Genomic DNA, 57,671 nt, shown 5'->3' on the forward strand with positions numbered 1-57,671 from the left:
GTAGCGGTAGTAGCTGTATCCTGCCTGGCGATTTCGATCTAACGAAATTGGCTTCACCGAGTCGCCCTAAATCGAAGGGGGTCGTAATTGGTGGGCGGTATAGCCTACATGGCCTCCAACGTGTGGGTGAGGCCGTTTCGAATGTGGTCTTCCAATAGCCTCTTCGCCGTATCCGCGTCTCGGGCCAACGCAGCATCGAACATGTCCTTGTGCTCCTTGACGGCCTCTTCGCCGCGATAGGTCAGCACGAGCATCTGATACCGCAGGTATTTGTCGTAGATGATCGAGTGCAGAGACAGAAGATTCTTGGAGTTGCAGGCTGCGACCATCGCCTGGTGGAACTCCCAATCATATCGTTTCCAGGTTTCTTTCTCGGACTCGTCGCCCTTGAGAAGCTGCTGTTCCATCAGGTGAAGTTTGTGATGTGCGGCGACGAGGTTGCCTTCCCAATCCGTGTCGCCATTCGCAATGGATAACTCCAAAGCGTGGCACTCCAACAGAACGCGCAGCTCTGATATCTCGGTCAGGTCTTCACGTGAAACTGGCGTGACCAGGAAACCCCGTTGCTCGGGAGCTTCGACAAAACCGTCGCTGGCAAGCCTGTTCAGCGTTTCACGAAGTGTCGAAAGGCTTGCCGAATAGCGTTCCTTCAAGGCGTCCAGCTTCAGTTTGGAGCCGGGCTGCAACTCACCGAAGATGATGTCCCGCTTGATGCGCTGATAGGTGCTTGCACCTATCGTAGACGGCTGTTTCGCCATGCGTTTCACCCGATATTATCAGTTTCCTCGTTCAAATAGCATTTTTCAGAGACATCAGCAATCCAAACTGATGTATGGTAAAAATAAAAATATCATACATTATTGCGGAATCACGAAAACCCCAATACGGTCGAGTTCAAATTGGGCGGCGCAGCCCGGTCGCAATCATCGGTATCGGGATATTCCGAACCCTCCGGAAGGAAGCAAAGTGTCTGAGAACTTTCGCATTGCCATTGTCGGCATTGGCCTTGTTGGGCGCCGCCACGCGGACGCCATCCGAGCTTTGCGCCATGTGGATTTTATCGCGGTAGTCGATCCCAGCGACGAAGGCCGAGCGTACGCAGCTGAGCATGGGGTCGCATGTTACGAGACCCTCGAGGAAATGTTTGCAAATCAGACGCCGGACGGAGCTGTTCTTGCGACCCCGACCACGCTTCATGTTGAACAAGGCCTCACGTGTGTTCGACATGGTTGTCCCGTTCTTGTCGAAAAACCGATCGCCGTGGAAGCCACCGCTGCACTGGAGCTTATCCAAGCAGCGGAGAGGGCCAATGTGCCGCTGATGGTCGGACATCATCGCCGGCACAATCCTCTGATCAGGTCGGCTAAGGAAGCCATAGTCGATGGGAAGATCGGAGATGTGCGCGCTGTCCATGCGAATTGCTGGTTTTATAAACCTGACGCGTATTTTGATGCTGCGCCCTGGCGAAAGAAACCCGGCGCAGGGCCTATCTCGGTCAATCTTGTCCATGATGTGGATTTGCTGCGGTACCTGGCCGGAGAAGTCGTGACCGTGCAGGCTCAGTCGGCTGCATCGCAACGCGGCTACGACAACGAAGATGTCGCCGGTGCGCTATTGACGTTTGAAAGTGGGGCGATAGGGACCATCAGTGTATCCGACAGCATCGTCGCCCCGTGGAGCTGGGAGATGACGTCTCAGGAATATCCAATCTATCCTTCGACCACTGAGAGTAGTTACATGATAGGTGGCTCTCATGGGTCATTGTCCGTTCCCGATCTTCGCCTGTGGAGTTACCAGAGAGAGCAAAGGGACTGGTGGACGCCAATCTCATCAACCGCGCTGAAGAAGGGTGCATCTGACCCGCTGGTCAATCAACTCAGGCACTTTGTTGAAGTTGCTCGGCGCGAAACAGATCCGATTGTGTCCGGATGGGAAGGTTTCAGAACGCTTCAAGTTATTGAAGCTATTCAGAATTCCTGCAGGACGGGTGAAACGATCAGGATAAAGAACTTGCAAAAAGCACTGCCGGCAAGCATAACTGCAGTTTAAAATATCAGATATTTTGCAAAAAATCTTGCAAAATGTCCAAAATAGGTCAAAACTCAGAATCGGAAAAATACATCATGATGTCTCAGGGAGGAGCAAAGTGATTACCAAACTTACCCGACGGGCTGCTGTATCAGCCCTGGTCGCAACCGGTGTTCTGTTTAGCGCGACAAGTGGTGCGCTTGCGGAAGACAAAGTGCAACTTCGACTCGCAACATCAGGATCGGAGACCGACCAGCGCTCGGTCGCTATGGCCGAGGTTTTCGCGCCTATGGTCGCCGATTTCGCAAGCTACGAGCCCAGCTATAATGGCACCATCTTCGCCCAAGGAACCGAGTTGGACGCCATCAGCCGGGGCAACCTGGAAATGTCGATCACCTCGGCGCAGGAACTTGCACAGTTCTTCCCCGAGTTTTCGATCTTTACCGCCGGCTATGTCCACCAGGACGCCGCGCATCAGGTTGCAGTCTTCAACGACCCTTTGATGGATGCTTTCAAGCAAAAGGCCGAAGAAGAACTGGGTGTCAAACTGCTTTCGGTCATGTATCTGGGCCGTCGTCAGGTGAACCTGCGCCAGCCCAAGGATGAGCTGACCGTCAGCACACCGGCTGATCTGGAGGGTGTGAACCTACGGATGCCGGGCACAGATGCGTGGCAGTTCCTTGGCAAAGCACTGGGTGCCGCCCCGACGCCGATGGCGTTCTCTGAGGTCTACACAGCGTTGTCGACTGGCGCTGTAGACGGTCAGGATAACCCACTGCCAACCGTGGTTGATGCCAAATTCTACGAAGTGACCAATCAGATCATTCTGACATCGCACTTGGTCGACTTGAACTATATCGCCATCGGAAAAGAGGTTTGGGACGGGTTGACACCGGAACAGCAGGCCAAGGTTCAGGAAGCTGCGGACGCAGCGGCTGAATCGGGTCGCCAGAAGCAGCTTCAGAAAGAAGAGGATCTGGTCAGCTTCCTGAAAGAGCAGGGCATGGAGGTCTACGAACCCGATCTCGCGGCGTTCCGTGATCAGGTACAGTCTATGTATCTGGAAAGCGAGTTCGCCGGATCATGGCCGGACGGTGTGCTTGAGCAGATCAACGCTCTGGGCAACTAAGGCCGTCTGAAAAAGGGAGGGAGAACCATAATGAAAGGCTTCATAAAGGGGTTCTCCCGACTGACCGAAGCGATTGCCGGCGGGATGCTGGCGGCAATCTTCCTGATTTTCCTATTGCAAATACTCTTGCGCTACTTCTTTACCCCCGCCGGATGGACGCTTGAACTCATCGGCATTCTGTGGGTTTGGGTGATCTTCTTCAGTTGCGCTTTCATAGTGCGCGAACGGGATCACGTGAAGTTCGACATCATCTACCTTTCCGTGCCGATGCGCGTGCGGCAGGTCTTTGCGATGCTGGCGGCCGCAGCGATCGTGGTCGGTATGCTCTACAGCTTCCTTCCGACGTGGGACTACATCGATTGGATGAAAATCCGCAAGACATCGACTGTCCGCAATCCGTTTTCCGGCGAGAAGATACCTTTGCGCACAGTATTCTCGATTTACGCGGTATTCATGCTGGTCGTCGCAGCGCGCTACGCGTGGCTATTCTTCGACGTCATGCGCAATGGCCCCCCAAAGACAGAGTTGGAACTGGTTGTTGGGTACAACGTGGTTGACGACCATCCCCGTGTCGACGTCGAAGAGGACGAGGAAGTTAAGAAATGAGTTTTGAACTTCTTTCCTGCCTGCTCGCTCTCTTTCTTCTGGCAGGCATCGGGACACCTATCGGCTATTCCATCCTCTTGGCCTCATTGGTGTATCTGGGCACAGCCGGACTGGACGTAGCACTCGCAGGCGAGAAGATCCTGCAGGGCTTCTACAAAAGCACGATCCTGCTTGCCGTGCCTTTGTTCATCGTCGCCGCCAATATCATGAACGCGGGCTCGATCACGGACCGTCTGCTGAACTTCTGCGTCGCCGCTGTTGGTCGGTTCAAGGGCGGTCTCGGGCACGTCAACGTGGTAGCGTCTCTGATCTTTTCGGGTATGTCCGGCTCGGCCGTCGCGGATGCCGCGGGGATCGGTAAAATCATCATTGAGATGATGACCAAGGATGGCCGCTACAGCCGAGGTTACGCAGCCGCGATCACGGCGGCGTCGGCGACGATTGGCCCGATCATTCCGCCCTCGATCCCGATGGTTTTGTACGCGCTCGTTTCCAAGGCCTCTATCGGGTCGCTGTTCCTGGCCGGTATTCTTCCGGGCCTGATCATGGGCGTCGTCCTTATGGCGATGAACTATTATCTGGCCGGAAAGCGGAACTTTGCATTGGAAGAACCTGTTCCTCTGCGCGAATTGCCGGCTAAAACCGCCAACGCGTTTCCGGCACTGCTGATGCCCGCAATCCTGCTGTACGGTATATATGGCGGCGTCACCACTCCGACCGAAGCCGCCGCAGTTGCTGCATTCTACGCTCTGCTACTGGCAGCGTTGTTCTACCGCGCGCTGACCTTCCGTGGCCTTTATCAAGTGTTCGTCGACAGCGCGCGCTCCTCCGCCGCCGTCGGGGTGGTCATTGGTGGCGCGTTCATTCTGAACTTCATCGTCATTCAGGAACAGATTCCACAGTCGATCTCGGCACTGCTGGAGGGTTCGGATGTTAGCCCGATTGTATTCCTGATCCTCGTAAACCTGCTGATCCTCGCGCTGGGATGCGTGTTAGACGCAACAACGATCATCCTGGTGATCGTGCCCCTGTTCATTCCAACCTGCGAAGCGCTCGGGATTGATCTGGTGCATTTCGGAGTGCTGGTCGTCGTGAACTCAATGATCGGTTTGATCACGCCGCCCTATGGCATTCTACTCTTTGTGATCAACGCCGTGACGGACATTCCGCTGCGCGAAATCATCTCCGAAATCTGGGCCTTCCTCGCGGTTCTCATCTTCGCCTTGGTGATAATGATGCTGATGCCGGATCTGGTCCTGTGGTTGCCGCGTATGTTTGGATATCAGGGATAATGTGCCTGTCGGTTTCGACAACGTCGATCCCCGGTGATCTGGCTGAAAAGCTGAGTGCTATCGCTGACGCGGGATTCGGGGGTGTCGAATTACACGAACCGGATTTGACCGCTTTTGACGGACCGCCATCGCAAGTCCGCAAGATTGCATCGGACCTCGGCCTGAAGATATGCCTGTTACAACCCTTCCATAATCTTGAAGGCCAGCCCGAAGCCGGACGTGAGCGCGCCTTTGATCGACTGAAGCGCAAACTCGACCTGATGAGCGAGCTGGGAACGGAATTGCTGCTTATCGGGTCTGCCTTCGAGGTCGATGTCGCTGCGACCGAAGAACAGGTAATCGCAGATCTTGGCGAGGCGGCCCAAATCGCTAAAGAAATGGGGATGCGTCTGGCCTATATGGGCTTGCCATGGTCGGATCTTATTCACTCGGATGAACAGGCGTTAGGCGTCGTTGATGCTGTCGACAGCCCTAATCTGGGGTTGGCTTTGAATTCCTTCTTCTCGCTTGCCGACGGATCCAAACCAGCCCGCCTTCGGGACATTCCCGGAGAGCGGCTGTTCCATGTGCAACTGTCCGATGCACCCCGGCTTGAGATGGATATACGTCGGCTCAAGCGGCATTTTGGGCTTCTGCCGGGGCTTGGGTCGCTGAACCTTGCGGGCTTCGTTCGCGTGTTGTCCCGCGCCGGATACAAAGGGCCTTGGTCGGTTGCACGCGTCAACGAAGCAGCTCCTCAACCCGGTGGCCGAACACTGGCCCGAGACGGCTACAGGTCGCTGGTGAACCTCCTGGATGAGGTATCCCGGACCGAGCCGGGAACCGATTTCGGCATCCCGGACCTGCCGGAACGCGTCTATGCGTCAGGCTTTGAGTTCGTCGAGTTTACAGCTGATGAAACAAGCGGCGCGCAACTGGCAGATATGCTGTCAGCAATGTGTTTTCGAATGGAGCGAAAACACGTCAGCAAGTCTGTCGAGCTGTGGCGGCAGGGTGCGATAAACATCGTTGTGAATACCGAAAAGGAAGGTTTTGCCCATTCGGCGTTCCTGGGTCACGGCCCCTCGGTTTGTGATATGGGGTTGCGTGTCAAAGATGCGGATCAGACGGTTCAGCGGGCGACCGCGCTGGGCGCACCGAATTTTTCGCAGCCGGTGGGAACTGGTGAGCTGGATATCCCGGCCATTCGTGGTGTTGGCGGCAATGTTGTTCATTTCATCGATGAGAAATCCGATTTGCATCGGGTATGGGACATCGAGTTCGAGCCGGTCGCGAAAACCAAAGCGACCCAGCCTGCCGGTTTGCGCCGGATCGACCATCTGGCCCAGACGATGCGTCACGATGAGATGCAAAGCTGGCTGCTCTACTACATTTCGACTTTTGAGATGGCAAAATCCCCTATCGTGAACGTCGCCGACCCGTCCGGTGTCGTGCAAAGCCAGGCTATCGAAAGTCCCGAAGGCGAAGTGCGCCTGAACCTGAACGGGGCCGTTGGGCGCCGAACACTGGCGGCGTCATTCCTTGAAGATGGCTTTGGGGCAGGTGTTCAGCACATTGCCTTCCAATCGGATGATATTTTTGAAACCTCAGCCCAGTTGCTCAAGTCCAACTTTCCCAGCCTGTATATCCCGGAAAACTACTACGCTGATCTGCAAGCAACTTTCGGATTGGATGACGACTTGATCGCCCAACTGCGCCGGGGCAACATTCTTTACGATCGGGCAGCGGGTGCTGAGTATTTCCAGATATACAGCCGCCCCATCTTTAACGGCTTCTTCTTCGAAATCGTTGAACGCCGTGCGGGCTACGCCGGTTATGGCGCGCGTAACGCGCCCATTCGCCTCGCCGCGCAAAGCAAAACCCAGACGCTCAAAGAGGTGCAGACTCAATGACTGTGCTAGATGAAACCATGACAATGGATGAGCGCGCCGTTCGCCAATGGTGGCGTACCTCCATAATCGACATGAAACCCGGACAGATCGCTTTTCGCGGCAACGCCATAGAGGACCTGATCGGGAACGTATCTTTCCCGCAAATGATCTGGCTGATGGTGCGGGGCGATCTGCCCAGCGATGCGCAGGCACGTCTGTTCGAGGCCGCTCTGGTCGCAGGCGTCGATCACGGCCCGCAGGCCCCCTCGATCGCAGCAGCGCGCATGGCAGCCACCTGCGGGGTTGGTCTCAATAACGCGATGGCAACAGCGGTGAACATGCTGGGCGACGTGCATGGCGGGGCAGGGGAGCAATGCGCCGAACTCTACTATGACATCGCGGCCCGCATGGATGCTGGTGCATCGCTGAACGACGCTGTTCAGGACGGTCTGGACAGTTGGCGCGAGATCTACGGCAAGATCGTGTCGGGCTTTGGCCACAGGTTTCACAAACCCGTCGATCCACGCGCACCACGATTGATGCGACTTGTTCGCGACGCAGCGAATGACGGCACCGTTTCCGGCCGTTTTGCCGATATCGGAGAAGGGGTTCAGGCCGAACTTGGCCTTCAACGCGGCGGTCGGCCGATTGCCATGAATATCGACGGCGCGACAGCCGTGATCTTCTGCGAACTTGGCTTTCCCGCGCCATTGTCGCGAGGGCTGTTCTGCCTGTCCCGCTCGGTCGGAATACTCGCCCACGCCTGGGAACAGATGGGGCAGGGTGGTCGCAACAAAGGGCCCATGCCCCCGAATTACCTACCCCTTTACGAAGACAGGAATGATGACACGTGAGACATCGAAATCCTTCCGGGTCGGCCTTATCGGCTGTGGTCGTATCAGTGATATCTATCTAAAAACACTATCCAAATTTTTGAACGTCGAGGTCGCGGCTTGTGCAAGCCTTGATCCTTCGGAAAGCCGCGCCAAGGCAGATCAATACGGCATCGCCAAGGCGTGCACGCCAGATGAAGTGTTTGACGATCCAACGATTGACTGCGTTCTGAATCTGACAATTCCTGCAGCGCATGCTGAAATCAGTTTGCGTGCGTTGGAGGCGGGCAAGCACGTCTATTCAGAAAAGCCACTGGTCATGAACCGTACGGATGGTAAAGCGATCCTGCACATGGCCTCTGAAAAGGGGTTGCTGGTCGGTTGCGCGCCCGACACGTTTCTGGGCGGTCGCTGGCAGACCGTTCGGCGCTTGATCGATGAAGGTGCTATCGGGAAACCGACAGGAGTTTTTGCCCATGTCGGTACCCACGGGACAGAACGCCATCATCCCAACCCGGATTTCTACTACCAGGCCGGTGGCGGGCCCTTGCTGGACCTTGGGCCATACTACCTGACCGCCATGATCTGCTGCCTAGGTCCTGTTGACCGCGTCGCCGGAATGGCGCGGCGGACATTTGACCAGCGGATGATCGAAAACGGCCATCGCAACGGCGAATGGATGGATGTCGAGGTCGACACGCACTCCCTAAGCCTGCTGCAGTTTTCGTCAGGTGCCATCGGGTCGATGACCATGAGTTTCGACGTCTGGGACAGCGAAACGCCCCGGTTCGAGATCTATGGCGAAAACGGAACCATCTGCATCCCTGACCCTGACCCGGTTCACGGAGCTAACATCTTTCAGGGGGATGTCTGGCTGAAAACGCGGGAGACCTCGCGCTGGTCGCATCAGCCTCGCCCAGCCGGTCGTGAAGACTGGCAGATGGTCGAAAACAAACACGGGTTCAATGAAGACAGCCGCGGGCTCGGCCTTTTGGATCTGGCCCTGGCGGTACAAGAAGGACGCCAACCCCGTGCAAGTGGAGCGCTTGCCTATCACGTTTTCGAAGTCATGGACGCGATCGAACGGGCGCCGAAATTTGGCGCCTATCAAACGATAGAAAGCCGTTGTGCGGCACCCGAGCTATTGCCGGTCGATTTCCTGAAGGATGAGAGGAAGGAGTTGGCGCATGCCGATTGAGACACTCGACTTTGCCCAGCCCTTCTTTCGCGTCCAGCACATCACCGGTGAAGACAGAATATCTGTCGAGGGTCGTGCAATCGTTCTTAACCTTGGGCAACTGGATCTCTCGGTCGAGGGTCAGGCCGTTGCGCCGCTTTCCTCCGTGATCGTACAAGACAGCACGCTTAGCTTCGTGGAACGTGCAGTCATTGTCCACGGTTTCGACGCCCATGCCGATGACAACGAGTTGTTCGCATGGGTGAAAGATACATGGCCATCTGCTTTTGATGTTCGCCAAGAGGAGCGTTTGCGCGGTGTTAGCCACTACATGTCGCCAAAGGTCTTCGTGGGTAACGTTGGACTGACCATGTACCACTCGGGCTCGGTTCCATTGAATGTCGGATTGCACAAGGATCATCCGTTCTGCCCGGTACCGGGGTTTCGCGAAGTGCATACGCAAATCGTAGGCTTTGGCAAAATGCAGCAATGCCGTGAGCGGGATGTTGAATCCCTTTACCTCGAAGAATTCATGGCCCCCGGCACGACGCACAAACCGATGTATGACGCCGAAGGCAACTATCCCTGGCATCAGTACGAGACGATTACCCCCAGCATTTTCATGGCGGTGGAAATGCTGCCGGAAGGCGTACGGGTCCCGGAAATGGAGATTCAGAATGGCTGAGAGACTTTTTTCCGAAGACCTGAACTTTGACGGACCTTTCCCCCGATTGTCTCGCCGTTTGCGGCTGGGTGTTGTTGGCGGCGGACGTATCTCTGTCACGCAGGCAACGGCCGCGCGGATGACCGACCGGTGGGAGGTCGTCGCAGGAGCGCTCAGTTCTGACGCCATGCGAAGCAAGGCGCGCGGGGCCGAGTGGTTCCTGCCGGCCGACCGGTGCTATGCGTCCTTCGACGAGATGGCAAAGGCCGAGGCGGCACGCCCGGATGGCGTAGATGCCGTCATGATCACCACCCCGAACCACGTTCATTTCGAAGCGGCCAAAGCCTTTCTGGAGGCGGGCATTGACGTGCTGTGCGATAAGCCCCTGACCAACGAAGTCGCGGCGGCCGAAGGGATTGAGGAGATTACCGCGCGCACGGGACACATCTTTGCTGTCGGCTATGCGATGTCATGTTTTCCAGTAATCCGTCAGGCCAAACAAATCGTGGCCGATGGAGGCATTGGCAAAATCAACCAAATCCATGTCGAGTTCATGCAAGACTGGATGACACCTGAAGATGTGGCAGATGCGCCTCATGTAAAATGGCGGCTAGACCCAAAGATTTCGGGCCCGACCAGCTGTGTCGGCGATATCGGCACCCATGCCGCGCATCTCGCCAGTTTTGTCTCGGGCCTGCCCTTAACCGATCTACGGGCCGAGTTTCATGTCTGCGGCGCGCCAAAGCCTTTGGAAGACACAGCATTCATGTTCACCCGCTATCAAAACGAGGTTCCGGGAACCCTGATGGCGACACGCCTTGCCCCCGGAAATCGAGGCGGTTTGCGCTTACGGATATTCGGGAGCGAAGGAGGTCTCGAGTGGGACTTGGAGAATTCGGAACAGCTGAAGTTCAATCGGTTTGGTGAGCCGGATCGTATCATCAGCCGAGGTCACGGGCATGGCATCGGCCCCGGCGCAGAACGTCTAATCCGGACCGCGCGCGGCTTCCCAGAAGGGATTATCGAAGCCTGGGCCAACCTCTATACGGAATTTGCTATGGCCGTAGCCGCGCGTCGGGATGGCGTTACCGTTCCGGATGATTGGCTTACTTATCCCAGTGTCGAACAAGGTGCAGATGGCGTCCGGTTTATTGAAGCCTCCGTGCGCTCGCACCAGTCCGGAGGTGACTGGGTCACTCTCTAAGGCTCTGCCAACAAGAATGAAAAACACGCCCGGGCCGTTGCCCGGGCGCTTTCATTTCCTACTCAGTATTAGAAGTTGATATTTTAAAAAATATCAGATATTTTTTACAACGTGTGATGAATTAGAGATTCGCAGACACGTGGAGCTGCCGTTCATGGTGAAACCCGAAGAGGCTGGCACAAGCCCCTCTCTCTATTCCTTGGCGCATCTGACGCTAATTGGCTGTACGCCGCCCGAGCTGGTCTATATCGCCGCGCGGGCCGGTTACGATGCCGTCAGCCCCCGTTTCATTCCGATGCATGTGCCCGGTGAATTCAATCAATCTCCAATCGACAAGGCACAGGTGCAGGCCACCAAAACTGCTCTCTCTACCACCGGCTTGAAAGTCCTTGATGTCGAACTTGCGCGCATCACCGAAGATGTCGATCCGCGCAGTTTTGAGCCTTCGTTGGAGATCGGCGGGGAACTGGGCGCCAAACGCATGATCATGAGCGCGTGGACCAACACCCGTGATGATCGCGACTTCCTGATCGAAGTATATTCCGAAACCTGCGAACTGGCGGCGCCGTATGGGCTAACTGTGGACCTGGAGTTTCCAAGCTTCTCTCGCTTGCGCACGCTGGATGAGGCGCTGGACATTGTCCGCGCCTCTGATCAGCCGAATGGCGGTATTCTGGTCGATACGCTTTATCTGCACCTCAGCCGCGTGGATCTCGGAGAGCTTTTGCACGTCCCCTCGGAGTTGTTTCACTTCCTGCATATCTCTGATTGCCTGCCAGGCATCGCTGATACGCGCGAGGGCATGATCCAGCTGGCCCGCGATGCCAGGTTGTACCCCGGCGAAGGTTGGATCGATTTCACCGGCATCATCGAACGGATGCCGCCCGTCGACTATTCCATTGAATTGCCCAACCAAAGCCGCGTTGCCGAGTTGGGATATGAAGAACACGCGCGTCGCTGTCTCAGCCACGCCAAGCGAACATTTGGCAAGGCCCGGTCACAGCGCCGTATGCCCGATGCAGCAATTCCAAAACACCAAGAGGATAATCATGGGCAAAGAGCTCACTGAAAACGACCGACAACTCGCGGCCGATATGCTGGCACGCGCCCGTGCTGCCATGGCCGAGATCGAGGATTGGGAACAGGACAGGCTGGACCGCTTGTCTCAAGCCATTGCGTGGTATGCAGGGAACGAGAAAACCTTCACCCGTCTGGCCCAGCAAGGCGTGGACGAGAGCGGCATCGGAGATCGCGAAGGGCGTCCAGCGAAACGATTCAAGATTCACATGGTACTGCGTGATGTCCTGCGCACTCCATCGACCGGTATCGTCGAAGTGGATGAGGAAAAAGGTCTGGTGAAATATGCCAAACCTGCCGGTGTGATCGCCTCCCTGATCCCGATGACCAACCCGGCAATGACTCCACCGGTGACCGGTGTTTCCGCCGCAAACGCCCGGAATGCAGTCATCTTCAGCCCGCATCCGCGAACCGCTCATACCACCTTCGAAATGGTCGAGGTTATGCGCGCAGCCTGTCGTGCTGCAGGAGCCCCCGAGGATCTGTTTCAGTCCATTCGCAAACCGTCGATCCCATTGACGCAACATCTGATGGAGATCTGTGATCTGACTTTGGCGACGGGCGGCAAGCCCATGGTCAAAGCAGCCTACAGCTCGGGGCGTCCGGCTTATGGCGTCGGTGCGGGCAATTCGTCCATCGTCATAGACGAGACCGCCGATCTGGATATCGCGGCGCAGAATACACGCATTTCCAAGACCTCTGATTTTGGGTCTGGCTGCTCGGCAGATGGCAATATCATCATCCAGCGCTCGGTTTATGATGACATGGTTAAGGCGCTGGAGGCCGAAGGCGGGTACCTGTGTTCGGACGGGGAAAAGGCCATGCTTGAAGCGGCAATGTGGGATGAAAAGGGAAACCGCACATTCCCGACCATCGCCTGTCCGCCTCAGCAAACGGCCAAGGTTGCCGGTTTTAGCATCCCAGAAGATCGCAAGTTTCTGATGGTCGAAAATCAGGGGCAAATCGGGTCGCAGCACAAGTTCTCCAAGGAAAAACTGACCACGCTGATGGCGCTATATCACTTCGACACATTTGATGACGCGCTGGAAACGGTCAGCCAGATTTACAACACCGGAGGCAAAGGCCATTCCTGCGGCATCTACAGCCACAATGACGATCATATCGACCGGTTGGCGCGTCTGGCTCCAGTCAGCCGTATGATGGTGCGACAGCCTCAGTCCAAGGCCAACGCCGGTGCCTGGACCAATGGTATGCCCATGACCAGCAGCCTGGGCTGCGGCATATGGGGCGGCAACATCACCAACGAAAACGTCACCATGAAGCATATGATGAACTACACCTGGGTCAGCCGTCCGATCCCCGAGGATCGCCCATCAGAGCCTGACCTGTTCGGTGAGTTCTATGGACAGGAGGTCGCGTGATGGACGGAGCGAAACTGGAAGGAAAAACCGTTGCCGAACATATCGTTGACTTTCTCGAACGCCGAGAAGTCAAGCATGTATTCGGCTTATGCGGTCACACGAACATCGCGGTTCTGGCTGCGTTGGCGGAAAGTCCCATCGATTTCGTCACCGTTCGGCACGAACAGATCGCCAGCCACGCGGCGGACGCATATGCCCGCGTGACGGGCAGGGCCTCGGTGGTACTGTCTCATCTCTCCCCGGGGCTGACCAATTGTGCCACCGGGGTCGCCAATGCCGCATTGGATTGTATCCCGATGGTGGTGATCGCTGGCGACATTCCCACGCATTACTACGGTAAACATCCGCACCAGGAAGTGAACCTGCATGCAGACGCAGCCCAATGGGAGATTTACCGACCCTTCGTGAAGCGCGCTTGGCGCGTGGATCGCGCCGACCTGATGGCCGAGATTCTGGAGAAGGCGTTTCACCTCGCGGAAAGCGGTCAGCCTGGCCCCGTGTTGGTCAATGTGCCGATGGACATCTTCTCGGAAGTCATCCCGTCGGACAGCTTTGATCGTATTCTCGGTAACACGAACGCGCTCAAGAAACCATCGATTGACGACGAAACCGCGCGTGAGATTGTCGAAGCACTTGCGAATGCCGAAAACCCAGTAGCTTATGTCGGAGGTGGTATTCTTCTGGCACAGGCCAGCGAGGAGTTGCGAGAATTTGTTGAACATATGGGCCTTCCAGTCGCGCATTCCCTGATGGGTAAAGGCGCGTTGCGAGACGACCATCCGCTTGTGCTGGGAATGACCGGGTTTTGGGGCACCGAATTGGTCAACCAGTCCTGCTTGAATGCGGACTACATCTTTGCCGTGGGCACTCGGTTCAAAGAGGCTGATTGTTCAAGTTGGTACCCTGGCTACACGTTCAACATCCCCGGTTCCAAGGTCATTCATATCGACATTGAGCCGCAGGAGATCGGTCGGAACTATCCCACCGAGATCGGAGTCGTTGCTGACGCCAAGGCCGCATTGCGCATCCTCAACCGGGTCGCCCGCGAGATGTATCCGGACGGTTTCAAACGCCCCGCGCTTGAACAGAAAATTGCTAAATTTCGGACCGACTTCAAAGCGCGCAACTTGGAAATGGCAACCTCATCAGCCTTTCCGATGATGCCCGAGCGTATTCTGGCCGATACCCGCAAGGCGCTGCCTGAGGATGCCATCATCACGACCGACGTTGGATGGAACAAGAACGGGGTTGGGCAACAGTTTGATATCTTGACCCCCGGCTCAATACTGACCCCGGGCGGGTTCGCCACGATGGGCTTTGGCCCACCGGGCGCGATCGGTGCCAAACTGGCAGCGCCGGATCGAGTGGTGATCAGCCTTGTTGGCGATGGTGGCTTCGGTCAAAATCCGTCGATGCTGGCAACAGCTGTTGAACTTGACCTGGGCATTATCTGGCTGGTCATGAATAACAACGCTTTCGGCACCATTGCGGGCCTTCAAAAGGCCCACTACGGTCTGACTTATGGAACAACGTTCCCCGGATCAGCCGCAGCACCCGCGAACGGACCGGGGTATGCAGACATAGCGCGGGCCTACGGCGCGGAGGGGCACAGGCTTAGCGCTGCGGACGAGCTGTTGCCCGCATTAGAAGCTGCAATCGCCAGCGGCAAACCAACTGTCCTTGATGTCCCAATGATCAACAATCCGACGCCAACCACCGGACATTGGAACATCCTGGACATTTATTCGCCGGACAAAGACGTCTCTCACGTCGCGACCTGACGACTGCGTGCGCGGCAAACCGCACCATCTAGTGAAAACACAAAGCCTAAAAGGGCTCTCGATTCAGAGGCCCTTGTTTCTCCTTGAGATGACGATGGTATTCTGGTCGAGGTCAGGAATGCCTAACCACCCTCGTATTGAACCGAAAATTTGAAGTGGGGGGTGGTAGCGGAGGAGACTGCCAAACTACCTTCTCAAGAAATTTCTTAAATTCTCACTACAATCTGTAAACAAAGAAAAATATCAAACTTTTCGTCTTATCCTCTTTCATCCCATCTCGCCCGGTCTTATGTTTTTTGATGGGATAAATGATGGGACAAAAAACGGTGCCTTCTCTTACAGTACGAAAAGTTCAAAGCCTCAAAGAGCCGGGGATGTATGGCGATGGAGGCGGTCTGTATTTGCGCATTGGCAAGGCCGGGGGTAAGTCTTGGATACTTAGGACCGTCGTCTACGGAAAAAGAAGAGACTTAGGGTTGGGTTCTGCCTCGCTGGTCGGTTTGGCCGAGGCAAGAGAATTAGCGCGTGAGTTAAGGAAAGTGGCCCGATCAGGCGGCGATCCGGATACCGTCAGAAAGCGGGAAACCCTTACATTTCGCGAAGCCGCCCAGCGCACCCACGCAAATCTTCTGCCAACGTGGCGTAGTAAACGGCACGGGGAAATTTGGCTTTCGGCGATTGAAAGGTATGCTTTCCCCAGCTTCGGGGACCGACCAATCGAAACCATCGGGACATCTGATCTGATGGCGGTACTGCAACCGATTTGGGTGGAAAAGCATGAGACGGCCAACCGAGTAAAACAGCGGCTTGCCAATATCTTTGATTGGGCAAAAGGCGCTGGGCACTATCCGCATGAAAACCCGGTTAACGGCCTTAAGAAGGCGCTGCCTGCGGTCAAGAGCACTGCTGTTCATATGCCAGCATTACCGTGGCAAGACTTGCCAGCATTCATGTCAGACTTGTTGACCCGTGAAGGCACGTCTGCATTCGCGTTGCGGTTTATCATACTAACAGCCGTTCGATCCGGGGAGGCGCGCGGAGCGCGATGGGACGAGATTTCAGGTAATGTTTGGACTATTCCGGCGGACCGAATGAAAGCGGGAAAAGAGCATAGGGTTCCGCTCACAAAAGAAGCGCTGGACGTTCTGGAGCGGGTTAGGGGCCTAGATGCGGAACTCGTGTTTCCCAGCCCGTCTAGAAGCAAGGTAGGCGAGGCCAAGCAGATGTCAGACCCAGTGTTTAAAGCTCTGATGAAGAGAATGAAACACGATGGCATTACAACACACGGGTTTCGGTCTACTTTCCGTGATTGGTGCAGTGAAAGCGCCCACGCTGACCGCGAAGTTTCCGAAGCTGCACTGGCCCACAGTTTTGGTAACAAGGTTGAGCGGGCATACGCGCGTTCTGATCTATTTGACCGTCGTCGGACCTTGATGGAAGCGTGGTCCCGTTACGCAACGGGACAGTTGGGCGAAATCGTGGAGATGGTGAGAGTATGAAGCCTGTTATGATGCCAGAAGGTTACATATCGGTTTTTGAGCTTCATAAATGCGTCCGAAAATACGTGCTTGACCTGCCATTTGCGCAAAAAATTCAGGAGGCAGAATTGCCTCGGGCAATGCCTAAACGACCCAAGCTGCAACCAGTTGCACAGAGAGGCAATGTTGTCGCGATAGGCGAGAATGAAATTGCGCTGCAATTAAAGCGCCATGAAGAGTTAGTACGCATACGTGCGTCCTTGTCCAACTTTCTGACGGAAACTTTTCTGTCGAAAAATGTAGACAGATTGAGCGTTTACGTACACGGCCTTGATCCGTTGCGCGCAACTATCGAAGTACTTGATTATGTAGAAGGTCGGGAGTTTCCGTTTTTTGGTTGTCGCGGTTTTGAAGGTACTAAAAAGCACTGGTACAGCGTTGTTAAAGGCGTGTTCTTAGGCAGTGGCATCTCAGACTTCGATAGGTTTCAATACTTGCATAGCGATAATTGGACCTTGAAAGGGGACGGAGAGAGCACCTTGTGCGTGAAGATGTCTGCAATGCCAAAAGTTCAAGAATTTGAGGGCTTGTTGCCGACTTATCCCGTTACCAAGACGCAAGCGGCGAAAAAAAATACCGTTGCGAGTGAACGCGACGCAGTGAAGTTTCTTAGAAGTTACCTAAAAGGAAAAAAACATAACGGAGAGCCGATACCTAAGCGAACCAAGCTAGCGGTATACCTAAAGGAAGCAACAAATTTGACTTTGTCCCGGCGAGGTGAGGATAGGGTCATGAAGGAAGTTGCAGAAGAGTTTCCTGAGATTAGTAGAGCGGGTGCGCCGACTATCGCTGAACGAAATTCGGACCTCTCATAAATCGGTAATTGAACGGACAATCTGGCGTTGGGTTAATCTCCGCGTTCGATAATCACCGCGCCAATTAATCTCCGCACCCTATTAATACTGGGTGCTTGAAGGCTTCTTGCGGTTAACTGAGACGCAACAGGATTGACCGATGCAAGAAGAACTTATCCGAGACGAAGAAGTCGCCAAGCTCCTGAGTTGTGGCAAGTCCACAGTATGGCGCTGGGCGGCTGAGGGGACCATCTCGAAGCCCGTCAAGATTGGTGGAGCGACACGCTGGCTACGATCTGAGATCGAAGCAGCCATCAGTTCGGCGCAAGCAAACCGCTAAGAGCCTGCGATTTTTCGTCCTTAGCTGACGATTTGATTATCCCGAAAGAATGATATGCCGACCACCCCAGTAAAAGAACTAGGGGCTTCTCAATTGCGCGCCGACCGCCGGGAATGCTCCGACATGTACAGCAAAATTGTGCACTCAGCAGGCGCATTACGCGTGATCGAGTGCCGAGATGATTGCCAATGGATTATCCAGCGCCGAAGACCCGCAAAACAGCCCGCTGAGCGCGCATGGAACGCTATTGGCTACCATGTGTCCCGCGATGCCCTTTTGCGTCTGTGGCGCAAGCAAACGGGTTCTGTGCCGACTGAACTTGCTGCCCTGCCGGAAAACTTCATCCGTCGCGCGAAAAGGTTGGACTAAATTATGGCTGCGCCCAACGACCTGACCGCCCCGCGCGTTTTGGTGCAACCAGTTGCACGACCGGGCAATATGAAGGGATGGTCCCAAAAGCGGGGGCTGGCTCATCAGGTTTTCAAAGAAAAGAGCCGCGCAATCGCAATGGCTACGGCTTCCGGAAAACGGTTGAACCCTGTCGTGCGCGATTTCCTTCGCAATCCCAAGGTCCGACTGAGCGCGGCATTGCGTGCGCTGGGCGGAGAGCCGGGCGAAAAGGAGGCTGTAGAGCTAGGCAAAAACGTGAACGCATGGACAGACCGCTACGCGCCCGTCACATGGTACTTCACATCGAAAGCAGACGGTTCGTCTCGGCCCATCTGTGTTTTGCCGCCTGACCTGAAAGCTGTCCACTACATGATTGCCGAGGTGATCGGGCAGCAGCTTGAGCGCAGTGACGCACTCTATGGTGTGCCGGGTTTCAGCCGAGATGACGCGGCGCGGCACCTGAAAGCCCTGCAATCTGCCGGGTACGTACACCTAGCCAAGACGGACATCGTTGACTGCTTTCAAAGCATCAACCCCGACGCCCTTTATGAACTGCCACTATCACAGGAGGTGACCCGCCAAGCACTAGACATACGTAACTTGTCCTTCATCGAGAACCGGGACCATAGGGCATCTCAACTCTCCTATAGTTCCTCTCTCTGTGTACATCATGGACGCCACAAGGCAAGCGGGCCGAAAGGCCTAATGCAAGGCTCCCCGGCTTCCAACATCATCCTCGCTTGGCTGTTGAAAAGCATCCCCAGCGCGGATGATGCCAAGGTCATGCTCTGCTTCGACAACATCGTTGTAGCAGCACGTTCGATGGCTGCCTGCCGGGAGATGGTTGATACCTTGACCGCTCATTTTGAACGGTGCCCTGCTGGTCCGCTTGCGCTGTGTGACCCCGAATTCGTCGACAATGCCCCTATGGAATTCCTGGGGTATGTGTTTGACCCAGCTCGATCCGACATAGGTATCCGGGATGGCGCGCGACACAGGTTGGAGCACCGCCTGTCGCATGCGGAAGCGGAGGACGAAACCAAACTTGCGAAACTTTGGCATGAGCATCAACGCCGTGTAGCAGAGAACAGGCTGTTTGAATTCATCGATCCGTTCAACGGGCACTACCCACTTGGGGTGTGGCAAGCCCTGCTGGATTTCCGTGCCGGTTTTCCGGCAGCCTCAGCGGAAGGTCAGGAACTGGCATTCTATCTGGAGAATTCCGCTCACGTCGCTAACATGCGTCAGAATTGGTATGTGAAGCACTTTCACAACAACCTGTTCGCCCAGCGCGGCACGTTAGAGGGTGCATCTATCCGGCAAATTTTCCGGATGTACTCCGACCAATCGAATTCACACTGAAAATCGGCGGCAGCGACAGACAGCAACCTGCCCGCGCTGCGCCCAAACTCTTCCCAAAACCGAAAGGAAAAACAATGAACAGATACCAAGAAAACCTGCTTGATGCGGGTGACGATTTAGAAACTGGATGGGCCTTATTGAAGGATGCACTGTACAAGCAATCACCGGCAGGCATCGACATCGAACGCCGGTTGCAGCGCTTGAGAGATGCACGAGATGATCGCCAACTTAGGCGAATGGCAGAATTGGACGCAGTACGGCTTTCGGCCTCCCCTGCTGAGCAAAAAGAACAGCGCATTCGTGAAATTCGCCGAGACGCAGCGGAGGACAAGGACCTTTTCCTCGAACTACGTGAGCCCCTAGAGCGCGAAAAGGAGCGCCTTTGCGCAAGTTTGAAAGCGAACTACTTCCACAGCCGTAGCAAGGGTTCAGATAATGGTCCTGACTGAGTTTCTCTTGGCTGCGGCCTATTGTGCAATCGGCAGCATCCTCTGGCGAATGATCGCAGTGCCCCGGCCATCTGCCCCCCACATCACTCGACTGGATGCGGTCACTCAATTTGAGTTGGAGATGATGCGCTGGGAAGAACGTCAGACGACTGGGGAAATGATGCTTGTAAAGGGATCATTCATTCTCTTTTGGCCTGTTGCCTTGGCTCTCGGAGCCGCTAAAGCTCTCTGGGAAAGCTACGGTGCAACTGGTTGCAAATAACCTTAGACTTCGCGCTGGGCGTTGCAACTAGTTGCAGCGCCCGCGTTTTTACTAATCTTAACCAAGCGGAAGATGTCTTCGCAAAAACTCCTTAAAAATATGTCAGCCTACGCTCCACTGTAGAGGTCAAAGATATCAGTATTCTAAGAAAAACAATTTTCTTGGTTGTAGGTATGGTCAGAGCTTGTCGGATTGAAATAGCTTGCCGGGAGTAATCTTAAGGTGAGAGCATTATTGTGACTATCCAATTCGTTAAACCCGAAACGAAAAGAGACTACGGGGCGGTTGTTTTCCACAGTTTACTTGCCGCTGTAGAGGCGGTGCAACCTACAGGACCTAACGTTCACAACGTTGTATTGCAACTTAGGGAAGCGCTGCGAGAACTGGCTGGAAAAGAGGCCGAAAAACCTGAGAACCTTGCATGGATTTGGGCAGTCAAGACTTTGAGCCTCGCAGCCGGTGACATGCTCATTCAGGCGCGAAAGCGTGCCCCGTTGTCTGCAAAAAAAGAAGAGGCGATACACGCTTTTTTGGAGGCTAGCACACAGTTTGGCTCTGCCGAATTTGATATTGAGTGCTTTAGTAATCCGGCAAGCTCATCAGCTTTTGACCCGGCGAAGGCGGCTCTCCCGGGACTAATTTTAGGTGCTACAACAGGTGGTGATCTGGGGTTAGAAACGCTGGAGACGCGATTTGCTGAAGCATTGCGGGCAGGGTCAAGCAGGGTAATCTGCGAAGAGCCTTTGTTTTTCGAGCCTCTTGAAAGGGCTCTTCTAAGCATTGGTGGGGAAGGCGCGCGCAGGGATGCAGCTTGGGCGAAGCATGCCCACTGGATTTCTAGTCAATTTGTTGACGCTCCGGTGTTTTCTACGGATGACAGAGAAACTGTGCCGCTATCGTCTCTATACCTGAAGCTTCGCTGTTTTTGGAATGTAGAGTATGTAGAGAAAAGCGAGGACATTAGGTATTCTAAAACAGTTCGCAATGCGCACGTAGCGGATTTACATCAAACGACTAACTCGTGGCTTTCATTTGACCCGAAAGTCGATCCAATCCGTGTGATTACCGGCGGTCCCGGCAGTGGAAAATCGTCATTTGCACGCGCTTTCGCACACCAAGTGATACGTAGCGGTGGACATCGGGTAGCGTTTGTAAGGTTGCAGTACACTAGTCTTACTGGGTCACTGCGAGAAGACATTGGTCGCTACTTTGTTCAACATGATAACCGCTTGGCAGAAAATGGAAATCCCGGCCTTCCCGCAAACCCATTAGACTGGCGTAAGCACGACGAAACGCCACTTTTGTTCGTTTTTGATGGTCTCGACGAACTAACTACAAATGAAGATGACGGGAAACGTTACGCCCGTGAATTCTTGATGGCACTAAGGCATATGCTTGCACCGCTTAATACCGACGGCTCTCCAGTTCGCGCTATTGTACTAGGGAGAAATGCTGCGTGCGAAGAGGCGTTAAGAACGGCAAATATTCCTCTCAGTACGATGCTTAACGTAGCGCCCATCTCTGTAATGACACGGGCATCATGCCGGTTGAGTGAACACCGGGACAAGAACGACCCAGAAGACTTGTTTGATCCTGACTGCTTGATGGAGATTGATCAGCGAGAGCAATACTGGCTCACGTGGGCAGAAGTGAAAGGGATTTGCTCGAATGAGGTTCCTAAGCCGATTACCGATGCAAGAATGTCGGAATTAAATGCTGAGCCTTTACTACTCCATCTCTTGATAAACTCACGGTACTGCGGAGAAGACTGGGAAGTTGCTGCACGCAACAGAAACTACGTTTACGAGGACATTCTTGAAAAGATTTATGACCGGAACAAGCGCAAAGAGCATTTCCAAAGCGCAGGTTTATCTAATTCGGATTTCTTTGATCTCATGGAATGTCTTGGGATCGCTGCTTGGCGCGGAAATGGCCGAACCGGCGACGACGAAGATTTCAGAAAGGTGCGCAAACTTCATCTAAATAAAGAAAAACGCTACAAGAAACTGCATTCTGGAGAGCTCCAGTCCGTAGCCCTGAATATTCACACTCGATTTGGTGGGTCATCAGAAGAGGAGGGATTTGAGTTCATACATAAGAGTTTCGGTGAGTACCTCGCTGCCAGAGGTTTGTTGTTTTACGGGCTGCGCACGGCAAGGAAACTGGAAAATGAGGAGCCTGAAGATGTCGAGCACCATTGGACCGAACTTTTTGGCCTCGGAGAGCTAACACCAGAAATTGTAAGATTTTTGTATGACGAAGCAGTGCGCCATGTAGCTAGCACCAGTGCGGCACCTTACAAAGACCATCTAACCGAGTTCATTGATTGGGTCATGGAACACGGTGCTTCCGCACATAGAGTTTTTCCAGATCGGAGTTGGAGAGAGTGTGAGAGACGGCAGCGTTGCTCCGAAAGCGCCCTAATTGCCGTCACTTCTGCTGTGGCATGTTGCTGCCCGTCGGGGGAATTCGACAACAAGCAAGAGCCGAGCTGGACGGTTAACTTCAAATTGCCGGGAAGTTGGCTTGTTGCCAATTCTGCATTGGAACGGATTGGGGTTTCGACCGAAACAGCTGTGCAGTTCGCCCTGCGTAGATTAGGATTGCGAAAAAAACATATGTGGGCAGCGAATTTGAACAGGGCCGACTTGAGCGGAGCCGACTTGTTTTGCAGCAATCTCATTCGCTCAAGAGCACTTGGCGCAAGTTTCCGCGGGGCTAACTTGAAATATGTCGAAGCCTCGTATTGTGATTGGGTGGGCGCAGATTTAGCTGGCGCAAATCTCCAAGGCGCAGATTTGGCATATTCTAATTTGGCAGAAACAGTCTTTGATGGTGCCAATCTCTCCGGCACTGAAGGCGGCGACTATTCCGACAGAGAAGGATGGCATGAATACGCAGCCATTCTGCGCAGTTCGAATTTGGAGAACGCCCTGTTCTATTGCGCCGATCTAAGGGGGGTGGATTTTAGCTATTGTGATCTCACCAATGCCGACTTCAATGACGCTAAATTGTACGAAGCAAATTTTACAGGAGCAAAAATAGAAGGTGCGAATTTTCGTGGAGCTGAAGGTTTGTTGATTGACGCAATCAACTCTGCAACTGGTGATTTTCTGACTGATTTACCAGAGTATATTAATACGAAGGACGTCGTATGGTTGGAGGTAGATGATTGACGTAGTACTTTACTGACGACGAATAGACAGTAACCTTGTGACGACCGTTCATGAAAAAAAATTGGTCGTCGGTCGTCACAGTTTTTTGTGCACACTCACAAGGATAATCCACCTGTTTGTATCGTTAGCATCCGGTCGATAGTCCGGAAGTGGATCGATAGTATGGTATAAATGATGGTAAGTTTCGGGGTTCTTTTGGATTTCACCATCGATAACATATGGTTAGATTGGTGATTTGGTAGCGGAGGAGGGACTTGAACCCCCGACACGCGGATTATGATTCCGCTGCTCTAACCAACTGAGCTACTCCGCCATGAGTGAGAGGCGATGTAAGCGAGGGGTTGAGGAGGGTCAAGAGGGAAAACACGGTGCAAGTGGGATTCTTTTTCTTATTGGATCACCCGGTCTCGGTGGAGGGCGCAGGATCGTCACGCGCAGCATCCGCGATCCGACGGATGAACGTGGCGCAGATGTCAGGTGCGGTTATGAGGATCATGTGCCCCAGCCCGTCAATCTGTTCGCTGGACAGGCCGAATTGTGTCATGGGATCCCCATGTGCCGCGGGAGATAGAATTGCATCCTGTGCGCCGTAGAGGACGCCACCGGGTACGGCCAGTTCTCCATATCGCGCCGCTTGTGCTGCGATGCTGTCGTTCACGCCCACAACATCCTGAGATCCGGTGATGAACGCTGAGGGGCGCAGCCCTAACGCGCCACCTGCTCGATCCAGAAAATCCACTGGCGCGGGTTCGGGGGCAAAAACGACGTCCAGGGTATGGTGCGCGGTTTTGGCGGCCAATGGTACGGCGAGCGTATTGCCAATCAGGCTTCGCACCCATTCCGTGCGGATCTCCAACGGTTTGAAGACCTGCGGCGTAGCGGGCAATGAATGTGTCAACGGTGCCAGAAGGGCCAGCGCCTTGGTTCGTCCAGGGTAGTCGAGCGCCATCGCGAGAGACACCGCTCCTCCCAGTGAATGACCGACCAGAACGGCGTCGGTGATACCCTTGGCGTCCAGAAGCTCTTGTATCATGCGCGCTTGCTCGGGAAGGCGGCCCAGATCAGCGCTATCGCGTGTTGAATACCCGCAGCCCGGTCGGTCAAGGGCAAGCACGTGAAAATCATCGGCCAGCATATCCACGAGCGCATAGGTGAAGTGCTGCAATTGACCGGTGAGGCCGTGGATCAGGACGACGGTCTGTTTCGACGGATCGCCCCGTTCCACATAGTGAATGCGGCCACCGTTCACGGGTAGAATTTCCCCTAGCTGTGGCACCCGTCTTTGCCCGTCGCGGGTCAGTTTGCGGGTCCACAGGTTCATGCCGATCAAAACCGCGACGATAATCAAAACGATAATCAGGACAGTATTCATCTCAGCGATCTCCGCTTGGGGTCGGAACGGGGTGGTATTGCTCTAACCCGGATTGCGCCATGCGCTTTTCATACTCTGATACAGTGCCCGGCCAAAGTGTCGTGTTGCGACCCGCGGTGTCCTGATACCAGGAGGTACACCCGCCCGCTTGCCAGACACTGTCAGAATGACGGTCCTGCATCTCTTGGGTAAAGGCCGCTTGTTTGGCGGTGTCCGGGGTGATGGCGTGCAGCCCATCCTGCTGCATCTGATCCAACACTCGACCGATATGGCGGACCTGCGCCTCGATCATCAGCACGACCGAGTTGTGACCTAGTCCTGTATGCGGTCCGAGCAGAATGAAGAAATTCGGAAACCCTGCAATGGCGGTGCCCAGGTTGGCCTGCATCCCTTCGGCCCATGCCTCGCGCAGGGACAACCCATCAGCGCCTTCGACGTCCAGCCTTTCTACAACATCGGTAACGTGAAATCCGGTGCCCCAGATTAGAATATCGGCCTGTGTCGCGCTGCCGTCCGAGGCTATGATCCGGTCATTTTCAATCGAGGCCACCCCATGCGGGATTACGCTCACGTTGTCGCGTGCCAGAGCCTGATACCAATCATTCGAGCTGAGGATACGCTTGCAGCCGATCCTGTAGTCGGGGGTCAGGTGGGCGCGTTCTTCCGGGTCGGTGATCGCCTTCTCCAGCCCTTGACGCCACATCTTCATGGCAAATTTCACCATGCGCTCTTCGCCGCGAAATACGCGGTGGCGGTATTCGAAGATCATGTAAATCAGCTTGCGCCGCAGTTTGGGTAACAGCGGAATGCGCCGGTAGAGGCCGCGTACCCAAGGGGCGATGGGGCCGTCGGGCCGGGGCAGGACATAGGGTGCCGAGCGCTGAAAGACGGTGATATGTGCGGCGGTCTTTGCGATCTCGGGCACGAACTGAACAGCCGAGGCGCCGGTACCAACGACCGCAATCCGCTTGCCGACAAGGTCCGCGTCATGATCCCACTCGGCGGAATGAAAACAGGGGCCGTGAAAGGTGTCAGCGCCCGGGATGTCGGGATTGCTGGGCAGGTGCAGCGCCCCGATGGCCGAGACCAGAAAACGGGCCGACCAATGTTGCCCGGTCTCGGTTTCCACCTGCCAACGCTCACCGTCCCATCGGGCGGATTTCAGCTGTTGGTGGAAATGGCACAGATCATAAAGCCCCTCGTCACGGCAGACCTTCTGCAGGTAGGATTGGATCTCGGGCCCACCCGCATAAGCGCGGCTCCAGTCCGGATTCAGGTGGGTTGCCATGGAATAAAGGTGCGAGGGGATATCGCAGGCCACGCCCGGATACGTGTTCTCACGCCACGTTCCGCCGATATCGGCCGCTTTCTCAAGGATCGCGATATCGCCGATCCCGCGTTTGCGGGCTTCGATCGCCATTGTCAGCCCCGAGAACCCGGCGCCGATGATCAGCATGTCCGTGTTGTGTTCCATACGTTCACCTCTCCCCAAGCGACCGTGGTGGTTGGTCTGAACTATAAGGTGAGAAAGCTGTGAGAAAAGCCCCACGTCGGGTCAGGGTGTTGTAGCCAGCTCCGGACCCGATTGAATGTCAGGCGAAAGTGGGCTTGGCCCACGGTTCGTCTCAGAACTCTAACCGATGCGCGCGACCATGTGTAACCAGACGCCGATTCAGCGCGTCCGCTTCGGTTGCGCCGGTTTCCAGCGCGAAAACAAAGGCGTGGGTTAGATAGAAGCAAGCGGCATCAACGTCCTGCGCTGCCTCGCACTGATCCGCGGCTGCGGTGTAGTAACGGATCAGGGCCGCATGATCGTTGCGATCATGGGCCTCAAGCAGCAGGCGATCCAATTCGTCTTTGTCCATGGGCTGACTGACCAGTAACGTTACTCTGTACGACCTTTCTCGATCTGTGTCGCGACCCAGTGATGGAAATTATGCGTCGGACCGTCCATCGCCGGAGAGAACCGTCCGCCATCGAACAACATCCCGTGCCGACCCTTTTGCATGCCCTCGACCACAAAGACGTCCTCTTCGAATACGGTTTTCCACAGTTGCGCGTTCGAGGCGCGCAACCCGTCATGCTGTGGCGTGTCGTCGATACTTTTGGCGTAATAGAGTTCGATATGCTCGACCGTATTCTCTTGATCCACCGGCTCCAGAACGATGGCAAATGCGTGGTCGCGTTGCACGCCCAGCAGAACGTTGGGGTAGAGCGCCACGTATTCGGCGCCCTCATCCCATTTGTCGCTCAGCCCGTCAAAGTCGGCAAAAGTCGCACCGTCCTGATCGGTCAACTGACGATAGACCAGCGTGCCCTGACCGGAATAATGCCCTCGGGCTTCGATATTGTAGTGATCCTCCAGCCGGGAATAGCTGTTCAAGCCGGGATGCACCCACGGCAGATGGTAGCTTTCGCAATAGTTCTCGACCGCCAGCTTCCAGTTGGATTTGACCTCGAGCTTGAACGAAGATGTTTCGCCGCCGTGATATACAGGCTGTTCGAATTCTTTCCAGCGTTCCAGCAGGGCGCCGTGGGCGTCTTCGAATTCGGGCGCGTTGCCATCGACATTCACAAAGATCACATCGCGCCAGACGAATGACCGCACGCGTATCAGGCCCAGATCCTCTCGTTTGACATCCTCGTGCTTGTTTTGACCGGGGCCACCCACATGCGGGGTCGCGCGCAACTCGCCCTTCAGGCTATAGCACCAGCTGTGATAGGGGCAGCGGATCGCACCGCCGATCTTGCGGGGCGTGTCGACAAGGATCATGCCCCGATGACGGCAGGTGTTCTGGAACACGCCAACTTCACCCTCTTTGTCCCGGACAATCAGCAGGGGCATTCCGAGGAAATCAACCGGTTTTGCGTCCCCTTCCTCGGGGACGTCCTTGCCAAACCCAATCCCAGACCAATTGGCATAAAGCACCGACCGTTTTTCCTCGGCAAAGATAGCCGGGTCGATATAATGCTCATTCGGCAGGCCGTTGGCGACGGTTACATCGGCCAGAACGGAAGACAGCGCGCTATGCTTGTTCATCGGGCTCTCCTGAGGTGTTGCTGGATGCATTCCTTCTCGTATTGGCGGATCAGGTGGGTTCCTCTCAATACCAGAAATCCTCATCAAAGAGTGATTTATTCTAAACTGAACCTTCCTGAACCTCTTGAATGATCCAAGTTTTCAGCGCGCGGGCACTATCTGACAGCTCATCATCCGGGCGACCAACCAGATAGAACTGGTTTGGCGCGGTCAGGTGATGTGGTCCGATTGCCACCAGCTTACCCGATTGCAACATCGGGTGGATCAGTCGTTGCCAGCCCAGCGTCAAACCTGCCCCTTTACGGGCCAGTTGCAACGCGACCGAGTAGCTGTTGACGCGTGAATCGATTGGAATGGTGCCCGTATGCCCCAGTTGCTGAAACCAGTCCGGCCAAGTCGTCCAGCTGCGATCATCCGAGTCCAGATGGATTAACCGTTCTGCCGCCAGCGCTTCGAGGCTTGCACCCGCAAGCCGTTCGGCCACTTCGGGACTGGCAACAGGGATCAGGTGGTCCCGGAACAAGGGGGTATGCGATAGGTTCGGGTCACTGTCGCGTCCGTAGCGGATAAAAAAGTCGACGTCCGGGCGATCCCGGAAGGGTCGATCCTGTGACAGCTGATCCACATTGACTTCGGGCATTTCACGCCAGAACCGGATCACCGCCGGGGACAGCCACAGCGCCGCCACCGCCGTGGTCGAGCCGACTGTGACCTTGCCGCCGGATTTGCGATCACGGATCGTGGCCAGCACCTTCGAGATGCGCCCAAACGAAGAAGACAGCGCCTCATGCAGCGCTTTGCCGTCTTCAGTCAGATCGACTCCGCGGTGCTTTCGCTGAAACAGGGCGGTGTCCAGATCACCTTCCAGAGCTTTGATCTGGTGGCTGACAGCGCCCGGCGTAACCGACAACTCTTCTGCTGCGTTCTTGAAGCTGAGGTGACGGGCGGCTGCCTCAAAGGCCGAAAGAGTGGTCAACGGAGGAAGGTTATAGTGGCGTCTGGACATGAGGTCAGGGAATCGCTGTTGTGTTTCAGGTTAGTTGGTTTCACTTGAGTATTAGTTTTTTTGCAGTTGAAAGCTAGCGTTGCTAACACTGAAGGTGCATTCTGCGGTTATGATTGGTGGTAGGTGTCGTAAAACTACAAAATACGTCGGTTCTGACCAGATCAATCTAAGGTCGGCGGGATACGCAAACGGACCATTAGCTGCCGCTTTTTGCAAGTGGCTTGGGCTTTGTGCCTAAGAAAACTTTCAAAGACCCTGGCCGGACGAAGGAATGGTGTCGCGCACCAAGGGACCGGGTCGAAGGAATGAACAGAATTGGACCGCCTGATCAACGCAGGCTCAGTCCAACACAACGCGTCAACACGGAGGAGAACCATGTCAATACCCGAACCTTTTACGGACGTTGAAATAGAAACGGCGGATGCCGGTTTCTATGAAAACTACAGCGTCCCAATTGCTCTGATCAGTAAGGCCATCATGGTCGGGCTGGTTTTGTGGGCGCTTGTGTTCCCGGCCAATGCGAACAGCACGCTGGGCAGCCTGAACGGCCAGTTGCTTGAAGTATTCAACAGCTTTTACGTCGTCATCGTTGGCTTGTTCTTCTTCTTCCTCGCCATCGTCGCCATCATTCCGTCCACCGGCCGCCGGATCATGGGAACACCCGGGGAAAAACCCGAGTTCTCGAACTTCTCGTGGTTCTCGATGATGTTTGGCGCGGGTCTGGGCGTCGGTCTTATGGTTTTCGCCACCGCCGAGCCGCTGGGCCTGTGGGGATCGAACCCGGTTGTTCTGTCGGGCGATGTTGCGGGTAACGACCCGGATTCCGTTCAGTCGGCCTATCGCTTCACCTTCCTGCACTATGGTTTCCACGCCTGGGCGATCTACGTCGTCACCGGCCTTTCGCTGGCCTACTACGCCTATACCCGTGACATGCCGCTGACAATCCGCTCGGCGCTGACCCCGCTGTTCGGTCGCTTCGTCAACGGGTTTTTCGGCCACGTGGTCGACGTTCTGGGCGTTGTTGCGACAATCCTCGGTGTGTCGGTCACCATCGGTTATGGTGTCAGCCAGTTCATCGATGGCCTCTATGCCATTACTGGGATGGAGTGGATCATGGACCTTGGCGGTGAGGTTCCCTCCCCCAGCAAGGTAGGCCTGATCTCTGGTCTTGTCGTGATCATGGGCCTGTCGATCATTTCGGCTGTGTCCGGTGTTGGACGTGGCGTGAAGTATCTGTCGAACCTGAACCTGGTGCTGTCGATCATTTTGCTGGGGACGTTCGTCGTGTTTGGTTCTTTCGTCTTTGCCATGACCACCTATGGTTCGGCGATGGTCGATTACATCCTGCACTTCATCTCGCTCAGCTTTAACGCCTATGGTCCGCTGTCGGCTGAAGCCTTCGCTGCGGCTTTGCCAGCCGAGGCACAGGCCCACGCAGACGATCTGATGGGCGGTGCAACCAACGCGTGGGGCAGCTTTGAGGGCTTCCGTGAAGGCCTGACCGGTGCCGCTGCCGAATTGGACGAAGAAATGCTGGCTGCGGCATACGCTGCGGGTGAGCAGGGCCGTCAGTTTGGCTGGCAGGCAGGTTGGACCACGTTCTACTGGGCCTGGTGGATCGCGTTCTCACCCTTCGTGGGCCTGTTCCTGGCGCGCATTTCCAAAGGTCGTTCGGTACGCGAGTTCATTCTGGGCTGCGTGTTCGCACCGGCGCTGGTCTGCTTTGCCTGGATGACCGTTCTGGGCGGTACCGCGATTGATCTGGAACTGGCAGGCGCTGCCGAAGGCGCGATCATCGGCGCATCGAACACCAACAAGCTGTTCGTGACCCTGTCTTACATGATCGACGGCGGGCTGTTGTCCATGCTGAACGTCATGTGTGTGATCCTGATCATGACCTTCCTCGTGACCTCGGCGGACTCGGGCATTCTGGTGATGAACACCATTATGTCGGGTGGAAGCCAGGAAACCGGCGTCAAGCACCGCATCATCTGGGGTGTGATCCTGACGGCTGTGATCGGCGCGCTTATCTTGGCGGCTGGCGAAAACAACCCGATGGACGCGCTGCGAAACGCGATGATCATCGGCGCGTTGCCGTTTACCATGGTAATGGGCTTGATGTGTGTGTCGCTGGGCAAGGCGCTGTTCCGTGACAGCCAGCGCGACAAGCACGGTGTTGCAACACAGGCCGCCGAATAAGCAGGCCGCTAACGCTGATCATGACGCCGCCCCAACCGGGGCGGCGTTTTATTTTGAGCCGAAAATGGTGTCGTTTCCTGCAAACAGATATCGCAATCAGTGAGGCGCGAAGGGCACGAATCCCTCAATCTGTCAGATAAGATTGGAGGATTGCTCAATGAATATCCGAACTGCGACCCGTTCGGGCGGACGCTCGGCCCGTCGGGCGATGCGCACAGCGCCAAACTTTGAAATGCTGCCCGGCCTGACCCGAGGCATCCCCTTGTGCGAGGTGATGGACGGCAGCCAGGTTGAACGCATCGACAATGCCTCGATGGATATTCTGGAAAATGTCGGCGTCCAGTTCCGTGATCCCATCGCGCTGGAAGACTGGAAAAGGGTCGGAGCCAAGGTTGAAGGTGAACTGGTCTATCTGGACCGTGGGCTGGTCCGCGAGTTGATCGCGACCATTCCCAGCGATTTCACCTATCATGCCCGGGATCCGAAAAAGAACGTGAGACTAGGGGGACGGCACTCGATTTTCGTGCCGATGACCGGTGCGCCGTTCCTACGGGATCTGGATGATGTGCGCCGGAACCCGACGTTGAACGATCTGGCGATGTTCCACAAGCTCAGCCACATGATGCCAGCGCTGCATTCCAGCGCACACCATATCGTTGAACCATACGATCACCCGATCAGCCAGCGGCATCTTCGGATCACCTATTCGTCGATGAAGCATTCGGACAAGACGTTCATGGGTATGACCACGTCACCCAAGAATGCCGAAGACGTCATGGATATGTGCGCGATCCTGTTCGGGGAAGACTTTCTTGAGGATCACCCGGTCACCACCGGCAATTGCAATGGCAACTCACCTCTGGTCTGGGACGAAACCATGCTGGGCGCGATGCGGGCCTTTTGCCGCCGCAATCAGCCGGTCTTGTGCTCTCCGTTTGTGTTGGGAGGGGCCAATACACCTGCGAGTGTCCCGGCCACAGTGGCACAGCTGAATGCCGAGGCGCTGAGCGCGCTGGCCTACACACAGGTCATTCGCAAAGGCGCGCCTGCGATTTATGGGCACTACTTGTCGACCGTTTCGATGAAATCCGGTGCGCCGATGGCGGGTACGCCCGAGATCAGCCTGATGAACTTCATGATCGGTCAGATGGCGCGGCACTATGGTGTGCCGTGGCGCACCTCGAACACGTTGGGCGGAGCCAAGACATTCGACGCGCAGGCCGGCTATGAATCCGCCACGACATTACAGGCGGTGATACATGCCGGGGCCAACTACATCTGGCACAGCGCGGGTTGGAACGAGGCCGGAATGCACTGTTCGGTCGCCAAATTCATCGTCGATGCCGAACAATGCGCCATGGCTTACCGCATGGCTGAAGGGCCAAAATGGCACGACTTCGATCAAGCCATCGCAGCGGTGCCGGATGTCGGTCCCGGCGGGCATTATCTGGGTCACCCGCACACGCAGGACAATTTCCAAAATGCGTTCTTTATGCCCGAATTGTTCGATAACAACTCAATCGAGCAATGGCAGGCCGAAGGTGGGGTAGAGATTACCGAACGGGCCTTGAACCGCGCCCGCTCATTGCTGGCGGAATACGAGGAACCCAAGCTGGACGAAGCAAAGAACGAAGCTTTGCTGGACTACATGGCCCGGCGGGAACGAGAAATTCCAGCCGCGGACGAATTGAACCAGAGTTTTTGATTAGATTTCCCCGTAACTTACCCGCCCGGATTATCGGGCGGGTTTTTTCACCTCAGGCAAGACGGAACAACACTGTGAAAATCGCTGAAATTCACATCTACAGCCATGAGCTCCCGGTTCGGAACGGCCCGTACACTATGGCACGGGCCCAGGTTTGGTCCCTGGACTCTACTTTGGTCAAACTGGTCGCGGACAATGGACAGATTGGCTGGGGTGAAACCTGCCCGGTGGGTCCAACTTATGCCGAGGCCCATGCAACCGGTGCCCGGGCGGCGTTGTCTTTGATGGCCCCCGATCTGATCGGGGCAGAGGTTTTGCCGCTTTCCCTGCATCGCCGCATGGATGGCCTGCTTAACGGGCACGCCTCTGCCAAGGCGGCCATCGATATTGCCGCGCATGACTTGCTGGGCAAGCAATTTGGCGTCAGTGTTTCCGATCTGCTGGGCGGGGCCGCGACCGACAAGGTGCCGTCATACTATGCAACCGGCGTCGGTGATCCGGATGACATTGCCCGGCTGGCGGCGGAGAAGCTGGCGGAAGGCTACCCACGTTTGCAGATCAAGGTCGGAGGGCGGCCGGTTGAACTAGATATTGAGACAATATGCAAGGTTTGGGAGGTGACGCGCGGTTCGGGCATGCGCCTTGCAGTGGATGGAAACCGAGGCTGGACAACCCGAGACGCGCTGCGGGTCAGCCGGGAATGCCCGGAAATCCCATTTGTGATGGAGCAGCCCTGCAACACGGTCGAAGACCTGCAAAAGATCCGGCCACAGGTGCGGCACCCAATCTACATGGACGAAAGCAGCACCAGCTTGAACGCCGTCATTTCTGCTGCGGGCACTGGTCTGGTGGACGGGTTCGGCATGAAAGTCACCCGCATCGGCGGGTTGCATCCAATGCGTACGTTTCGTGATCTATGTGAGGCACGCAATCTGCCCCACACCTGCGACGACAGTTGGGGCGGAGATATCATCGCGGCGGCCTGCACCCATATTGGCGCAACGGTTCGGCCTGATCTGCTGGAAGGCGTCTGGCTGGCTGCGCCGTATATCGAAGGGAACTACGATGCCACAAACGGTATCAGGATCGAAGGGGGCCATATCAAGGTTCCAACCGGCCCGGGACTGGGCATCGAGCCCGACGAAACTCGGATTGGTGCGCCGGTGGCCTCGTTTTGATAGGACAGAAGATGGACTTTGAAGGAAAAACAGCGCTGGTCACTGGTGCCGCAGGCGGGATTGGCGCCACGCTTGTGCAACGTCTACAACAGGCTGGCGCCCGTGTTGCCGTTGCGGATCGTTCGGTTGAAGGGGTTGAAGCACAGGCGTACCTGCCCGGCGATCTTTTGGATACGTCATATGCGGACTCGCTTCCTCAGAGGGCCGCTGAGGCGCTGGGCAGTTTGGATATCGTGATCAACAACGCCGGTGTCATCTCGCGCGGGGCGGTGACTGAGACTACGGATCAGGACTGGGCGCTGTCGTTGGGAGTGAATGTCGAGGCCCCGTTCCGCATCTGCCGCGCGGCAGTTCCAATCATGGCCGCACGCGGCGGAGGTGCAATCGTCAACACCGCGTCTTGTTGGGGTTTGCGGCCAGGGCCGAACCATGCGGTTTATTGCATGACCAAGGCGGCAATAGCCTCGCTGACACAGTGCATGGGAATGGATCACGCGCATCATGGCATTCGGATCAATGCCGTCTGTCCGAATGAGGTGAACACGCCGATGCTACGCTCGGGATTTGCCAAGCGCGGGTTCGACCCGGATACCGCCGTGGCTGAGTTGGGCCAGACTGTTCCTCTGGGCCGCATTGCTGAACCCGAGGACATTGCGGACGTGATCATGTTCCTTGCCTCGGACGCGTCGCGGTATGTGTGCGGAGCGTTGTTGGAAGTGAATGGAGGCAAGCCTGTCTCATGAAGTTTGAAGGTAAAACCGCCCTTGTTACCGGTGGGCGCAGCGGTATCGGTCGCGCCATCGCACAGCGGTTGCATGATGACGGCGCGCGCGTTTTCACAGCCCAACGCGGCGAAGATTTTGAATTTGAAGGGATCGAGGCCGATTTCGGCAATACTGACAGTCCACAAGCCGTTGTCGATCAGGTTATCAGCCGGGCAGGGCGGTTGGATATTCTGGTTAACAATGCGGGTGTGATGCAGGAATCCTCGGTCGAAGAGATGAGCCTGGATGCCTGGCAACACACCCTGACGGTAAACCTGACGGCCCCGTTTCTTATTATCAAAGCTGCGCTGCCGTATCTGCGCGAAATCAAAGGCAGCATTGTCAACGTAGGGTCCATTGAAGGTTTGGGCAGCAACCCCGGTCACGCATCCTATTCCGCGTCAAAAGCGGGGCTGCATGGTTTGACTCGTGCGGTTGCCGTGGACCACGGAGGCGAAGGTATACGCTGCAATGCGGTTGCGCCGGGTTGGATCGACACGGACCTGAACGTTGATTTCATCGACTCGATGCCCGACCCCGCCGCCTTTCGCCGCGACATAGCTAGAATTCATCCCGTTGGCCGAACCGGGCGGCCTGAAGAAGTCGCCGCGCTGGTCGCGTTTCTGGCCTCGGAAGACGCTGCATTTATCACCGGCCAAACCTATACGGTGGACGGCGGACGGATGGCGAAACTCAGCCTTCCCTGACAGTTAAGCCCCTATTCTTTCCCCGAGCGCCATTCCTTCCAGATCAGGTAGGAATTCGCGCCTAGCGACGCAAAGGGTTCAGGCGGCAGGCGTGGCAGTTCTGGTTGTGCCTGAAAGTGATCAGCGATCTCAGATCCGCCTTCCAGCATCAATTCAGCCACGCCCATGCCCTGCAGCGTTCCCCGCGCGATGCCCAATCCGTTCTGACAGCAGGCGGAATAAACACCGTCATCCAGTTTGCCAAACGCAGCTGATCCATTGCGGCTGAGGCACAGCATCCCGGCCCAGCGGTGCTCCATCCGGACATCCGACAGATGGGGAAACCGCTCGGAAAATTTACGGTCATGCACCCACCCCGCATTGCGGAGCCGCATCCGGGTGGTCTCGATTGACGGGTGAAAACTGGAACCTGTGCGGATCAATATGCGATCCCCGCAGCTGCCCGAGATGCGGCGCACAGAAGTACCCATTGGATTGGCCGGCGTCACCGACCAGCGTGGCTGCCCACCCAACGTCTTAATCTGTGCCTCAGTCAGCGGGGCCGAGATAGAGGCATAGAGACAAATGTGCATCAACTGTCTTTGGTAGAACCCAAAGCTTTCCAAGTGACCGTTGTTGGTCAGAACAACCCGCGCAGTGCTGACATTGGCCTTTGGCGTGCTGACAAGCCAGCCCGCGCCTTGCTTTTGAAAGCTGGTCACAGGTGAGTTTTCAAACACGTTGATCTGTCCGGCCAATCGCGCCGACAATGCCCGGATATAGGCCGCAGGTTGAATCATCACTGTCCCCGGTGCGTACAGCCCCGAGGTATAATGCGGACTGCCGGTAATTTCCTGCATCTGCTGGCGGTCGTATAGGGTGTAAGGCTCACCTAGCTTCGTCAGATGTTCAGCAAACTCGCGGTTATGCGCGTCGCCTGCTTTTGTCGCGGCAGCGTTAAACTTGCCGCAAGGATCGAACATCTCCTGCGGCAATGCGCAGTCAGCGGCTACCTCAGTCGCAAAGCCAATTGCTTGTCTGTTCAGTGCAATGGTGGCGCGATCCGCCTCTAACGCATCGCCTGCATAATTGTCCGAAGCCAGATCATGTGGCAGATCGATCATGAAGCCCGAATTTCGCCCGGCTGACCCCTCGGCAAAGCGACCCGCTTCCAGAATGGCAATCTTCAGAGACGGGTCCAGTTGATGCAGCCGACGTGCCGTGGTCAATCCGGCAAACCCACCGCCCACAATTGCGATGTCGACGGTCAGGTCCTGCTCGAGCGTTGGCAGAGGCGACTGAGGCGGCAGGATGGCGTTCCAGCCCGCCGCACCCGTCTGCCGGGGCAGGCGTTTAGCTTCGTACCGGCTCAATCGACGGCCTCATCCGCATCATCGGCCAGATCGATCCAGATGGTCTTTAGCTGGGTGTACTGGTCATGTGCGTGGACCGAGTTGTCGCGCCCGCCAAAGCCAGACTGTTTATAGCCACCAAAGGGTGTGGTGATGTCACCTTCGCCAAAACTGTTCACCGTTACAGTGCCCGCCCGGATCGCTCGCGCGCCGCGAATGGCGCGTTTGGCGTTGGCGGTGAAGATCGAGGCGCAGAGACCATAGTCTGTGTCGTTGGCGATCTTGATCGCTTCGTCAAAGCCCGAGACCTCGATTACCGACAGAACGGGGCCAAAGATCTCCTCGCGCGCCAGCGTGGCATCGTTGCCGGGTACTTCCACCACTGTCGCCTCGACAAAACCCTTGTTTGCTTTGCCGCCGATCACCACATTCTCGGCCTGATCCAGATAGCTGCAGACCTTGGCGAAATGGCCTGCGCTGACCAGTGCACCCATGCGGGTTTCGGGGTCCAGCGGGTCGCCGATGTTCCACTGTTTGGCGTGATGGGCGATACGCTCCAGAAGGTCGGCCTTCACGTCGCTATGGACGATCAGCCGCGACGAGGCCGAACAATTCTCACCCATATTCCAGAAAGCACCATTGACCACATGCGCGGCCACACGGTCGAGGTTTTCTGCGTCGTCCATCACGATGGCCGGGTTCTTGCCACCCATTTCCAGCACCACTTCCTTGGCGTTGCTTTCGGCGGAATAGGTGAGGAACCGCTTGCCGGTCACGGTCGAGCCGGTGAACGAGACCATGTCTATATCCATGTGCCGCCCAATGGGCTCGCCCACTTCGGCCCCTCCGCCGGGCACGATGTTCAACACGCCGCGCGGCAGGCCAGCTTCCATTGCCAGTTCGGCCAATCGCAGCGCAGTCAGGGTGGTTTCCGCAGCGGGTTTCACCACGACTGAACAGCCCGCCGCCAGCGCAGGTCCGATCTTCCATGCCAGCATCAGCAGAGGGAAGTTCCACGGTAGAACCAGACCGACAACGCCGATCGGTTCGCGCACCACCATCGCGATGTGGTCATCGCTGGCGGGGCTGATCTGATCGTAGATCTTGTCAATCGCCTCAGCGTGCCACTTCAGACAATGGATGGTTTCCGGCACGTCCACGGTTTCGCAGTCAAAAATGGTTTTGCCGCTGTCGATGCTCTCCATCACGGCCAGTTCGTGCGCGTTGCGAGTCATCAGTTTGCACAGCCGGATCAGTACATCCTTGCGCTCGGACGGGTGCAGTTTCGACCAGCGGCCGTCGTCAAACGCCTCGCGCGCCTTTTCGACGGCAAAGTCCACGTCCGCCGCGCCGCAGGCCGCGATCTCGGCCAGTTTGTCGCCTGTAGCCGGGTTCACGGTAGTAAAAGTCTCGCCCGAGATCGCCGGACGGAATGCGCCGTCGATGAAAGCTCCGGTCGGCAGGGTCAGGCCCGCGGCGATGGATTTGTATTCGTCCTGTGTCAGCAGATCCATATTTCTTACCCTTCAGCCACGATGTCAGCGATTGTCTTTTTCAGCACACGCGTTACCTGTTCCAGCGCGCGCTTATCGTCTTTGTTCAGCCCCCTCAGCGGAGGCCGCATTGCGCCCGCGTCGATCCCGTTCATCGTCACGCCGTGCTTGATGGTCTGGATGAACTTGCCGCCCTGTTCCAGCACGCGCATCAGCGGCATCATCGCAGACATGATGCGTCGGCCCTTGGTGAAATCCCCTTCGATCACGCAGGCATTGTAAAGGGCTACGTGTTCCGCCGGCAGAAAGTTCGACCCACCGCAGACCCAAAACGGTGCGCCCCAGGCGAAGAATTCCAGCGCTTGATCGTCCATTCCACAGCCCAGCTGGATATGCGGATAGTCCCGCGCCAGCAGATGCACCCGATTGATATCGCCCGAGCTTTCCTTAATGCCGCAGAAATTCCGGCTGCGGCCCACGCGGTCGAGGAATTCTTTACCCATCATCGTGCCGGTGCGGTGGGGATAGTTGTACAGCATCACCGGCAGATCGGCGGCCTTGTCGATGGCCAGCGCGTTCAGAGCGTTTTCCCGGTCGGTGGGCACCGAATAGGGCGGGCTGGCCAGCAGGATGGCATCGGCACCCAATTCTCGGGCACCTTTGGCCAGCGCGACGGAATCCGGTGTCAGCATCGCACCGGTGCCAACCACCAGAGGCAAGCGGCCTTTCAAACGCTCCTTCGTAAACCGCGCCAGTTCCAACCGCTCCTCGACGGTTTGGGCATAGTTCTCGCCGGTCGAACCGCCCGAGATCAGCCCATGCACGCCGTTTTCGATCAGGTAGTCGATGACCTGCGCCAGCGCGTCCCAATTCACGCTGCCATCATCATGATGGGGCGTGACAACAGGGGTATAGATCCCCTCAAATCTGAATATCGGATTCATTCAGTCCTCATGCAGGTTTCGAAAGTGGCGGAGTGCCCAGCGGGACATCCAGCGCGTCAGGAATTACGAACAGTTCGATCTGATCGCGTGACAGGTTCCAATGGTCCACGGCCAGCCGCGCAGCAGTCGCCTCATCGTTTGTCTCGATTGCGGCGATGATGGCATCATGCTGGTCGCTGGCCACCGACAGGTTTTGGCTCATCTCGGCCGTTTGTGGCCGGTAAAAGGTCATGCCGATACGAGCGTGGTCGATCAAAAGCCGGTTGAACGAAGGCAGCAGATAGACATTGCCTGACATCTCTCCGGTCACGTCATGAAAGCGGTTGTTGGCCAGCGCCCGATCTTCGGGCGATCCCGACCGCAGCGCTGCTTTAAACGCCTGCTGCGCCTCTTTCAGGGCATCAATCTGTGGTCGCGTTGCGTTCACTGCCGCCAGCCTAAGAATCGCACCGTAGACCATCGGTGCGGCCAGAAAGAAATCGCGCAGCGTGGTGTAAGACATCTCGGATACCCGAGCGCTGCGGTTGGTGCGCAGGTCCAGATACCCTTCGCCCGCCAAATGCCGGAACACCTCGCGCAATGGCGTGCGGGACAGGCCGAACGCGTTCGACAAATGGGCCTCATCCAGATCAGCACCCGGTTGCAGGCGCAGGGTCAGGATCGAGACCTTTAGGTGCTCCATCAACTCGGCTTTGCGGGATTTGGCGTCGTCTTTCATCCGGTCTCTCCTGTGGTGTGCCGAGGCGAATCGTGCTGACCTCGCGCACACCTCTTCTGTATTCTAAAAAAATACAACTTGTATACATAAAAAAATCGTGCAGCATATCCAGCGACTGAGACTCAGGCGCAAGACGCCGTAGGAAATGGAATAGAAAATGGGCCAGCCGCGCCACATCACCTTCATTCTGATCGAGGAATTCTCTCATCTCGCCTTTTCCTGCGCGGTCGAGCCGCTGCGGATCGCGAATCTGGTCAGTGGCAAGACGCTGTATGAGTGGACGTTTCTGTCGGAACATGGCGAACAGGCCGTGTGTTCGAACGGGTCGGTCACTTTGATGCACGGGGGGCTGGATGAGCTTTCCAAAACGGACCAGTTGTTTGTGTTGTCTGGTATCCACATGCGCGACCATGCCTCGCGCCGCTTGCTTGCGACCTTGCGGCGCGAAAGGGCGCGGGGTACGGCCATCGGTGCACTCTGTTCCGGCGCTTGGTTGCTGGCCGAGGCCGGCTTTCTAGATGGCATGCAAGCCGCGATTCACTGGGAATACCACGACGCGTTCATGGAGGCGTTCCCCGAAGTGAATCTTGTGCGCAGTGTCTTTGTGGCTGACGAAAAGCACATCACCGCCTCAGGGGGTACGGCAACGGCTGATCTGATGCTGCACCTGATCGGGCGTGACCACGGCGAAGAACTGGCAATCGCCGTAGCCGATCAGATGGTCTACAATGCCGTGCGCAATGCCACCGCCAAACAGCGCGTTTCGCTGCAATCGCGCAACGGCATGCGCAACGCCCATCTGGCCAAGGCGATTCACATCATGCGGGACTGTATCGAAGCTCCGGTCTCTCCGTCACAGATAGCCGAGGATCTTGGAATTTCGACCCGCCAGCTTGAGAGGTTGTTCGGCAAATACCTCAATACGTCACCCAAGAAATACTTCATGGAATTGCGCCTTGAGCGCGCGCAGAAGCTGTTGTTACAAACCGAGGCATCCGTGACCGAGGTTGCGATGGCCTGCGGCTTTGAAAGTCCGGGCCATTTCTCACGCGTGTATCGGTCGAGCTTTGGCGTCACACCGCATGCGCAGAAAAGCAAGATAGATTAGCTGACAGCGGCGGGGGGAGCTGCTCTGTCCGTAGGCGAGCCCGGCTGGTCAGGCGCTCACCCCCTTGGTCCCGCTCGTACCCCCTCGTTAAAGAAAAACTGATGAACTGTTTAGCAGGATTGAGTATTCATAAATGCAGAAATGGGCATAAGTTTTACAAGTTCGTGTCAGTTATGTGTACATTGTGGCGTCAAACGCGGCGCATGCCGCATTTCGGGTGCGCCGAAAGTCCACACGATGCTTAAACATTGGGGCATTGAAGGTCATTATGTTTGTGGTAAAAGGCGGTTTGAGATATTTATTTTCTGCCAATTTGGAGAACAATTCTGAAAAAATGGCATTAAATCGCAACGGAAACGCTATCAGAGTTTCCATGTCCTCATCAGGTGTTATCGCCGGAGGACGCACATGAATCAGGAAGCCCAAGAAGCCGCAGTTGAATTCGCGCCACGCGTGATTTCAATCGCAAAACGCGAGCAGCAGATTTGCCAAGCATCAAAGGCCGCCGAAGCCGCATTTGAACGGATTGCCGGGGTCGCACCTGCCAGTGTGCATGGTGAATTGCAGGATCGGGTCTTTTCGATTTTTCGCTGGTACTTTCTTTCGGCATTTTGCACACGCTTGTTGACAGATGCTGCCCACCGGTTTGAGCATCAGACATTGCAGGTTTCGGTCGACATTTTCAGCGCGGTCAAAATGGTGCTGACCGAAAGTGAAATCGAACGGTCGATGGCTTTGGTCAGCACTGAACGCACATCTCCGACGCTGGCGCGAGCCAATGATATTGGTAGCCGTGGGCACACGGTTGGCTGGGTCGCTGCCGGGCTGCATGAAAAAGGTCGGGCGTTTCCGAACGAAATCCAAAACGCGCTGGTTGGTGCGCTGGCCGCTTCGGCACGGATCAACTGATCGCCCCGACAGAGGTTTACCCTACGTCAGGTGCGGGCGGCACAGTTTACACAGACACATTTCCTTGCGTACGATCCGGAAGAATTCTTCCGATTGATTTAGCCAAGGGTTTGAAGTCATGCCAGAAACACTGGACCTGCACAAATTTGAAAATTTAAGTCCTTTCCAGATCAAAGACGAGCTTATCAAGCTGGCTCAGAAAGAATCTCGCCAGATGGCTTTGCCCTATCTGAATGCGGGGCGTGGCAATCCCAACTGGATTGCAACCAAAGCGCGCGAGGCGTTTTTTCTGCTGGGTCAGTTTGCGATGACCGAAGCGCAACGGCACCGCAATGAACCGCAGGTCGGTCTGGCCGGGATGCCGCAAGGTCCTGGCTGTTACGACCGACTCAAGGCTTATTGCGCGGATTCGATTGAGAAGAACGGACCCCCTGGTGCGGACACGCTGGTCGCTGTTGTCGACTATGCGATTGAGAAATTCGGCTTTACCCCGGATGATTTCGTGCTGGAGCTGACCGACGGTATTGTGGGTGATCACTATCCGATGCCGGATCGGTGCATGGCGCATAACGAGGCCATCGTCCATGAATACGTGATGTGGGCGATGTGTTCGGGGCACCGTCCCAATGCGAAATTTGACATCTACGCAGTCGAGGGCGGTACCGCCGCCATGTGCTATATTTTCAAGGCGCTCAAGAACCAGCGGCTGCTGAACGCCGGTGACACCATCGCGTTGGGCACGCCGATCTTCACACCCTATCTGGAAATGCCCGTGCTGGAAGATTACGGGTTGAATGTGGTCGATGTGTCCTCGGAAGAGGAGGATCATTTCCAGCTGACCGATGACGATCTCGAACAATTGGCGGACCCGAAGGTAAAGGCTCTGTTTCTGGTCAATCCAGGCAACCCGTCTTCGGTCGCGATCAGCCCCGAGGTCATGGCCCGTCTGGTCGAATTCGTCAAAACCCGGCGCCCGGACCTGATCATCCTGACAGATGATGTCTATGGCACCTTTGTCCCGAATTTTCAGTCGGTAATGGGCCATCTGCCCGAAAACACCATCGGGGTTTATTCCTATTCGAAATATTTCGGCTGCACCGGCTGGCGTCTGGGCGCAATTCTGGTGGCTGAAAACAACATCTTCGACAGGATGATCGCCGAAGCCCCCTCGGAGACCAAGACCGTCGTCAACGCACGGTACGAAACGCTGACACCAGATCCGTCTTCGTTCAAGTTCATCGACCGGATCGTGGCGGACAGCCGCGATGTTGCACTGAACCACACAGCCGGTCTGTCGCTGCCGCAGCAGGTGATGATGACGCTATTCTCATTGGTTGAACTGATGGACGACGAAAAGGGCTATCAGCACTTCTGCTGGGGTATTCTGAAGCACCGCTTTGACGAACTGGTCGAGGGCATGGGTATCGAAGTGCCCGACAACCCGCTTTTCGACAAGTACTACGGTATCATCGACTTTGAATTCTGGCTGCGAAAATATGTCGGTGAAGAGGTGGTGGACTGGATCAAAGAGAACGTTCATCCCTTGGATATCTCGTTCAAGCTAGCGCAGGATCACGGGATCGTTCTGCTGAACGGGTCGGGTTTTGACGCGCCGAACTGGTCGGCGCGCGTGTCTTTCGCCAATCTGGACGACAGTGCGTACCGACAGATCGGGCGCGCGGTGCGCGCGGTGGCCACGGGGTATGTGCAGGCCTATCGCGCGTCTAAAGGGTTGCCGCTGCACGGATAAGCAAGGGGGCTGACAATGGAATTGATCGGGTCGATCTTTGGTCATCATCCTGCGTTGGCCCTGTTTTGCAGCCTCGCCCTTGGTTATACGCTGGGCAAGATCACCATCGGGTCTTTCACCGTCGGGTCGGTGGCGGGCTGCCTTCTGGCCGGTGTCCTAGTGGGCCAGACCGGTGTTGTGGTGTCGGATGACTTGAAACAAGCCTTTTTCCTGCTGTTTCTGTTTTCCATCGGGTATCGCACCGGCCCGCAGTTTTTTCGGTCTCTGAACTTTGGGGCGTTGCCGCAGATCGCGATTACCGTACTGCTGTGCGTGGTGGCCTTGGTGGTTGCCGCGTTGCTTGCTCCTCTCATGGGGCTTTCCGTTGGCATCGCCGCGGGGCTGTTGGCGGGCGGTGTCACCGAAAGCGCGACGTTGGGTGTGGCCATCGACGCCTTCGCAAAAACCGGTGCCGATGAAGCCGCACAGCAGATTTTTGACGGTGAAATCGCGACCGGATTTGCGGTGGCCTATTTCGTGGGCGTCATCGCCACGATCTTTTTCCACACGCAACTGGCCCCCCGGTTTTACGGGCGATCCCTGAAAGAGGCCTGCGCTGAGTATGAGGCTGAACTGGATAGTAACGGCGCCCCGATGGTGTCCGAGCATCGCGATTTCGAAGCCCGTGCCTATCGCATTAATCCAGAATTTGCGGGTCATAGAATATCCGAACTAGAAGCCCGTGTGCCCAAACATGTGCGTGCCTTTTTCGATCGGGTACGACGCGGAGACAAAATCCTGCCCACCTCACGCGATATGGTTCTGCAAGAGGGCGACATTGCCGCCATTGCGGGTCTGCGGTCCTACCTGATCGACCATACCGGCATGCTGGGCGAAGAGGTCGAGGATCCGGAACTGCTCGATCTTCCGGTCCAGACCAATGATATCGTTGTCACTAACCGAGAGGTGGTCAATCAAACACTGGTCGAGCTTTCGGCCAGACCCGAGGCACGCACCATCTACCTGCGCGGGATCATGCGCAGCGGCGAGCGGCTGCCGATTTTTCGCGGTGTGACCCTTCACAAGGGCGATGTGCTGACCGTGTCCGGCACCCGCAGCCACGTTGAGGATGCGGCAGCCACAATTGGTTATCTGGATCGCGAAACCAGCAAGACCGACATGGTATTCGTGGCCTTTTTCATCCTTCTGGGCGGCCTGATCGGTATTCCGGCATTGAAATACGGGGCGATCGAGCTGGGGCTGGGCACCTCGGTCGGTGTGCTGCTGGGCGGTTTGGTGGCCGGATGGCTGCGCTCAGCGCACCGAACCTTCGGCTTTGTGCCAGAGGCGACGCTTTGGATATTCGATTCCCTCGGCCTGTGCGTTTTTGTGGCCTGTGTGGGGATCACGTCAGGGCCCAGCTTTGTGACCGGTGTGCTCGAAAGCGGCCCCTCTCTTATTCTAGGGTCGGTCGTAATCGTGCTTTTGTCTCACGGCACAGCGGTTTACATCGGCCGCAAAGTGTTTGGCATAAACGAAGGCGTTCTGGCGGGCACCTGCTGTGGAGCGGGAACCTCAGCCCCAGGTCTGGCCGCAGTTCAGGAATCTGCGCAAAGCCAGGTTCCCACACTGGGTTACGGCCTGGGCTACGCAGTCGGCAATGTGCTGCTGGCCCTGTGGGGCTCGGTCATTGTGATCCTGTTGATGTAACTTACGGCACGAAGGCCACGACCAACGGCCCCCAGAGTGTTAGGAAGATGTTGGCCACCGCATAGGTCATAGTGAACGCTGGGGTCGGGGTCGAATTGCCCGCCTTTTCCAGCAGCGTCGCAAATCCCGGATTGCCCGACCGGGACCCGGTCACTACTGCGCAGGCTTCGACAGGGTTCTGGATGCGCAGGGCGAAATAGTTGATCGGGAACTGCACAATCATCGGCATCAGAGTGACTACGATCCCCAGCAGCAGCAGCGTGATGCCGTATTCCTGAATCGCCTGCAACGCAGGTTGCCCGGCATTTAGACCGACAACGCCGACAAAAACGGCCAACCCAAAGCTCTGGAGGAAATTCGCGGCACCGCGATTGATCCCGCCGATCTTGGGGCGTCGAATTCGCAGGTAGCCGATGATCAAACCGGTTACCAGGCACCCAAGCCCAGATCCCAGCGCTACCTTGGTGCCGGCAATGACAAAGCTGATTTCACCGATCAGATAACCAATGGCCACGCCGATTCCCAAGGCGATGAAATTTGTGACCGACGCGGCGGGTGGCACATATCCCGCCTGTTTCGCCACACGGTTCAGATCGTCCTTGTGACCAACGATGCTGACTTCATCACCCGCGTGAATCTCGGTGTTATGAAGCACCGGAATTTCATGACCCATACGGGTGATTTTGGAGATATGAACTCCCCGACGCTGATCCGCAGTTAGGGCTTCACGTATTTCCGCCAGAGTCTTACCGGCCAGCTTAAGATTGGTGACGACAACATTGCGGCGCTCTTCCACGATGGTCAGTTCGGGTGGGTATTCTCCCACCTCCCCGCTGGCTGTACCCTCAAATTGGGTCAGCGTGGCAACCAAGCCAGAAACAACGATTATATCGCCCGCGCTGATCACCGTCTCGGGTGTTGGATCAACTGCTGCACCATCATGCAGCAACCGTTCAACCACCAGATCGCCGTCATAGACGCCCTCGATGTCCTTCACTGACTGCCCAGCTATGCACGCCTCGTCATTCACTCGATAGGCGCGGGCATCGAAGCGGTTCATAGGAAGAAACTCGCCTTCTTCCAGCTTACGGCCACCACCGCTTAGTTTTCGCGCCAGTTTGATCGCCTCTTGCCGCAGATCGACTCGCATGATGATCGGAATGATGCTGACAGCCAGAATCGGCCCAATCGAGCCAAAGATGTAAGTGACCGAATATCCAACGGCGATGTTGGTTTTCAGTTTCTGCGCTTCATCCGCAGCCAGCCCCAGCAGGTCTATGGCGTTTCCGGCGGTTCCGATAATGGCTGATTGCGTCAGACCACCGGCGGCGAGTCCGGCTGCTAAACCCTTGTCGAGCCCGGCCCACCTGGCAACAACGATGACGAAGAACAGTCCCCAAAGCGTCATCATGAATGCGGCCAGTAGTTTAGTCAGGGCCGTTCGATTCAGTGCCGCGAAAAACTGAGGCCCACCATTGTAGCCGACCATGAAAATAAACAATGAAAAGAACACGTTTTGTACATCGGTGCTGAGGTTGATGCCGCCGATCTGCCCCACGAAAACCGCAACCAGCAGAGTTCCGGCAATGCCGCCAAGTTCAAACTTGCCAACCCGGAACTTACCAACCCCGTAGCCAAGCCCCAAACACAGAAAAAGCGCCATAATCGGATAGGCGCGAAGCTGTTCAGTGATTAATTCCATCAATAAATCTCCAGGTTTCAAGTCTGGCTTGGACGCACCGGGAACGGTACTTCAGAACGCTGATAATGCTGGGAAATTCGGCTTATCTCCTGCGCTCTGGGGTCAGGTAAACACCGACTTTAGATTCTGTCAAACCTGTACAGATGGGTATTTTTGAATATCTACACCGCTGAGCTCGCGCCAAATGCGGTTCTATTCATCATTGCTGGGGGATGGTGCTGCTGGAGGGCATTGAAACCCTACATGTGGTCGTCTCAAAACATCTCACGCAGATAATAAATGTCTAAAAAACATAATTTTTATCTGTTCATTCGCTTTCCTTTGATCTCGACGATTGGCAGCGCAACTTGCATCTGTTTAGAGACGTCGCTCGCGATGCGTTTGAAGCGCGGAAGTTTGAGTTGCGGGGTGGTAGAAAAGCGGGCCATTGGTTTATCCCGCTGGAGTTACACGTCATACCAAGACTTGGTAATGCGCCAGTTGCTGAAATTACTCAGATCGCTCTGCGGGATTGCATTGCGCCTGCCTGGTATGAGAAAGCCGAGACTGCTCGAAAGGCGTTGACACGGACATCTATTTGTCTGGAGCATGCAGCCGCGCTGGGCATTGATGTTGATTTGCAGGCTCCTAAAAAGGCGCGTGCCTTGCTTGGCAAACCGCGCAAGACCACCACCAACATTCCGTCGCTTGCCTAGAGTGAAGTGCCCGAGTTCTACAAAAGCTTGGACGCAGTATAGTCACCCACCTTGCTCTGAAACTTCTAATTTTGACCGGGGAACGTTCACGGCCAATACGGTACTTGAAGGAAGTGCAGTTCGACGGTGATGTTTGGACAATTCCGGCGGAATAGATGAAAGGGCGGGAGGGCGCTACCACTGAGTTGTGTGTTCCGCTTTCGAATGAAGCGCTACATGTTCTTGGAAACGCGCGACGACTATCTGTTTCCGAGTATTCGGAAAGGGGTGATCTCGGACGCCACGATGTCGCGATTGATGGAGCGTCGTGGCATGAGCGCCCGTCCGCATGGATTTCGTTCAAGTCTCCGCGTGTGGTTGGCGGAGGCGACCGATGCACGTCATGAAATTGCAGATATCATGCTCGGCCACGTGGTGGGCAGCTACGTCGAACGCGCCTATCGTCGAACCGACTTCCTGGACCAACGTTGGGTATTGCTGGAGCGCTGGGCGTCCCATCTCTTCGGCAACATTGATACCGTCGTAAAACGGGCCACTGCATGAATCAGGAACGTCGTTATCTTCTCTTGTTCAACGGAAACGGCAAATGGATACTGAAGGTGGCGGAGGCCGCAGAGCTGCTTGCAGCCAGCGTGCCGAGCTTCTGCTCCGCATCGCGGATGGGTCGGTCCCCAAGCCAATCAAGCTTGGTGGATCTTCTCGGTGGCCTCGCTCTGAAATCCTTGCCGTCATCGCTGAAGCTAAAACCAAGCGGTAACCAACCGGCCACCAACGCTTGCGAGCGGCTATATATCTTCCGCCGCTTTTTCTACCTTCTGACCAATATCCTCACGGTGGACGCTCCTGAGCACACGGTCAGCCAATCTTGTATGGAGCCTCCCTGGCTGGACAAATGGTTTTCGCCCAAATTTCAATTCAAGACATGTGCCGAACAATACAGGATTTGACGCTTGAAGAGCGCGGATTGTTATTCTCGTTTCTTGTCGAGAATTATGAGGCACAGAGCTCATTAGAGCATGATGAGGAAAGACTTGCGTGTCGTGTCGGCCTTGGCAAATCCAAAAAAGTTGCTGGCGTGTCTGCTATCGTCGCTCATCAAGACTGGAAAAGTGAGAGCGACCAATGAAGGAATAATTGTCGCTCTCGCGGAAAACGCGATCAACCATTTCTAAATCAAATCCGAAACGGCAAGTTTGCGAACTCCTGTCGAAACGACAGGGCAAAACCGAGAGCAGTCTTAAAGCAATTAAACGATGTGCAAAGTCCACCGACACTATGCGTCGATAGCAGTCGTCGCGGAGTCATAAGAACTAAACATATTCCGAGCACGCTTGTTTATGCTCGTGACAGAAACCGATAGCTGTCATCTGAGCCAAACACTCGGATGACCGAGTCGAGCCCAAAGCCGACAATCGGATTCCGTGGTAAAGACCAGTAGGCAATGCCAGCGTTCCGAGTTGTTTAGTTCGTAGGGCTGACCGCGTGCAGTCTCCAAGAATTTGGAACGCCCTTCAACTCGTGCTCACCGCAGTCTTGAAACTCGAACGGCGCACCAAGCATCAGTTGCCGCGTGAGATCGGAGGCCAAAACCTGTCCTTCCTGGGCTTGGCCCATCACCCGAGCGGCTATGACCACGCCAAGGCCGCTGATATCCTCGCCGCGAATTTCAATCTCACCTGTGTGAGCGCCGAAGCGTGCGTTAAGGTCGATTGCAGACAATGCTTCACGTAAAGAACCAGCGCAGGCCAGCGCACTTGTAGGAGAACTGAACGTCGCCAGCACGCCGTCGCCGGTGAATTTCACCAGATGACCACCGTGTCGAGAGATCTGGTTTGCGCAGACGTCATCGTGGCGGTTCATAAGGTCGCGCCAATTCTCATCACCGATACGTGCTTGTTGTGAGGTGGACGCGACGAGATCTGAGAACAGAACGGTAGCAAGGGTGCGCTTGGGTTGGATCGTCGCCGATGCTTCGCCGGTGACAAACTCGACGATTGCAGCCGCATAGCTGTCTACGTCGCCTTCCCATGGCACATGCTCGTGGCCGGGTATGGATTTGTATTCAGTGGATGGCATCAAACGCAGAAAATCCTTGGCGCAATCAGCCCCGTTGGGTTCTTCAAATTCGCGATGTATGACCAAAGTGGGTTGTGAAATAGAAGGCAGCAATTCCCGGATATCTATCCGGGCAGCCAATTCGAACAGGTTGGCGACTGTAATAGGGGTTGCGCTCATCCTTTGGAAATGCGCCCATGCTTCCTGAGCTTCAGCATCGTCCTCACTTGGGCCAAAAGCCGAAAATGGGTGAGGTTTATAGAGCTTCCCCCAATTCTCTCGGAACTGTTTCAACGCGATTTTAAGGCTTTCAGGGGTCAGGTAACCGCGAGTAAGACGGCCTTGAGCGTACCCGCCGCACAAAGCCAGACGTTCGACGCGCTCGGGGCGCATCGCGGCATAGACACAGGCAAGTGAAGCGCCCTCGGAGAAAGCAATGACCGTGGCTGAGGTCATTTCAGTGACATCCATCACAGCCTCTATATCCATGACGCGCTCTTCAAGGGTTGGTGTCCCCTGAATACGGTCTGACATGCCGTTGCCGCGCTTGTCGAAGGTAACCAATCTTCCCACCGAGCTGAGAGCTGTCATCCACTGGATATAGCCCGGATTTTCCATGGACGCTTCCAGATGCGAAATCATTCCGGGGACCAACACAAGATTGCGCGGCCCATCGCCCCAAATTTGATAGGCGATGGATAGCCCGTCGCTTTCGGTGAAAAGGGTCTCCACATTGGCAGTCATGCGCCCCTCCCAGTCGTTCTCTGGCCAATCCTCCGCCCATATTTTCAATGTCGTTTGCGACGGAGCCAGCGCATGATCATATTGAAGTTCGATTGGCCTATCGGTCAATGATCTCTTTAGTTGAGCGCAACGTGCGTCATGCAAGGATTGTAATAATCAGGTAAAAACCGGAGGTCTGCATTTCCGGCGAAGCAGCCGCTCATGCCGAGTGCAGTCAATGACCGCATCGAGCCCAGAGCGGACCTGTGCAATGAAGTCAATTCATCTGTCTGAATGTGTCGTCGCCAAAGACGAGAAAGCTTGATTGTTTGTCTTTAACTATGCTGAGGGAAAAGGAGATAGAACCTTCATGTTGCGGATGTGACAATGAAAAAGAAAGTTCCACCTGCTCACTTCTCATCGTTCCTAATTCGAACTCGATGGTCAAATTGACCCCGTCCATTTCGTCGTCATTGATGTGATATCTGCTCTCAAAGGCGACACATCGCTGCAGGAATTCACATGTCCCATCAACATCTAGTCCCTCAAAAATCGGGCCATCCGGGTAACTCTCTGTGAGTTCATTGGGAAATGTAGTTGGTTTGAGTGCTTCAAGCCACGTCCTTGCTTTGTCGGACATGTTTAAAGATCTGTCATCAATTGTATTCAAGATTCAACGCCAATCGCCAATGATTCAGCCGATCCATCGCAGTAGACTCTGGCAATAATAGGGAGGTCCGGTTTGTCCGCTAAGTAGACATTCACTGAATTCTGGTGAACGGCCGCATCGAGCCCCAAATCGGACGCCCTGCTTCAATGTAAAAAAAGCAAGGTAAGAATTTCCTCCTCGACTGCCGCCCGCTTCAGGCACGCTGCATGCGTCCGCCGGTTCCAGAAACCTTAATAGAGAAAACCCAAATCAATGGCCCAGAAAATGGGGGCTAGACAGTTGACCGTAGGTGTCTGTTCTCACGCTCGGAGGCCATACTCAATTTGGTGAACTTTTTGGTCTTTGGGTTTTGCGCGGATTTGGTCGTTGGATCGTGGCTGACGGCGTCTCTGATGAGCCTTTCGGGGTTGTAGGATTGTGGTTTCCTGAGCGGTGGCCCGAGCCAGATATAGCTTGGTCTGTTTTCGAAGGCGGCGAGGGTAAGAGCATCGTTTTCGAAGCCTCGCTTGCAGCTCGTAAGTTTGCATATTCAGCCCTCGGCTGGACGACAGCAATCAGATTAATCCTAGAAGACAATCTACGGTCATTTGCTCTGGCTCGACGCCTGGGTGCTGAGTTCGCGGCACCTTTTCAACATCCTGTACTGGGTGCGATGCAAATCTGGCGTTATCCCGGGCTAGAAAATTTAGCCTAGCAAACTCTCGATGGTCTTGTCCGGTGAACTTGGGTTGAGGCGGACAGGGGGCTTTCGTACTCACTTTTGCAATTGGCCCGATCCCTACGTCCAGTAGGTTTTGACTATGCTGCCCCGCGCAGTCGTTGGTGCACGTTGCAGCTATTTCTTGATAAAAGGTCTGCGAGCCCGGAGACTTTCACCAGTATTTGAGTAAAGGGATAGGCCATGCTTCGTCTTTTTCTATTTGCGTTTGTGACTGGTCTCGCTGCCAATGCGGGCACGGCGCAGACACCACCTTCGGTTGGTGAAGTCGCGAATTACGACGGGCTCTTCACAGCCGCTCACACCGGCAACCAAGAAATGATCCGGCAGCTCGTTGCGGCGGGCGCAAACGTCAACGCGCGGGACCCTCGAGGCCGCACGCCAGCCCATGTGGCAGCCTTTGCTTCAGAGGACGCGGCGTTGCGCGCACTCGCTGAGGCTGGCGCCGACATGAACGCGCTTGAGGGTCAGGCTTACGACGTGGTCACTATTGCGGCCGTTGCAAACGACCCAGAATTGATGACGCTCGCAATCGAGTTAGGCAACAATCCCGGCCTAACAACCAGCCCTTATGACGGAACGGCTCTCATAGCGGCCGCACATCTCGGTCATGTAGAGATTGTCCGACGGCTAATCGCCGCTGGCGCGCCTCTGGACCATGTGAACAATCTGCACTGGACAGCGGTTATTGAAGCCGTTGTGCTTGGTGACGGCGGCTCGGATCATCTTGCAGTTCTGGATGCGTTGTTGGCAGCGGGTGCTGACCGATCGATTGCCGATCGAAACGGAACTACGCCACTCGAACACGCCGAACTGCGCGGATTTTCTGAGATGGCAGATCGGCTAAGAAAAGAGGATTGAGACTTACCTAGTAGGCTGAAGCGATGAGTTTCACCTGAAAGGCGCCGATGGTAGCTTGGGTGAGGCCGACGCTAGCCAAGCGGTTAATTTATGAGGTGCCCGCAGCCGAAACAGTTAGTTGAGTTGTGGTGTGGGGTGCCTCATTTGATTTGGACCACCGATATGATTGAGAAACGGAGGACTGAGACTGTCGAGCAAGAGACACAAATCAGAAAAAATAGTTTAGAAGCTGCGGCAAGACGTATGATTTGGGGACTAGTTTTGAAACACATGAAGAGTGATCGTTTGCTCCTGACGTTAAGCCACCAAAGCGCTCTGCCGACTTCAAGGCAAGTTCTTCCAACAAGGCCGGCGCTACAAAAAATCTGCTGCGAACCGGGCTGGACCTATTTTGCAAAATTTGGCATGATTGTGCAACTCTGACCCTGAAGATCAACCGATGCTTCCATCTGAACGACATGCAATAATCCTCGAAGAAGTTTCGCGTCAACCTGCGGTTTCTATCCGAGCCTTGACTGAACGACTCGGCGTATCGCGGGAAACTGTTCGTAAGGATATCGAGCAACTGGCGCAGGCAAAAAAGCTCAATCAGGTACGCGGTGGAGCGACCAGTGTACGTACACACGAACCCCCGATGGTCGATCGCACTCAAACCAATCGAGCAGGCAAAGAGCGTATTGGCAATTACGTAGCCAGCATAATCCCGGATGGTGCGAGTGTGATCATTGATAGCGGCTCGACGACACTCGCGGCAGCGAAAGCCTTGGCGACCAATCATCAATATTTAACGATTTATACTAATGATTTAACCATAGCTTCGGTAATTGCGGCAGCGGCAGAAAAGGTCACCTTGCTGGGCGGGCGGTTAGATTTTTCGGAGAATGCTACAATGGGTTTGGACACACTGGACCACCTTTCCCGATACAATGCAGAATTTGCACTGATCGGAGTTGGTGGGATCAGTGCTCGGACCTTGTTCACCGATTTTTCGCTGGAAGGCGCAAACCTGCGACACATGATGATAGAGCGGTCGCAGCGCCCGTTCCTATTGGCGGACAGCAGCAAATTTGATGTGGTGGGGCAGGTTGCGATGAAACCACTGCCTGTGGATGTTACCCTAGTGGTTGACGGCAAGTTGCCCAAAGGCATTTCGGAAGTGATTAGAGACCAACCCGTTGACGTTGTCAGCGTATAACGCCAATAAAAGAAAAATATTGCCAAGTTTTGCAAAGCGTAGATAAGGTGGGCGCAAACCCGATTCCTTTTGTACGGAGCAAGGCAATGGCCGACACCCAACTTCCGCAAAGCGCGCAATATGTCATCGTGGGGGGCGGAATCGTTGGCTGCTCGGTTGCATATCACCTAACGAAGATGGGGCACCGTGACGTCGTTCTGCTGGAACAGGGGCAGCTGAGCTGCGGCACCACATGGCACGCCGCGGGTCTGGTCGGTCAGCTGCGTAGCCAGCCTGCAATGACAAACCTGATCCGCTATTCGACCGAGCTGTATTCACAACTTGAGGCCGAGACCGGGCTTGCCACCGGCTGGATGGAATGCGGCTCGGTCACAGTGGCACGGACTGAGGACAGAATGACCATGCTGATGCGCACCGCTGCTGCTGCCCGGGCGCAGGGGGTCGAGGTTCAGGTCATCACCCCGCAGGAGGCGCAGGACAAATGGCCGGTGATGCAGGTGGACGACGTCAAAGGCGGGCTGTGGATGCCCGGTGACGGTAAGGCCAACCCGACTGATCTGACCCAATCTCTGGCCAAGGGCGCGCGCGTGGGTGGCGCGAGAGTGATCGAAGGGATCAAGGTCACTGACATTCTGACCAAAGATGGAACGGTCACCGGCGTGATTACCGGTCAGGGTACGATCAACGCCGAGATCGTGGTGAACTGCGGCGGACAGTGGGCCCGGCAACTGGGCAAGATGTGCGGCGTCCATGTGCCTCTGCACTCTGCCGAACACTACTATATCGTGACCGAGCAGATCGAAGGTGTGACGCCCGACCTGCCCGTTCTGCGCGACCCAGATGGCTATATCTATTTCAAGGAAGAGACAGGCGGTCTGGTAATGGGCGGCTTTGAGCCGGACGCCAAACCTTGGGGTATGGACGGCATACCAGACAACTTCTTCTTTCAGCTTCTGGAGGATGACTGGGACCAGTTTGAAATTCTCATGGAAAATGCACTTATCCGAGTGCCTAGCATGGCCGAGACAGGCGTACGTCAATTCTATAACGGACCTGAAAGCTTTACGCCCGACAACAATTATCTATTAGGTGAAGCACCCGAGCTGAAGAATTTCTTTGTCGGCGCTGGCTTCAACAGCATGGGCATCGCCAGCGCTGGCGGCGCCGGGCGGGCGCTGGCTGAGTGGATTGTCGAAGGGGCTCCGACCTCGGACTTGTTTGCAGTAGATATCCGGCGGTTTGCGAATTTCAACAACAACCCGACTTGGCTGCATGACCGGGTCAAGGAAACGCTGGGCCTGCACTACGCGATGCCCTGGCCCAACCGGGAACTAGACACAGCTCGCCCATTCCGCCGCTCGGCCTTGTACGACCGGCTGGCAGCAAAGAACGCCGTATTCGGGTCGAAAATGGGCTGGGAGCGGGTGAACTATTTTGCCGAAGACGGTGAAAAGGCCGAGATTGAATACAGTTTCGGTCGTCAGAATTGGCATGAAAATGCTGGTAAAGAACACAAGGCTACGCGCGAAGCGGTAACGCTGTTTGACCAAAGCTCGTTCTCGAAATTGCTGGTGCAAGGACGCGATGCTTGCAGCCAGTTGAACAGAATCTGCGCAGCAAATGTTGACGTGCCCGTGGGTCAAACAGTGTACACAGGCTTGCTGAATGAACGTGGGGGGTATGAATCCGATCTGACGGTTCTGCGATTGAAAGCGCAGGAGTTTATGCTGATCACGGGGTCGGCCCAAACCGTTCACGACGCAGATTGGATCCGCAAGAATTTCAGCGAAGATGCCCATGTTTTCCTTACGGATGTCACGGCTGCGTGGTCGGTGCTGTCGGTGATGGGGCCAAAGTCGCGCGATGTTTTGAAGAACCTGACGAAAGCAGACCTGTCGAACGCAGCCTTCCCATTTGCAACCGTTCAGGAAATCGATCTGGGCTATGCCACGGTTCTGGCCAACCGCATGACCTATGTCGGCGAATTGGGCTGGGAACTGATCGTGCCAGTCGAATTTTCGGCAGGCGTCTACGATGATCTGATGCGCGAAGGGGCCGCGTTCGGTATGATCGACGCCGGCTACTATGCGCTGGAAGGCCTGCGGATCGAGAAAGGCTTCCGTGCCTGGAGCCGCGAGCTGACACCGGACATCACGCCGATCCAGGCTGGTCTGAACTTTGCCGTGGACTATGACAAACCCGGCGGCTTTATCGGAAAAGAGGCGCTGCTGGCCGCAAAAGCCGACCCCGATCACCTGAAAACCCGCATTGTTCAACTTGTTCTTGATGACGGCGAACCACAGCTGTGGGGCGGCGAGGCTGTGCTGTATGACGGCGTCGAAATCGGTGAGGTCCGCTCGGCCGCCTATGGTCACACTTTGGGCGCGTCAGTTGCCCTGTGTCAGTTGGATGCACCCGAGCGCGTGACGGCGGACTATATTGCCAACGGTGCGTTCGAGATCGATCTGGCCGGAAGCCGACTGTCTGCAACGGCGCATATTCGAACCCCCTATGATGCAAAAAGCGAACGGCCCAAAGCGGACGGTTAGGCCTGATGAAGCTAAGATGGCGTGACCCGGGATGAAACACTGTTCGGTCATCGAACCCGAGACGGGTCATGCCACAGAGATTGGCTTTTTGTGCTGGGACGGCCTGCCCTTGGATCAGCGCTCGGTGGGGCTGGCCTATTTGAAGGCGGCGAACCAGCTGGCCGCTGACATACAATTCAGAGTCTCGGTCCTGTCGCTGGCAGGCACTGACGTGCAGAGCGAATGCGGAGTAAACTTGAGCACCAGCCGCTTCAATGACCACACGGCGCGATGCGGCTATCTGTTTCTGGTCGGCGGACCAGTCCTTCCTCGTGATCTGCAGAATATCCTCGGCCGCGTGGCACGCGCACAACTCAGGGCAGGTCGGGTTCTGGGCGCGGTTGAAGCGGCCATGATCCCGCTGGCGCACACGACATCGCCCGAGTCGACAATGGCTTTACTGGCGACATCGTTGTTGACACGGCTATAGAACTGTTTCGGTATAATCTGGAAGAACCCCTCCAGATCAAGAGCATTGCTGAAGAAGTAGGGATTCAGGTGCGTCAATTTGAAAGGAAATTTGTAGCAAACACAGGGCTTACCCCAAAAGCTTACTATCTGGAGGAGCGGTTGGAAAAGGCCCAGGCAATCGTCAGGTTCACCAATCTGACGCTTAACGAGGTTGCCTTGGCCTGTGGGTTTGGGGCCAATGCCACGCCGTCGCAGAAGTACAAACAAAGGTTCGGACAAACCCCAGCATGCGAACGCTCCCGTAGAAACGCCTCAAGGTTCGAACCTTGAGGCGCCGCTGGCGTTCAACACATTACCTCAGGATATCAGGTTCGTATGACAATTCACGCGCTTCTCATCGTTTTGACTGCAGCCTTTCTGCACGCGCTATGGAATGCCGTAGTTAAAGGCGCGCCGGACAAAGCCATCGTTCTGGGGCTGGTCTCGCTCGGCCATGCAATACCAGCGATGTTTGTATTGCCATTCACCGGCTTGCCGGTCTGGGCGGCTATTCCTTTTATCATTGGTTCAACCCTGATCCACTGGGGGTACTATTGGTTTCTGAACACCGCCTACAAACATGGTGACCTGTCGGTGGTCTATCCAATCTCACGCGGGATGACTCCGATTTTGGTGGCGATGGGCGCGATCCTGTTCGCGGGCGAAGTTCTGCCGCCTGCGGCATGGATAGGCATTATCTGTATCTCCTTGGGTATTGGGTGCCTGTCCCTTGCCGGATTGGGCAA

At 55.7% G+C, this 57,671-nt stretch carries 53 protein-coding genes and 1 tRNA gene (1 of these 54 only partly in view); 40 read left to right on the plus strand and 14 right to left on the minus strand.

Annotation, left to right across the window (positions count from 1 at the left end):
• Positions 1–104: 104 nt before the first annotated feature.
• Positions 105–758: a GntR family transcriptional regulator gene (locus tag ACR0IY_RS17805; RefSeq protein ID WP_480675667.1), complete on the minus strand. Its 654-nt coding sequence runs from the start codon at positions 756–758 to the stop codon at positions 105–107.
• On the opposite strand from ACR0IY_RS17805, the gene ACR0IY_RS17810 reads away from it, so the two are divergent.
• The 20 genes from ACR0IY_RS17810 (at position 757) to ACR0IY_RS17905 (ending at position 23,355) form a co-directional block, all read left to right on the plus strand.
• On the plus strand, positions 757–2,049 hold the full coding sequence (locus tag ACR0IY_RS17810; protein ID WP_480675669.1) for a Gfo/Idh/MocA family protein: 1,293 nt from the start codon (positions 757–759) through the stop codon (positions 2,047–2,049). The two genes, ACR0IY_RS17805 and ACR0IY_RS17810, sit on opposite strands and share 2 nt — an antisense overlap.
• A 97-nt stretch (positions 2,050–2,146) precedes the next feature.
• Positions 2,147–3,157 carry a TRAP transporter substrate-binding protein DctP gene (gene dctP / locus ACR0IY_RS17815; RefSeq protein WP_170417163.1) on the plus strand — a complete coding sequence of 337 codons (1,011 nt, stop codon included), beginning with the start codon at positions 2,147–2,149 and terminating at the stop codon, positions 3,155–3,157.
• Positions 3,158–3,187: 30 nt separating this feature from the next.
• Entirely contained in the window at positions 3,188–3,763 is a 576-nt protein-coding gene (locus tag ACR0IY_RS17820) for a TRAP transporter small permease subunit (protein ID WP_170353338.1), read from the plus strand.
• Positions 3,760–5,055 carry a TRAP transporter large permease gene (locus ACR0IY_RS17825; protein WP_170328647.1) on the plus strand — a complete coding sequence of 432 codons (1,296 nt, stop codon included), beginning with the start codon at positions 3,760–3,762 and terminating at the stop codon, positions 5,053–5,055. The genes ACR0IY_RS17820 and ACR0IY_RS17825 overlap by 4 nt, the downstream gene beginning before the upstream one ends.
• A complete protein-coding gene (locus ACR0IY_RS17830; protein WP_480675672.1) occupies positions 5,055–6,947 on the plus strand; it encodes a bifunctional sugar phosphate isomerase/epimerase/4-hydroxyphenylpyruvate dioxygenase family protein in 1,893 nt (630 codons plus the stop codon). The genes ACR0IY_RS17825 and ACR0IY_RS17830 overlap by 1 nt, the downstream gene beginning before the upstream one ends.
• Complete coding sequence (locus ACR0IY_RS17835) at positions 6,944–7,780, plus strand: citryl-CoA lyase (RefSeq protein WP_480675674.1); 837 nt, start codon at positions 6,944–6,946, stop codon at positions 7,778–7,780. The genes ACR0IY_RS17830 and ACR0IY_RS17835 overlap by 4 nt, the downstream gene beginning before the upstream one ends.
• On the plus strand, positions 7,767–8,957 hold the full coding sequence (locus ACR0IY_RS17840; RefSeq protein WP_480675675.1) for a Gfo/Idh/MocA family protein: 1,191 nt from the start codon (positions 7,767–7,769) through the stop codon (positions 8,955–8,957). The genes ACR0IY_RS17835 and ACR0IY_RS17840 overlap by 14 nt, the downstream gene beginning before the upstream one ends.
• Positions 8,947–9,621: a hypothetical protein gene (locus ACR0IY_RS17845; RefSeq protein ID WP_480675677.1), complete on the plus strand. Its 675-nt coding sequence runs from the start codon at positions 8,947–8,949 to the stop codon at positions 9,619–9,621. Before ACR0IY_RS17840 ends, ACR0IY_RS17845 begins: the two co-directional genes overlap by 11 nt.
• Positions 9,614–10,804 (plus strand): Gfo/Idh/MocA family protein, encoded by a 1,191-nt coding sequence (locus ACR0IY_RS17850; protein WP_480675679.1) that lies wholly within the window; start codon positions 9,614–9,616, stop codon positions 10,802–10,804. The genes ACR0IY_RS17845 and ACR0IY_RS17850 overlap by 8 nt, the downstream gene beginning before the upstream one ends.
• Positions 10,805–10,958: 154 nt before the next feature.
• On the plus strand, positions 10,959–11,873 hold the full coding sequence (locus ACR0IY_RS17855; protein ID WP_480675681.1) for a sugar phosphate isomerase/epimerase family protein: 915 nt from the start codon (positions 10,959–10,961) through the stop codon (positions 11,871–11,873).
• The gene (locus ACR0IY_RS17860; RefSeq protein WP_480675683.1) at positions 11,854–13,263 is read left to right on the plus strand and encodes an aldehyde dehydrogenase family protein; all 1,410 of its coding nucleotides are present in this window, start codon (positions 11,854–11,856) and stop codon (positions 13,261–13,263) included. The genes ACR0IY_RS17855 and ACR0IY_RS17860 overlap by 20 nt, the downstream gene beginning before the upstream one ends.
• On the plus strand, positions 13,263–15,044 hold the full coding sequence (locus tag ACR0IY_RS17865; protein ID WP_480675685.1) for a thiamine pyrophosphate-binding protein: 1,782 nt from the start codon (positions 13,263–13,265) through the stop codon (positions 15,042–15,044). Before ACR0IY_RS17860 ends, ACR0IY_RS17865 begins: the two co-directional genes overlap by 1 nt.
• Positions 15,045–15,352: 308 nt before the next feature.
• Entirely contained in the window at positions 15,353–16,543 is a 1,191-nt protein-coding gene (locus ACR0IY_RS17870) for a tyrosine-type recombinase/integrase (protein WP_480675687.1), read from the plus strand.
• The gene (locus ACR0IY_RS17875) at positions 16,540–17,397 is read left to right on the plus strand and encodes a hypothetical protein (protein WP_480675689.1); all 858 of its coding nucleotides are present in this window, start codon (positions 16,540–16,542) and stop codon (positions 17,395–17,397) included. Before ACR0IY_RS17870 ends, ACR0IY_RS17875 begins: the two co-directional genes overlap by 4 nt.
• A gap of 139 nt (positions 17,398–17,536) precedes the next feature.
• Complete coding sequence (locus ACR0IY_RS17880; protein WP_170424474.1) at positions 17,537–17,716, plus strand: helix-turn-helix domain-containing protein; 180 nt, start codon at positions 17,537–17,539, stop codon at positions 17,714–17,716.
• Between the two features lie 54 nt (positions 17,717–17,770).
• Positions 17,771–18,085, plus strand: a complete 315-nt coding sequence (locus tag ACR0IY_RS17885) for a hypothetical protein (protein ID WP_480675691.1) — start codon at positions 17,771–17,773, stop codon at positions 18,083–18,085.
• 3 nt (positions 18,086–18,088) lie between these two features.
• On the plus strand, positions 18,089–19,468 hold the full coding sequence (locus ACR0IY_RS17890) for a reverse transcriptase domain-containing protein (protein WP_480675693.1): 1,380 nt from the start codon (positions 18,089–18,091) through the stop codon (positions 19,466–19,468).
• Between the two features lie 74 nt (positions 19,469–19,542).
• A complete protein-coding gene (locus ACR0IY_RS17895) occupies positions 19,543–19,917 on the plus strand; it encodes a hypothetical protein (protein WP_480675695.1) in 375 nt (124 codons plus the stop codon).
• A complete protein-coding gene (locus ACR0IY_RS17900) occupies positions 19,904–20,179 on the plus strand; it encodes a hypothetical protein (RefSeq protein ID WP_480675697.1) in 276 nt (91 codons plus the stop codon). The genes ACR0IY_RS17895 and ACR0IY_RS17900 overlap by 14 nt, the downstream gene beginning before the upstream one ends.
• 236 nt (positions 20,180–20,415) lie before the next feature.
• A complete protein-coding gene (locus ACR0IY_RS17905) occupies positions 20,416–23,355 on the plus strand; it encodes a pentapeptide repeat-containing protein (protein ID WP_480675699.1) in 2,940 nt (979 codons plus the stop codon).
• A 236-nt stretch (positions 23,356–23,591) separates the two neighbouring features.
• Here the strand turns inward: ACR0IY_RS17905 and ACR0IY_RS17910 are convergent.
• The 6 genes from ACR0IY_RS17910 to ACR0IY_RS17935 form a co-directional block, all read right to left on the minus strand.
• Positions 23,592–23,668 (minus strand) — tRNA-Met (locus ACR0IY_RS17910).
• A gap of 84 nt (positions 23,669–23,752) precedes the next feature.
• Entirely contained in the window at positions 23,753–24,727 is a 975-nt protein-coding gene (locus tag ACR0IY_RS17915) for an alpha/beta fold hydrolase (protein ID WP_480675701.1), read from the minus strand.
• A 1-nt stretch (position 24,728) separates the two neighbouring features.
• On the minus strand, positions 24,729–26,201 hold the full coding sequence (locus ACR0IY_RS17920) for a flavin-containing monooxygenase (protein ID WP_480675703.1): 1,473 nt from the start codon (positions 26,199–26,201) through the stop codon (positions 24,729–24,731).
• Positions 26,202–26,352: 151 nt separating this feature from the next.
• Positions 26,353–26,592, minus strand: coding sequence for a hypothetical protein (locus ACR0IY_RS17925; RefSeq protein WP_480675705.1), 240 nt, complete (start codon positions 26,590–26,592; stop codon positions 26,353–26,355).
• Between the two features lie 20 nt (positions 26,593–26,612).
• Entirely contained in the window at positions 26,613–27,767 is a 1,155-nt protein-coding gene (locus ACR0IY_RS17930; RefSeq protein ID WP_480675707.1) for an aromatic ring-hydroxylating oxygenase subunit alpha, read from the minus strand.
• Between the two features lie 100 nt (positions 27,768–27,867).
• Positions 27,868–28,773 (minus strand): LysR substrate-binding domain-containing protein, encoded by a 906-nt coding sequence (locus ACR0IY_RS17935; RefSeq protein WP_480675709.1) that lies wholly within the window; start codon positions 28,771–28,773, stop codon positions 27,868–27,870.
• A gap of 375 nt (positions 28,774–29,148) precedes the next feature.
• Here ACR0IY_RS17935 and ACR0IY_RS17940 point away from each other — a divergent pair, with 375 nt between their 5' ends.
• The 5 genes from ACR0IY_RS17940 (at position 29,149) to ACR0IY_RS17960 (ending at position 35,326) form a co-directional block, all read left to right on the plus strand.
• Complete coding sequence (locus ACR0IY_RS17940) at positions 29,149–30,972, plus strand: BCCT family transporter (RefSeq protein WP_480675711.1); 1,824 nt, start codon at positions 29,149–29,151, stop codon at positions 30,970–30,972.
• Positions 30,973–31,129: 157 nt separating this feature from the next.
• On the plus strand, positions 31,130–32,677 hold the full coding sequence (locus tag ACR0IY_RS17945; RefSeq protein ID WP_480675712.1) for a trimethylamine methyltransferase family protein: 1,548 nt from the start codon (positions 31,130–31,132) through the stop codon (positions 32,675–32,677).
• Between the two features lie 74 nt (positions 32,678–32,751).
• A complete protein-coding gene (locus ACR0IY_RS17950; RefSeq protein ID WP_480675714.1) occupies positions 32,752–33,855 on the plus strand; it encodes a mandelate racemase/muconate lactonizing enzyme family protein in 1,104 nt (367 codons plus the stop codon).
• A gap of 11 nt (positions 33,856–33,866) precedes the next feature.
• On the plus strand, positions 33,867–34,598 hold the full coding sequence (locus ACR0IY_RS17955) for an SDR family NAD(P)-dependent oxidoreductase (protein ID WP_480675716.1): 732 nt from the start codon (positions 33,867–33,869) through the stop codon (positions 34,596–34,598).
• A complete protein-coding gene (locus ACR0IY_RS17960) occupies positions 34,595–35,326 on the plus strand; it encodes an SDR family NAD(P)-dependent oxidoreductase (RefSeq protein ID WP_480675718.1) in 732 nt (243 codons plus the stop codon). The genes ACR0IY_RS17955 and ACR0IY_RS17960 overlap by 4 nt, the downstream gene beginning before the upstream one ends.
• An 11-nt stretch (positions 35,327–35,337) precedes the next feature.
• Here the strand turns inward: ACR0IY_RS17960 and ACR0IY_RS17965 are convergent, their stop codons facing one another.
• From ACR0IY_RS17965 to ACR0IY_RS17980, 4 genes are read right to left on the minus strand one after another with little or no spacing between them, the layout of a single operon-like run.
• On the minus strand, positions 35,338–36,678 hold the full coding sequence (locus ACR0IY_RS17965; protein ID WP_480675720.1) for an NAD(P)/FAD-dependent oxidoreductase: 1,341 nt from the start codon (positions 36,676–36,678) through the stop codon (positions 35,338–35,340).
• On the minus strand, positions 36,675–38,171 hold the full coding sequence (locus ACR0IY_RS17970) for an aldehyde dehydrogenase (protein WP_480675722.1): 1,497 nt from the start codon (positions 38,169–38,171) through the stop codon (positions 36,675–36,677). Before ACR0IY_RS17970 ends, ACR0IY_RS17965 begins: the two co-directional genes overlap by 4 nt.
• Before the next feature lie 5 nt (positions 38,172–38,176).
• Entirely contained in the window at positions 38,177–39,094 is a 918-nt protein-coding gene (locus ACR0IY_RS17975) for a dihydrodipicolinate synthase family protein (RefSeq protein WP_480675724.1), read from the minus strand.
• A gap of 7 nt (positions 39,095–39,101) precedes the next feature.
• Positions 39,102–39,812, minus strand: a complete 711-nt coding sequence (locus ACR0IY_RS17980; protein ID WP_480675726.1) for a GntR family transcriptional regulator — start codon at positions 39,810–39,812, stop codon at positions 39,102–39,104.
• Between the two features lie 157 nt (positions 39,813–39,969).
• Between ACR0IY_RS17980 and ACR0IY_RS17985 the strand changes: the two genes are divergently transcribed.
• The 4 genes from ACR0IY_RS17985 (at position 39,970) to ACR0IY_RS18000 (ending at position 45,268) form a co-directional block, all read left to right on the plus strand.
• On the plus strand, positions 39,970–40,920 hold the full coding sequence (locus ACR0IY_RS17985) for a GlxA family transcriptional regulator (protein WP_480675728.1): 951 nt from the start codon (positions 39,970–39,972) through the stop codon (positions 40,918–40,920).
• A gap of 408 nt (positions 40,921–41,328) precedes the next feature.
• Entirely contained in the window at positions 41,329–41,829 is a 501-nt protein-coding gene (locus ACR0IY_RS17990) for a hypothetical protein (RefSeq protein WP_480675730.1), read from the plus strand.
• 118 nt (positions 41,830–41,947) lie between these two features.
• A complete protein-coding gene (locus ACR0IY_RS17995) occupies positions 41,948–43,579 on the plus strand; it encodes a bifunctional aspartate transaminase/aspartate 4-decarboxylase (RefSeq protein ID WP_480675731.1) in 1,632 nt (543 codons plus the stop codon).
• A gap of 15 nt (positions 43,580–43,594) precedes the next feature.
• A complete protein-coding gene (locus tag ACR0IY_RS18000; RefSeq protein ID WP_480675733.1) occupies positions 43,595–45,268 on the plus strand; it encodes an aspartate:alanine exchanger family transporter in 1,674 nt (557 codons plus the stop codon).
• Position 45,269: 1 nt separating this feature from the next.
• Here ACR0IY_RS18000 and aspT read toward each other — a convergent pair whose 3' ends face one another.
• Positions 45,270–46,970: an aspartate-alanine antiporter gene (gene aspT, locus ACR0IY_RS18005; RefSeq protein ID WP_480675735.1), complete on the minus strand. Its 1,701-nt coding sequence runs from the start codon at positions 46,968–46,970 to the stop codon at positions 45,270–45,272.
• A 347-nt stretch (positions 46,971–47,317) separates the two neighbouring features.
• On the opposite strand from aspT, the gene ACR0IY_RS18010 reads away from it, so the two are divergent.
• From ACR0IY_RS18010 to ACR0IY_RS18020, 3 genes are all read left to right on the plus strand, one after another.
• A complete protein-coding gene (locus ACR0IY_RS18010) occupies positions 47,318–47,665 on the plus strand; it encodes a phage integrase central domain-containing protein (protein WP_480675736.1) in 348 nt (115 codons plus the stop codon).
• Between the two features lie 216 nt (positions 47,666–47,881).
• On the plus strand, positions 47,882–48,208 hold the full coding sequence (locus ACR0IY_RS18015; RefSeq protein ID WP_480675738.1) for a hypothetical protein: 327 nt from the start codon (positions 47,882–47,884) through the stop codon (positions 48,206–48,208).
• Positions 48,205–48,612, plus strand: a complete 408-nt coding sequence (locus ACR0IY_RS18020) for a hypothetical protein (protein ID WP_480675740.1) — start codon at positions 48,205–48,207, stop codon at positions 48,610–48,612. Before ACR0IY_RS18015 ends, ACR0IY_RS18020 begins: the two co-directional genes overlap by 4 nt.
• Before the next feature lie 514 nt (positions 48,613–49,126).
• Here the strand turns inward: ACR0IY_RS18020 and ACR0IY_RS18025 are convergent.
• Both ACR0IY_RS18025 and ACR0IY_RS18030 read right to left on the minus strand, forming a co-directional pair.
• Complete coding sequence (locus tag ACR0IY_RS18025) at positions 49,127–50,464, minus strand: alpha/beta fold hydrolase (RefSeq protein ID WP_480675742.1); 1,338 nt, start codon at positions 50,462–50,464, stop codon at positions 49,127–49,129.
• A 256-nt stretch (positions 50,465–50,720) separates the two neighbouring features.
• Complete coding sequence (locus ACR0IY_RS18030; protein WP_480675744.1) at positions 50,721–51,083, minus strand: hypothetical protein; 363 nt, start codon at positions 51,081–51,083, stop codon at positions 50,721–50,723.
• 319 nt (positions 51,084–51,402) lie between these two features.
• Between ACR0IY_RS18030 and ACR0IY_RS18035 the strand changes: the two genes are divergently transcribed.
• The 8 genes from ACR0IY_RS18035 to ACR0IY_RS18070 all read left to right on the plus strand — a co-directional run.
• Positions 51,403–51,807 (plus strand): GNAT family N-acetyltransferase, encoded by a 405-nt coding sequence (locus ACR0IY_RS18035; protein ID WP_480675746.1) that lies wholly within the window; start codon positions 51,403–51,405, stop codon positions 51,805–51,807.
• Positions 51,808–52,014: 207 nt separating this feature from the next.
• Positions 52,015–52,692, plus strand: a complete 678-nt coding sequence (locus ACR0IY_RS18040) for an ankyrin repeat domain-containing protein (protein ID WP_480675748.1) — start codon at positions 52,015–52,017, stop codon at positions 52,690–52,692.
• 162 nt (positions 52,693–52,854) lie between these two features.
• Entirely contained in the window at positions 52,855–53,115 is a 261-nt protein-coding gene (locus tag ACR0IY_RS18045) for a hypothetical protein (protein ID WP_480675750.1), read from the plus strand.
• A 16-nt stretch (positions 53,116–53,131) separates the two neighbouring features.
• Positions 53,132–53,887, plus strand: coding sequence for a DeoR/GlpR family DNA-binding transcription regulator (locus ACR0IY_RS18050; RefSeq protein WP_480675752.1), 756 nt, complete (start codon positions 53,132–53,134; stop codon positions 53,885–53,887).
• A gap of 86 nt (positions 53,888–53,973) precedes the next feature.
• Positions 53,974–56,436 (plus strand): GcvT family protein, encoded by a 2,463-nt coding sequence (locus tag ACR0IY_RS18055; RefSeq protein ID WP_480675754.1) that lies wholly within the window; start codon positions 53,974–53,976, stop codon positions 56,434–56,436.
• 31 nt (positions 56,437–56,467) lie between these two features.
• Positions 56,468–56,905: a type 1 glutamine amidotransferase family protein gene (locus ACR0IY_RS18060; protein ID WP_480675756.1), complete on the plus strand. Its 438-nt coding sequence runs from the start codon at positions 56,468–56,470 to the stop codon at positions 56,903–56,905.
• Positions 56,906–56,949: 44 nt separating this feature from the next.
• Positions 56,950–57,216 (plus strand): helix-turn-helix domain-containing protein, encoded by a 267-nt coding sequence (locus ACR0IY_RS18065; protein ID WP_480675900.1) that lies wholly within the window; start codon positions 56,950–56,952, stop codon positions 57,214–57,216.
• Between the two features lie 45 nt (positions 57,217–57,261).
• Positions 57,262–57,671, plus strand: the start of a protein-coding gene (locus tag ACR0IY_RS18070) for an EamA family transporter (protein ID WP_480675758.1). It continues 430 nt past the right edge of the window; only the first 410 of its 840 coding nucleotides appear in the window; the start codon lies at positions 57,262–57,264; the stop codon falls past the right edge of the window.

Source organism: Ruegeria sp. BC1 (assembly GCF_056539305.1).

Excerpts from the sequence above, each read along its gene's own strand:
- ACR0IY_RS17860 (WP_480675683.1), top strand. The coding sequence starts at position 11,854 with ATGGGCAAAGAGCTCACTGAAAACGACCGACAACTCGCGGCCGATATG.
- ACR0IY_RS17980 (WP_480675726.1), bottom strand. The coding sequence starts at position 39,812 with ATGAAAGACGACGCCAAATCCCGCAAAGCCGAGTTGATGGAGCACCTA.
- ACR0IY_RS18030 (WP_480675744.1), bottom strand. The coding sequence starts at position 51,083 with ATGTCCGACAAAGCAAGGACGTGGCTTGAAGCACTCAAACCAACTACA.
- ACR0IY_RS17985 (WP_480675728.1), top strand. The coding sequence starts at position 39,970 with ATGGGCCAGCCGCGCCACATCACCTTCATTCTGATCGAGGAATTCTCT.
- ACR0IY_RS17995 (WP_480675731.1), top strand. The coding sequence starts at position 41,948 with ATGCCAGAAACACTGGACCTGCACAAATTTGAAAATTTAAGTCCTTTC.
- ACR0IY_RS17855 (WP_480675681.1), top strand. The coding sequence starts at position 10,959 with ATGGTGAAACCCGAAGAGGCTGGCACAAGCCCCTCTCTCTATTCCTTG.
- ACR0IY_RS17835 (WP_480675674.1), top strand. The coding sequence starts at position 6,944 with ATGACTGTGCTAGATGAAACCATGACAATGGATGAGCGCGCCGTTCGC.
- ACR0IY_RS18040 (WP_480675748.1), top strand. The coding sequence starts at position 52,015 with ATGCTTCGTCTTTTTCTATTTGCGTTTGTGACTGGTCTCGCTGCCAAT.
- ACR0IY_RS17880 (WP_170424474.1), top strand. The coding sequence starts at position 17,537 with ATGCAAGAAGAACTTATCCGAGACGAAGAAGTCGCCAAGCTCCTGAGT.
- ACR0IY_RS17870 (WP_480675687.1), top strand. The coding sequence starts at position 15,353 with ATGATGGGACAAAAAACGGTGCCTTCTCTTACAGTACGAAAAGTTCAA.
- ACR0IY_RS18025 (WP_480675742.1), bottom strand. The coding sequence starts at position 50,464 with ATGACTGCCAATGTGGAGACCCTTTTCACCGAAAGCGACGGGCTATCC.
- ACR0IY_RS17895 (WP_480675695.1), top strand. The coding sequence starts at position 19,543 with ATGAACAGATACCAAGAAAACCTGCTTGATGCGGGTGACGATTTAGAA.
- ACR0IY_RS17945 (WP_480675712.1), top strand. The coding sequence starts at position 31,130 with ATGAATATCCGAACTGCGACCCGTTCGGGCGGACGCTCGGCCCGTCGG.
- ACR0IY_RS17970 (WP_480675722.1), bottom strand. The coding sequence starts at position 38,171 with ATGGATCTGCTGACACAGGACGAATACAAATCCATCGCCGCGGGCCTG.
- ACR0IY_RS17810 (WP_480675669.1), top strand. The coding sequence starts at position 757 with ATGCGTTTCACCCGATATTATCAGTTTCCTCGTTCAAATAGCATTTTT.
- ACR0IY_RS17940 (WP_480675711.1), top strand. The coding sequence starts at position 29,149 with ATGTCAATACCCGAACCTTTTACGGACGTTGAAATAGAAACGGCGGAT.
- ACR0IY_RS17975 (WP_480675724.1), bottom strand. The coding sequence starts at position 39,094 with ATGAATCCGATATTCAGATTTGAGGGGATCTATACCCCTGTTGTCACG.
- ACR0IY_RS18045 (WP_480675750.1), top strand. The coding sequence starts at position 52,855 with ATGATTGAGAAACGGAGGACTGAGACTGTCGAGCAAGAGACACAAATC.
- ACR0IY_RS17825 (WP_170328647.1), top strand. The coding sequence starts at position 3,760 with ATGAGTTTTGAACTTCTTTCCTGCCTGCTCGCTCTCTTTCTTCTGGCA.
- ACR0IY_RS17925 (WP_480675705.1), bottom strand. The coding sequence starts at position 26,592 with ATGGACAAAGACGAATTGGATCGCCTGCTGCTTGAGGCCCATGATCGC.
- ACR0IY_RS17840 (WP_480675675.1), top strand. The coding sequence starts at position 7,767 with ATGATGACACGTGAGACATCGAAATCCTTCCGGGTCGGCCTTATCGGC.
- ACR0IY_RS17805 (WP_480675667.1), bottom strand. The coding sequence starts at position 758 with ATGGCGAAACAGCCGTCTACGATAGGTGCAAGCACCTATCAGCGCATC.
- ACR0IY_RS17875 (WP_480675689.1), top strand. The coding sequence starts at position 16,540 with ATGAAGCCTGTTATGATGCCAGAAGGTTACATATCGGTTTTTGAGCTT.
- ACR0IY_RS18000 (WP_480675733.1), top strand. The coding sequence starts at position 43,595 with ATGGAATTGATCGGGTCGATCTTTGGTCATCATCCTGCGTTGGCCCTG.
- ACR0IY_RS17890 (WP_480675693.1), top strand. The coding sequence starts at position 18,089 with ATGGCTGCGCCCAACGACCTGACCGCCCCGCGCGTTTTGGTGCAACCA.
- aspT (WP_480675735.1), bottom strand. The coding sequence starts at position 46,970 with ATGGAATTAATCACTGAACAGCTTCGCGCCTATCCGATTATGGCGCTT.
- ACR0IY_RS17935 (WP_480675709.1), bottom strand. The coding sequence starts at position 28,773 with ATGTCCAGACGCCACTATAACCTTCCTCCGTTGACCACTCTTTCGGCC.
- ACR0IY_RS18060 (WP_480675756.1), top strand. The coding sequence starts at position 56,468 with ATGAAACACTGTTCGGTCATCGAACCCGAGACGGGTCATGCCACAGAG.
- ACR0IY_RS18055 (WP_480675754.1), top strand. The coding sequence starts at position 53,974 with ATGGCCGACACCCAACTTCCGCAAAGCGCGCAATATGTCATCGTGGGG.
- ACR0IY_RS17955 (WP_480675716.1), top strand. The coding sequence starts at position 33,867 with ATGGACTTTGAAGGAAAAACAGCGCTGGTCACTGGTGCCGCAGGCGGG.
- ACR0IY_RS18015 (WP_480675738.1), top strand. The coding sequence starts at position 47,882 with ATGTTCTTGGAAACGCGCGACGACTATCTGTTTCCGAGTATTCGGAAA.
- ACR0IY_RS17850 (WP_480675679.1), top strand. The coding sequence starts at position 9,614 with ATGGCTGAGAGACTTTTTTCCGAAGACCTGAACTTTGACGGACCTTTC.
- ACR0IY_RS17865 (WP_480675685.1), top strand. The coding sequence starts at position 13,263 with ATGGACGGAGCGAAACTGGAAGGAAAAACCGTTGCCGAACATATCGTT.
- ACR0IY_RS17930 (WP_480675707.1), bottom strand. The coding sequence starts at position 27,767 with ATGAACAAGCATAGCGCGCTGTCTTCCGTTCTGGCCGATGTAACCGTC.
- ACR0IY_RS18020 (WP_480675740.1), top strand. The coding sequence starts at position 48,205 with ATGAATCAGGAACGTCGTTATCTTCTCTTGTTCAACGGAAACGGCAAA.
- ACR0IY_RS17915 (WP_480675701.1), bottom strand. The coding sequence starts at position 24,727 with ATGAATACTGTCCTGATTATCGTTTTGATTATCGTCGCGGTTTTGATC.
- ACR0IY_RS17885 (WP_480675691.1), top strand. The coding sequence starts at position 17,771 with ATGCCGACCACCCCAGTAAAAGAACTAGGGGCTTCTCAATTGCGCGCC.
- ACR0IY_RS17960 (WP_480675718.1), top strand. The coding sequence starts at position 34,595 with ATGAAGTTTGAAGGTAAAACCGCCCTTGTTACCGGTGGGCGCAGCGGT.
- ACR0IY_RS17900 (WP_480675697.1), top strand. The coding sequence starts at position 19,904 with ATGGTCCTGACTGAGTTTCTCTTGGCTGCGGCCTATTGTGCAATCGGC.
- ACR0IY_RS17920 (WP_480675703.1), bottom strand. The coding sequence starts at position 26,201 with ATGGAACACAACACGGACATGCTGATCATCGGCGCCGGGTTCTCGGGG.
- ACR0IY_RS17990 (WP_480675730.1), top strand. The coding sequence starts at position 41,329 with ATGAATCAGGAAGCCCAAGAAGCCGCAGTTGAATTCGCGCCACGCGTG.
- ACR0IY_RS17845 (WP_480675677.1), top strand. The coding sequence starts at position 8,947 with ATGCCGATTGAGACACTCGACTTTGCCCAGCCCTTCTTTCGCGTCCAG.
- ACR0IY_RS18050 (WP_480675752.1), top strand. The coding sequence starts at position 53,132 with ATGCTTCCATCTGAACGACATGCAATAATCCTCGAAGAAGTTTCGCGT.
- ACR0IY_RS17820 (WP_170353338.1), top strand. The coding sequence starts at position 3,188 with ATGAAAGGCTTCATAAAGGGGTTCTCCCGACTGACCGAAGCGATTGCC.
- ACR0IY_RS17830 (WP_480675672.1), top strand. The coding sequence starts at position 5,055 with ATGTGCCTGTCGGTTTCGACAACGTCGATCCCCGGTGATCTGGCTGAA.